This is a genomic window from Pseudomonas sp. C9, assembly GCF_002000165.1.
Lineage (GTDB): Bacteria > Pseudomonadota > Gammaproteobacteria > Pseudomonadales > Pseudomonadaceae > Aquipseudomonas.
On record NZ_MPAK01000001.1, the window covers coordinates 4,777,378 to 4,833,515 of the forward strand.

56 protein-coding genes and 2 pseudogenes (2 of these 58 only partly in view) are annotated in these 56,138 nt (G+C 54.5%); 37 read left to right on the top strand and 21 right to left on the bottom strand.

Annotated elements, in window-relative coordinates; all coding sequences use genetic code 11:
- Positions 1–1,700, bottom strand: the 5' portion of a protein-coding gene (locus tag BMS17_RS22365; protein WP_077431777.1) for a DNA-binding domain-containing protein. The gene continues 151 nt to the left of window position 1, outside the view; only the first 1,700 of its 1,851 coding nucleotides appear in the window; it begins with the start codon at positions 1,698–1,700; its stop codon lies off the left edge, out of view.
- Positions 1,684–2,328: a hypothetical protein gene (locus BMS17_RS22370; RefSeq protein ID WP_059182504.1), complete on the bottom strand. Its 645-nt coding sequence runs from the start codon at positions 2,326–2,328 to the stop codon at positions 1,684–1,686. The genes BMS17_RS22365 and BMS17_RS22370 overlap by 17 nt, the downstream gene beginning before the upstream one ends.
- A 1,331-nt stretch (positions 2,329–3,659) precedes the next feature.
- On the opposite strand from BMS17_RS22370, the gene BMS17_RS22375 reads away from it, so the two are divergent.
- Positions 3,660–4,487 (top strand): hypothetical protein, encoded by an 828-nt coding sequence (locus BMS17_RS22375; protein ID WP_139348112.1) that lies wholly within the window; start codon positions 3,660–3,662, stop codon positions 4,485–4,487.
- Between the two features lie 691 nt (positions 4,488–5,178).
- Here the strand turns inward: BMS17_RS22375 and BMS17_RS22380 are convergent.
- Positions 5,179–5,832: a hypothetical protein gene (locus BMS17_RS22380; RefSeq protein ID WP_077431779.1), complete on the bottom strand. Its 654-nt coding sequence runs from the start codon at positions 5,830–5,832 to the stop codon at positions 5,179–5,181.
- A 1,268-nt stretch (positions 5,833–7,100) separates the two neighbouring features.
- Between BMS17_RS22380 and BMS17_RS22385 the strand changes: the two genes are divergently transcribed.
- The 3 genes from BMS17_RS22385 to BMS17_RS22395 all read left to right on the top strand — a co-directional run bounded on the left by BMS17_RS22385 (position 7,101) and on the right by BMS17_RS22395 (position 9,019).
- Complete coding sequence (locus tag BMS17_RS22385) at positions 7,101–7,925, top strand: inositol monophosphatase family protein (RefSeq protein WP_077431780.1); 825 nt, start codon at positions 7,101–7,103, stop codon at positions 7,923–7,925.
- Positions 7,926–8,221: 296 nt separating this feature from the next.
- Positions 8,222–8,446 (top strand): hypothetical protein, encoded by a 225-nt coding sequence (locus BMS17_RS22390; RefSeq protein WP_256577210.1) that lies wholly within the window; start codon positions 8,222–8,224, stop codon positions 8,444–8,446.
- Positions 8,447–8,569: 123 nt separating this feature from the next.
- On the top strand, positions 8,570–9,019 hold the full coding sequence (locus BMS17_RS22395; protein WP_077431781.1) for an antitoxin Xre/MbcA/ParS toxin-binding domain-containing protein: 450 nt from the start codon (positions 8,570–8,572) through the stop codon (positions 9,017–9,019).
- A 139-nt stretch (positions 9,020–9,158) separates the two neighbouring features.
- Here BMS17_RS22395 and BMS17_RS22400 read toward each other — a convergent pair whose 3' ends face one another.
- On the bottom strand, positions 9,159–10,109 hold the full coding sequence (locus tag BMS17_RS22400) for a DNA-binding protein (protein WP_077431782.1): 951 nt from the start codon (positions 10,107–10,109) through the stop codon (positions 9,159–9,161).
- Between the two features lie 108 nt (positions 10,110–10,217).
- Between BMS17_RS22400 and BMS17_RS22405 the strand changes: the two genes are divergently transcribed.
- The 3 genes from BMS17_RS22405 (at position 10,218) to BMS17_RS22415 (ending at position 12,486) form a co-directional block, all read left to right on the top strand.
- Complete coding sequence (locus BMS17_RS22405; protein ID WP_077431783.1) at positions 10,218–11,144, top strand: site-specific integrase; 927 nt, start codon at positions 10,218–10,220, stop codon at positions 11,142–11,144.
- A gap of 255 nt (positions 11,145–11,399) precedes the next feature.
- Complete coding sequence (locus BMS17_RS31035; protein ID WP_371916735.1) at positions 11,400–11,792, top strand: ATP-binding domain-containing protein; 393 nt, start codon at positions 11,400–11,402, stop codon at positions 11,790–11,792.
- Positions 11,785–12,486 (top strand): DUF2290 domain-containing protein, encoded by a 702-nt coding sequence (locus BMS17_RS22415; protein WP_077431785.1) that lies wholly within the window; start codon positions 11,785–11,787, stop codon positions 12,484–12,486. Before BMS17_RS31035 ends, BMS17_RS22415 begins: the two co-directional genes overlap by 8 nt.
- A 362-nt stretch (positions 12,487–12,848) precedes the next feature.
- Here the strand turns inward: BMS17_RS22415 and BMS17_RS22420 are convergent, their stop codons facing one another.
- Positions 12,849–13,763, bottom strand: coding sequence for a LysR family transcriptional regulator (locus BMS17_RS22420; protein WP_077432209.1), 915 nt, complete (start codon positions 13,761–13,763; stop codon positions 12,849–12,851).
- Positions 13,764–13,866: 103 nt separating this feature from the next.
- Between BMS17_RS22420 and BMS17_RS22425 the strand changes: the two genes are divergently transcribed.
- From BMS17_RS22425 to BMS17_RS22445, 5 genes and pseudogenes are all read left to right on the top strand, one after another.
- Positions 13,867–14,919, top strand: coding sequence for an aromatic ring-hydroxylating dioxygenase subunit alpha (locus BMS17_RS22425; protein ID WP_077431786.1), 1,053 nt, complete (start codon positions 13,867–13,869; stop codon positions 14,917–14,919).
- 1 nt (position 14,920) lies between these two features.
- Positions 14,921–15,748 (top strand): PDR/VanB family oxidoreductase, encoded by an 828-nt coding sequence (locus tag BMS17_RS22430; RefSeq protein WP_175648989.1) that lies wholly within the window; start codon positions 14,921–14,923, stop codon positions 15,746–15,748.
- A 167-nt stretch (positions 15,749–15,915) separates the two neighbouring features.
- Positions 15,916–16,821, top strand: coding sequence for an alpha/beta hydrolase (locus BMS17_RS22435; RefSeq protein ID WP_256577211.1), 906 nt, complete (start codon positions 15,916–15,918; stop codon positions 16,819–16,821).
- 270 nt (positions 16,822–17,091) lie between these two features.
- Positions 17,092–17,366, top strand: a pseudogene (locus BMS17_RS30730) (LysR family transcriptional regulator); the annotation flags it as partial.
- Positions 17,367–17,426: 60 nt separating this feature from the next.
- Positions 17,427–17,636 (top strand): annotated as a pseudogene (locus tag BMS17_RS22445) (hypothetical protein).
- A 32-nt stretch (positions 17,637–17,668) separates the two neighbouring features.
- Here BMS17_RS22445 and BMS17_RS22450 read toward each other — a convergent pair.
- The 4 genes from BMS17_RS22450 to BMS17_RS22465 form a co-directional block, all read right to left on the bottom strand.
- A complete protein-coding gene (locus tag BMS17_RS22450; RefSeq protein ID WP_077431789.1) occupies positions 17,669–17,902 on the bottom strand; it encodes a hypothetical protein in 234 nt (77 codons plus the stop codon).
- 349 nt (positions 17,903–18,251) lie between these two features.
- Positions 18,252–19,703, bottom strand: coding sequence for an NAD-dependent succinate-semialdehyde dehydrogenase (locus BMS17_RS22455; protein WP_305879766.1), 1,452 nt, complete (start codon positions 19,701–19,703; stop codon positions 18,252–18,254).
- 28 nt (positions 19,704–19,731) lie between these two features.
- On the bottom strand, positions 19,732–20,742 hold the full coding sequence (locus tag BMS17_RS22460; protein WP_077431791.1) for a dihydrodipicolinate synthase family protein: 1,011 nt from the start codon (positions 20,740–20,742) through the stop codon (positions 19,732–19,734).
- Positions 20,743–20,788: 46 nt separating this feature from the next.
- Positions 20,789–21,793 carry an ornithine cyclodeaminase family protein gene (locus BMS17_RS22465; RefSeq protein WP_077431792.1) on the bottom strand — a complete coding sequence of 335 codons (1,005 nt, stop codon included), beginning with the start codon at positions 21,791–21,793 and terminating at the stop codon, positions 20,789–20,791.
- Positions 21,794–22,293: 500 nt separating this feature from the next.
- Between BMS17_RS22465 and BMS17_RS22470 the strand changes: the two genes are divergently transcribed.
- Entirely contained in the window at positions 22,294–23,406 is a 1,113-nt protein-coding gene (locus tag BMS17_RS22470; protein WP_077431793.1) for an FAD-dependent oxidoreductase, read from the top strand.
- Between the two features lie 108 nt (positions 23,407–23,514).
- Here BMS17_RS22470 and BMS17_RS22475 read toward each other — a convergent pair whose 3' ends face one another.
- Positions 23,515–24,108: a TetR/AcrR family transcriptional regulator gene (locus BMS17_RS22475; protein ID WP_077431794.1), complete on the bottom strand. Its 594-nt coding sequence runs from the start codon at positions 24,106–24,108 to the stop codon at positions 23,515–23,517.
- Between the two features lie 332 nt (positions 24,109–24,440).
- Between BMS17_RS22475 and BMS17_RS22480 the strand changes: the two genes are divergently transcribed.
- From BMS17_RS22480 to BMS17_RS22510, 7 genes are all read left to right on the top strand, one after another.
- Positions 24,441–24,683 (top strand): hypothetical protein, encoded by a 243-nt coding sequence (locus tag BMS17_RS22480; RefSeq protein WP_077431795.1) that lies wholly within the window; start codon positions 24,441–24,443, stop codon positions 24,681–24,683.
- Between the two features lie 2 nt (positions 24,684–24,685).
- Entirely contained in the window at positions 24,686–25,141 is a 456-nt protein-coding gene (locus tag BMS17_RS22485; protein WP_077431796.1) for a hypothetical protein, read from the top strand.
- Between the two features lie 3 nt (positions 25,142–25,144).
- Positions 25,145–26,821, top strand: a complete 1,677-nt coding sequence (locus BMS17_RS22490; protein WP_077431797.1) for an FAD-binding oxidoreductase — start codon at positions 25,145–25,147, stop codon at positions 26,819–26,821.
- Positions 26,818–27,162: a cytochrome c gene (locus BMS17_RS22495; protein ID WP_077431798.1), complete on the top strand. Its 345-nt coding sequence runs from the start codon at positions 26,818–26,820 to the stop codon at positions 27,160–27,162. The genes BMS17_RS22490 and BMS17_RS22495 overlap by 4 nt, the downstream gene beginning before the upstream one ends.
- Positions 27,159–28,331: an MFS transporter gene (locus BMS17_RS22500; RefSeq protein WP_077431799.1), complete on the top strand. Its 1,173-nt coding sequence runs from the start codon at positions 27,159–27,161 to the stop codon at positions 28,329–28,331. Before BMS17_RS22495 ends, BMS17_RS22500 begins: the two co-directional genes overlap by 4 nt.
- 43 nt (positions 28,332–28,374) lie before the next feature.
- A complete protein-coding gene (locus BMS17_RS22505; protein ID WP_077431800.1) occupies positions 28,375–29,148 on the top strand; it encodes an SDR family NAD(P)-dependent oxidoreductase in 774 nt (257 codons plus the stop codon).
- A 66-nt stretch (positions 29,149–29,214) separates the two neighbouring features.
- Entirely contained in the window at positions 29,215–30,513 is a 1,299-nt protein-coding gene (locus BMS17_RS22510; RefSeq protein WP_077431801.1) for an NADH:flavin oxidoreductase, read from the top strand.
- 122 nt (positions 30,514–30,635) lie between these two features.
- On the opposite strand, the gene BMS17_RS31040 is transcribed toward BMS17_RS22510, so the two are convergent.
- On the bottom strand, positions 30,636–31,259 hold the full coding sequence (locus BMS17_RS31040; protein ID WP_056723284.1) for a TetR/AcrR family transcriptional regulator: 624 nt from the start codon (positions 31,257–31,259) through the stop codon (positions 30,636–30,638).
- 603 nt (positions 31,260–31,862) lie between these two features.
- Between BMS17_RS31040 and BMS17_RS22520 the strand changes: the two genes are divergently transcribed.
- The 3 genes from BMS17_RS22520 (at position 31,863) to hpaR (BMS17_RS22530) (ending at position 34,612) form a co-directional block, all read left to right on the top strand.
- On the top strand, positions 31,863–33,032 hold the full coding sequence (locus BMS17_RS22520) for a p-hydroxyphenylacetate 3-hydroxylase oxygenase component (protein WP_077431802.1): 1,170 nt from the start codon (positions 31,863–31,865) through the stop codon (positions 33,030–33,032).
- 77 nt (positions 33,033–33,109) lie between these two features.
- Positions 33,110–34,060: a p-hydroxyphenylacetate 3-hydroxylase reductase component gene (locus BMS17_RS22525; protein ID WP_077431803.1), complete on the top strand. Its 951-nt coding sequence runs from the start codon at positions 33,110–33,112 to the stop codon at positions 34,058–34,060.
- 129 nt (positions 34,061–34,189) lie between these two features.
- Positions 34,190–34,612, top strand: a complete 423-nt coding sequence (gene hpaR / locus BMS17_RS22530) for a homoprotocatechuate degradation operon regulator HpaR (RefSeq protein ID WP_077431804.1) — start codon at positions 34,190–34,192, stop codon at positions 34,610–34,612.
- A 64-nt stretch (positions 34,613–34,676) separates the two neighbouring features.
- Here hpaR (BMS17_RS22530) and hpaI read toward each other — a convergent pair whose 3' ends face one another.
- The 8 genes from hpaI to BMS17_RS22570 form a co-directional block, all read right to left on the bottom strand.
- Complete coding sequence (hpaI, locus tag BMS17_RS22535) at positions 34,677–35,477, bottom strand: 4-hydroxy-2-oxoheptanedioate aldolase (protein ID WP_077431805.1); 801 nt, start codon at positions 35,475–35,477, stop codon at positions 34,677–34,679.
- A gap of 18 nt (positions 35,478–35,495) precedes the next feature.
- A complete protein-coding gene (gene hpaH / locus BMS17_RS22540) occupies positions 35,496–36,299 on the bottom strand; it encodes a 2-oxo-hept-4-ene-1,7-dioate hydratase (RefSeq protein WP_056723274.1) in 804 nt (267 codons plus the stop codon).
- A 12-nt stretch (positions 36,300–36,311) separates the two neighbouring features.
- Positions 36,312–37,616, bottom strand: a complete 1,305-nt coding sequence (locus BMS17_RS22545) for an MFS transporter (protein ID WP_077431806.1) — start codon at positions 37,614–37,616, stop codon at positions 36,312–36,314.
- Between the two features lie 44 nt (positions 37,617–37,660).
- Positions 37,661–38,053, bottom strand: a complete 393-nt coding sequence (locus BMS17_RS22550; protein ID WP_077431807.1) for a 5-carboxymethyl-2-hydroxymuconate Delta-isomerase — start codon at positions 38,051–38,053, stop codon at positions 37,661–37,663.
- A gap of 62 nt (positions 38,054–38,115) precedes the next feature.
- Positions 38,116–38,973: a 3,4-dihydroxyphenylacetate 2,3-dioxygenase gene (gene hpaD / locus BMS17_RS22555; RefSeq protein WP_077431808.1), complete on the bottom strand. Its 858-nt coding sequence runs from the start codon at positions 38,971–38,973 to the stop codon at positions 38,116–38,118.
- 107 nt (positions 38,974–39,080) lie between these two features.
- Positions 39,081–40,541 carry a 5-carboxymethyl-2-hydroxymuconate semialdehyde dehydrogenase gene (gene hpaE / locus BMS17_RS22560; protein WP_077431809.1) on the bottom strand — a complete coding sequence of 487 codons (1,461 nt, stop codon included), beginning with the start codon at positions 40,539–40,541 and terminating at the stop codon, positions 39,081–39,083.
- Between the two features lie 4 nt (positions 40,542–40,545).
- The gene (locus tag BMS17_RS22565; RefSeq protein ID WP_077431810.1) at positions 40,546–41,316 is read right to left on the bottom strand and encodes a fumarylacetoacetate hydrolase family protein; all 771 of its coding nucleotides are present in this window, start codon (positions 41,314–41,316) and stop codon (positions 40,546–40,548) included.
- Complete coding sequence (locus BMS17_RS22570) at positions 41,313–41,987, bottom strand: fumarylacetoacetate hydrolase family protein (RefSeq protein WP_077431811.1); 675 nt, start codon at positions 41,985–41,987, stop codon at positions 41,313–41,315. The genes BMS17_RS22565 and BMS17_RS22570 overlap by 4 nt, the downstream gene beginning before the upstream one ends.
- A gap of 177 nt (positions 41,988–42,164) precedes the next feature.
- On the opposite strand from BMS17_RS22570, the gene hpaA reads away from it, so the two are divergent.
- Entirely contained in the window at positions 42,165–43,067 is a 903-nt protein-coding gene (gene hpaA / locus BMS17_RS22575) for a 4-hydroxyphenylacetate catabolism regulatory protein HpaA (protein ID WP_077431812.1), read from the top strand.
- 125 nt (positions 43,068–43,192) lie between these two features.
- Positions 43,193–43,615: a homoprotocatechuate degradation operon regulator HpaR gene (gene hpaR, locus BMS17_RS22580; RefSeq protein ID WP_077431813.1), complete on the top strand. Its 423-nt coding sequence runs from the start codon at positions 43,193–43,195 to the stop codon at positions 43,613–43,615.
- A gap of 60 nt (positions 43,616–43,675) precedes the next feature.
- Here hpaR (BMS17_RS22580) and BMS17_RS22585 read toward each other — a convergent pair whose 3' ends face one another.
- A complete protein-coding gene (locus BMS17_RS22585) occupies positions 43,676–44,239 on the bottom strand; it encodes a MarR family winged helix-turn-helix transcriptional regulator (protein WP_056723253.1) in 564 nt (187 codons plus the stop codon).
- Positions 44,240–44,520: 281 nt separating this feature from the next.
- Here BMS17_RS22585 and BMS17_RS22590 point away from each other — a divergent pair, with 281 nt between their 5' ends.
- The 7 genes from BMS17_RS22590 to BMS17_RS22620 all read left to right on the top strand — a co-directional run bounded on the left by BMS17_RS22590 (position 44,521) and on the right by BMS17_RS22620 (position 50,754).
- Positions 44,521–45,768 (top strand): Rieske 2Fe-2S domain-containing protein, encoded by a 1,248-nt coding sequence (locus BMS17_RS22590; protein WP_077431815.1) that lies wholly within the window; start codon positions 44,521–44,523, stop codon positions 45,766–45,768.
- A 77-nt stretch (positions 45,769–45,845) separates the two neighbouring features.
- Positions 45,846–46,805: a PDR/VanB family oxidoreductase gene (locus BMS17_RS22595; RefSeq protein WP_077431816.1), complete on the top strand. Its 960-nt coding sequence runs from the start codon at positions 45,846–45,848 to the stop codon at positions 46,803–46,805.
- 100 nt (positions 46,806–46,905) lie between these two features.
- On the top strand, positions 46,906–47,751 hold the full coding sequence (locus tag BMS17_RS22600; protein WP_077431817.1) for an ABC transporter substrate-binding protein: 846 nt from the start codon (positions 46,906–46,908) through the stop codon (positions 47,749–47,751).
- 13 nt (positions 47,752–47,764) lie between these two features.
- Complete coding sequence (locus BMS17_RS22605) at positions 47,765–48,754, top strand: fumarylacetoacetate hydrolase family protein (RefSeq protein ID WP_218191595.1); 990 nt, start codon at positions 47,765–47,767, stop codon at positions 48,752–48,754.
- Between the two features lie 11 nt (positions 48,755–48,765).
- Positions 48,766–49,236: a PaaI family thioesterase gene (locus tag BMS17_RS22610; RefSeq protein WP_077431819.1), complete on the top strand. Its 471-nt coding sequence runs from the start codon at positions 48,766–48,768 to the stop codon at positions 49,234–49,236.
- 52 nt (positions 49,237–49,288) lie between these two features.
- Positions 49,289–49,831, top strand: a complete 543-nt coding sequence (locus BMS17_RS22615) for a cupin domain-containing protein (RefSeq protein ID WP_218191596.1) — start codon at positions 49,289–49,291, stop codon at positions 49,829–49,831.
- Positions 49,828–50,754, top strand: a complete 927-nt coding sequence (locus BMS17_RS22620) for a 3-keto-5-aminohexanoate cleavage protein (protein ID WP_077431820.1) — start codon at positions 49,828–49,830, stop codon at positions 50,752–50,754. Before BMS17_RS22615 ends, BMS17_RS22620 begins: the two co-directional genes overlap by 4 nt.
- Before the next feature lie 102 nt (positions 50,755–50,856).
- On the opposite strand, the gene BMS17_RS22625 is transcribed toward BMS17_RS22620, so the two are convergent.
- On the bottom strand, positions 50,857–51,453 hold the full coding sequence (locus tag BMS17_RS22625) for a TetR/AcrR family transcriptional regulator (RefSeq protein WP_077431821.1): 597 nt from the start codon (positions 51,451–51,453) through the stop codon (positions 50,857–50,859).
- A 298-nt stretch (positions 51,454–51,751) separates the two neighbouring features.
- On the opposite strand from BMS17_RS22625, the gene BMS17_RS22630 reads away from it, so the two are divergent.
- From BMS17_RS22630 to BMS17_RS22650, 5 genes are all read left to right on the top strand, one after another.
- Positions 51,752–52,750, top strand: coding sequence for a fumarylacetoacetate hydrolase family protein (locus BMS17_RS22630; RefSeq protein WP_077431822.1), 999 nt, complete (start codon positions 51,752–51,754; stop codon positions 52,748–52,750).
- 95 nt (positions 52,751–52,845) lie between these two features.
- Positions 52,846–53,772 carry a VOC family protein gene (locus tag BMS17_RS22635; RefSeq protein WP_077431823.1) on the top strand — a complete coding sequence of 309 codons (927 nt, stop codon included), beginning with the start codon at positions 52,846–52,848 and terminating at the stop codon, positions 53,770–53,772.
- 19 nt (positions 53,773–53,791) lie between these two features.
- On the top strand, positions 53,792–54,142 hold the full coding sequence (locus BMS17_RS31045) for a Rieske 2Fe-2S domain-containing protein (protein ID WP_077431824.1): 351 nt from the start codon (positions 53,792–53,794) through the stop codon (positions 54,140–54,142).
- A gap of 86 nt (positions 54,143–54,228) precedes the next feature.
- A complete protein-coding gene (locus BMS17_RS22645) occupies positions 54,229–55,131 on the top strand; it encodes a transporter (RefSeq protein WP_077431825.1) in 903 nt (300 codons plus the stop codon).
- Positions 55,132–55,787: 656 nt separating this feature from the next.
- Positions 55,788–56,138: the 5' end (the start) of a DUF1302 domain-containing protein gene (locus BMS17_RS22650; protein ID WP_077431826.1), read on the top strand. Its footprint extends 1,353 nt past the window's final position; 351 of the gene's 1,704 nt are visible here — the first part of the coding sequence; it begins with the start codon at positions 55,788–55,790; its stop codon lies off the right edge, out of view.

The window sequence follows — 56,138 nt, forward strand, 5'->3', positions numbered from 1 at the left end:
CGTTTGAATGACTCGATTTTCTCGTTCAGTTCGAACAGCATCTGATAGGCCTCAGTGTGATCAAAAGCCCGTTTCTCGTCTCTGAACGATTGAATCAGGCGTTCGTGATCGGTCAATGTCAAACCATTTTGATACGTCGGGTGCGTGGGGGATGCTGGGTGCCATTCCTTCGGAGTACTAGGATGGGCAACCCATACAGTGCCGAGGTCGCAGGGGTTAAAATAGACAATGGCTTTTTGGCTGGCCGTCAATCGCTGGGCCACTTCAGGCAACCCGGGGCCGGTCCAGATCAAATGTTTGGTTTTGACTCGTCCCCCCGAGATGCGCAATCGCCAAACACTTAGGCACAATTGCTGAAGCTCCTCTAAGGAATAACGTTCCGGTGGAGGCGCGACTTTCTCCAACTCTTCCTGCTTTTTATTGGGGCTCGTGAACAGCCCGTCGTGCCAGGTATTGTGATAAACCTCCAACCACAGGCCAAAGGCTTCTCGCAGGTTTTCCAGCGTCAGACAAGCACGCTGTTCCGAAGGATAGTCGCCGCGTGCTTTCGGCGAACCTTTGGTGGTCCCGGGGAGGTTATGGCAAAAGGTTGTATTGACGGTGCCAAAAAAACGCTCAATGAATGCTTTGGCATCGGGATCGCCGACAGGAACGTAATCGAGTGCAATGCCGAGCCGGTTCATAGCCGTTTGCGACCAAATGTTGAACACTTCCGCCCCATGGTCGCTGGTAATGCTGGCCATTTTCCCATCATTGACGATGGCTCGTATGGTCGCGCTCATCATCTTCTCTGCGCATGGGGCGCCCATGGAGATATCCCAGCCAGGGCATTTGCGATGAGCTGGATTAAGATGTGCTGATAGGATTGGTCGGCCGGCGACGTCGCCATACGCGTCTATAACGTCAACGTCCATATATTGGGAGTCAAACTGGCTGTTGGCATGAGGGTCGTCATCGACGAATAAATGACCGCCAAACTTGTTCAATCGTTGCGCGGCTTTCAGGCCATGGCGTGCACGGGCTACCAGATGACGGTCCATGGCGAAGATTCTCCGCCAGAACGTTGCGTATGAGGGAATCCTCAGTGGCGCAGCGTCGTAAGTTCGACGCTCCTTATTTTCATAGGTTATGTGCGCGACCATGAGTTTATAGGCATGCGTCACCGTGGGACGCTCCCGCTGCAGGTAAGCCGTTTTGATGTAGTGCTTGATCAATTCTTCGGCTAAGTGATGCGTACGTTTTGACTTGCTGGTCGGATAACGCTTGAGCAGCGCAAATGGGCTTCGGTTGCTTGCCAGGTAGCGCTTTTTCCACAACCACAAAGTTGAGATGCTTGGGGGGTGGGGATCCCCTAATCTTGTGGCCAGTTTTGCGACGAACACTTTCGCTGCTTTTTTGGGGAGCTTGCCTCCGAACTCCTTGTCGCAGGCGTTGAGGTAGTCCACGCGGTGGCGAACCAGTTTTTGTTCCTCTTCGGGCAACGATACCCACTGCGCCGCTTCGCTCATATCGATCGGGGCGCGTTGGTGCAGACAGAGGGTGCCGCGTTGTTCCATGGAGGCGAACAGGTCGAAGTTCACATGACGGCGGTATTGATGAATCAATGAACACATGGAAATTAATCCATCATTGATCGAAACCACTTCGTACACTTGATTGTCCAGCGTGTACTGGGCACCCACACTAGGCGTGGTGGTCATCACGTTCTACCTCCAGTTTAGTAGCAAATGTGAGTCGGCTGGAGAGATCAAATTTTAGAATTCGGTCGAACATTGCTTTATAGACGGACCTGGCGCTTGGTCCGTGAGTGCCAGCCATGAAGTCACCAAGGCAGACAGACCCAGTTAGAGCTTTGATTTGTCTTAAACAGTCACCGAATTCATCGTCACTCACGTTGAAAGAGTGCAAATAGAGGTGCTTTATATTTCTAAGCAGCTCGCCCTCTCGAATGTTTTTTTCGTCAGCGTATCTCAATGACCTATCAGATTCGTTAAAAAGGGTATTGGCCGCGTGCAGTTTGGCGAGAGTCAGCGGACTTAATTGTTTGAAATCGACTTTGACTTCCGTGTAGTAAAATTGATCCAGTGTTTCGATTAAAAAATCAGGGGTGTAGTGGATGACTTTTTGCTCAATCGAAAGATCAAACACGCCTGGCGTGCGCCAGTAGTTCACGACCGTGGAATCGTATTCCAGAAGCACGCAGTAGTCGGCTTCGAGCATGCTGTCGCAGATCAATTGATGTTGGTTTTTGCGCGACGGAAAATACACCGCATGTTTTCCGTAATAGCATTTTTTGTTGGGTGGATCTAACGAAGGAGGAAAGTTCATCGAAATCTCCTTTACGCATCGGCTGCTTTTAAGGGCGCTGGGGCGAGGATTACAGGGGCTCACCCTTGTCCGGCGTCGAAGCCCGTTTACCCGCTTTCAGCGATCGGGTGACGTTGCTTCGCTGTTTGATCTTGCGTTTAAGGGGCGCGCAACGTTGGCGGTCGTCAGCTGGCTGATCGGTCCTGAGATGGTGTTGTGAGCACCGATACGGGCGTTTCGTCACGAACAGGTCAAATGTCACCGAGTGGCTCGTACGTTGGTCCGTGGTGTCCCCACCCATCATTGATGGAAACCACGTCGCCATCAGGTGTCGCATGCGCTCCGTGACTACGGTCCGCACAGCACCCAAGTGATGGGGCTGCGTGTAGGCGCCAACGTGGCGCACAGGTTGTCGCGGGAGATGTTCAGGTGCGGTTTTCAAGCAGGCACGACAAATTGCTAAGTCGTAGTAATACAACGCCGCGCGGCAAAGTGGGTGCACTGGCAAGAAGGCGAGGAGGGGGCTGCCGCTCAGGCCCCAGAGTGGCGCCACGGAAAAGGAGTGATCCACGGGCAGCCAAAGTCGCCGCAGGGCCTCGCGTGTTTGAGCCAGGTCATTTCGCCGACCAGGTCGGTGAAGCGTTGGCGTCCACCCCGTTGAGTCGCTGCGGGCTGCCTCGGGCGTGACAGGAGCGCGCGCCCTGTTTCCAAAGAGGGCGCAAGTCAACGGGTGCAGCGGTGCAATATCGTTGACGACGGTATAGGAGGTCGGCGGGTTCGTACGGTTCGCTGGGTGGCCACCCTCGCGCATCTTCGCACCAAAGGGTTGGGAGCTAAACCGCACGTTGTCACTTCCCGGCTGCCATTTGAAATGGGAGCAACGCGTAGATGATTGTTGCTCGAGTGTCATATTGGCCAGGATGAACCATGTCGTAGCGCTGCACATAGCGAGATCACCTCCCATGTAGGTCGTCGCCAATGGGGGCGGTGACCGGAGCTGGTGTGTGCCTCGTTGCCAATCGTTCCTGGAACATCTTATTACCACGGCGATAGCCGTGTTCAAGCGGTCGCAGCTTGGCTGGGGGCACGGAACGATTATTGACCCAGAGGCTGACGCAGGGAATGTCGAGTAGCGAATACGGGAATTATCAAGATCTGTGTGTAAGTCGTTCAGACGGTTGATATTTGCGCGGGTCGAAAGTTTTCGCATGCGCGAAATGTGGTTTATTCTGAACGCATCTGTTACTGAAACTGGGGTAATGGTGCAAGCGGCACAGCGGAGATTGAACTGAAAGTTGCGGACCTTTTGAGGATTCGTGATGGCTGCAGTGGATAACAAAAAGTGTCGACACTTGAAGATGCAGATCGCGACGCGGCTCGTGTGCCGCCTTCGCGGACTGGAAGAATCCGGTCCGGTGCTCGCCCGTTGGTTTGAAAGGACGATGGGGCTTGACCCTCTCAGTGAACGAGGCCATCGCCTGGACGCCGCCTTGCACGGCACCCTGTATTCACCCCGGCTTTTGGCCGGCATGGCCAGGCATGTGCCCGAAGTGCGCACCTTAGTGGATCATCCTTTTTGGCCCGTATTGGACTTGAAGGTCGCAGGTGCCCGCGCCGACACGTTGTTGGACCAATGTTTTCCTGGGTGGCGGGCCGTAGGTGCAGCCGAGCTGCATCGGCAGTTGGCGAGGCGCAGCGATCTCGACCGTCTGACCGTATTGCTGCTGTTATCGGTATGCAAACCGCATTGGTCACTGGCCCACCCCGGAGCCATCGCCGGAGCGTTGACTCGGCTGTGCGCGGGATGCGACTGGTACCCGGTGCGGTATCGGCTGGCTAGCCTGCTCCGGGCGTGGTTGGTGTACATGCACGGGCAGTATTGTTTAGCACACTGGTTTTGTCGGCTTCAGGAACTGGACGTGCAGATTCTGCAGTGGCAAGCGCTCCACGATTTGAGCTGGGCGACGCCGTTGGTACGGAACGAATTAGATTGGCGGGCCTTCAGCGAGGTGTTTAGCCGAGCCGCAAAAGTGCGCCAAGCGCAGATATATCGCGCGCTGGAAAGCCTGGACGATCAGCCGGGTTCCATCTTTCACGACGCTGATTTGTGGTCGGCTTATCGCTGCCGCTGCGGGCTGACGCGCCGTTGGTCTGCAGCGAATCAGCCAAAGCCGATTTAATCCGACTCGGGTGTGTGCGTGTCCGGCGCGGCGCCGCTTGGCCACAGATGAACGCTGTCGGCCGATTGCAGTGGCTGCCTCGTCGCAACATCAAAATGAGACATAAACGGGTGGCCTAAAAGATGGCTACTTTTGATGCTCTCGAAGCCGAACTTGATCGGCAGCTAACGTCTCCTTTACCGCCTTCAAGCTTCGCCCATTCGCACGCGCTTCAAATCCTTCCTGTCCAAACAAAGGGGCTAAGTTCACCACACGTTTAGCTCCTTAGAGGAGCTGGAGTTATTGTGGGATACGCTGGCAGAAAAGAATTGGTTCCATGAATGGGATACCTTCAGTGTCACGATGCTCTGGTGCGTAGCGGCGGCCCATCGGTTGCTGATTTCGCGATTCGCCCAGGAGCAATATGACTGTCCTGCGGGGTTGTCGCAGCGGGTAAACCACACTCTTTCCTCTCACGCTAAAATGCCGATCACGCCGGTGGATTAGCGCTGTGGCACGCGCGCTCTCGGTTCGGTCGAGGGCGCTTGCGTCCAGCGCCGCGGGCGGCGGGTCTCAACCAGTGAACGCTGGTGGTTCGCGTTTTGCTAAAGTTCCGAGGCCGCTGGCTGCGGCGCGGCTGTTCGATGATCTGCCGGCCGCAAGTCACCTCTCAGTCACTCGCCTTACTGTTGCCGTATACGCGACTGCGGGACTAACCATGCAGTGTCCCCGCTACCTCTTCTTCCGCCGCACGGCGCACACGCTCCGCTGACGATCGCAGCATGTCTTGCGGACGGTTGCCGCCCAAGCTGTGATTGCTCGAAGCGAACCAGAACGCTATGCCCCAGCTGTCCTTTTTTTTCCGCAGCACATTGATCACGGCGCCGAATTCGGCGGTGGGCCGCAGCTCTGTTGCGTCGCCAAAGGCGAAAACTGGGAAGTACTCCTGGCTCCGGTCACTCACGCTGATGAGCGAGCCGTCGTTCAACCACGCCCGGAGCCCTGCCGCGAGCGCTGCAGGCTCGAGCCCGGTGACTTGGGACAAGCCCGCCGCAGTGACCCAGTCGCCGTTTTCTTGAAGGATCAACCGCCGCGCCTCTGCCAACATGGCCGCCTCCCTGAGCAAAATGTGCGGATTCAGCGTGCTGGGAGCGCTACGGCTTGAAGCTGGCGCCTCTGAATTGGCTGCCTGGGGCAGGGCGCCGAGAAAGACACGGTTCAAGACCTCAAGGCAATTGAGGTACACGTCTATTGCGTGCCCGCTCATTGTGGGCAGTTCGATGCGGAGGTGAATGCCATCCGCCTGTTCAGACGTGGGCGCGCCCCCGTTTGAACCGCGATAGACCTCTATTTTTTTTGTTGCCATGCTGCCTCCTTGTACGCCGGCGTTAAGGGCTTACCGAGCGTATTGAACGATAGGCCTTTTGGCCGTGTACGGGGCGTCGGCGCTGACACAAGGTCGACGCGGATCAAAGCGGCTCGGGAATGTGTCTATCGATGTTACTGCCTCAGCCGCCATAACGTGTTTTTTGTCTCTGTCCAACCGACGCCGTTTAATTTCGATCTGGTCTCACCTATCCACTGGCGCTGTTACGCTGATCTGGCGGCCGTTTGATCCGAGCTGTGTTGCAACTCCATACCATTTATCGCATCGGAATCCTGTCTCTGGCCACTTTGCAGGCGCACGAGGGTTGACGACCAAGTGGGCCTTAGGGACGTATTGGTCTGTTATGGGACAGGGCCATATGTTTTTTAGCTCGAGGGCGAGCGAAAAAAGGTGAAGGCTTGAGTCTTACCAGTGTTGCACGCTGGCGTATAAGCCCTGCAGTTACTGGCGCGTGGTCAGAACAATAGGTTGAATAACACATGACGAGTGCGGCGCTTTCGAAGCGGTGCGTGCGTCGTAAATTCACCAAGCGAGAGCGGTCGTTTCAGGGGTATGAACTTCCGAAATGTCAGCGGGCTTCCAGTCGTTTCTGCGGCCATTCGACCATCGGGCAACCCGACACTTCGTTGAGCGAATGCCTAGGATTTTAGGCGCAGCGACAGGCTTATCCCTGTAGCGCCTAGAATCCTGGACGTTATTAACTCGCGAACTCGTTGTTGCCCACCCCAAGTGTTGGGGGCGTGCATGCGTTGAGGTCGCAGCATGGAGTGAAAAGGCTACGCTATATCCAGATACAGTCAGGGGTATCTGCCATGCGTACCACCTACAGCAAAAGCCAGGCTCGCCGTCGGTTACGTCGTCTGCTGGTGTTAATTGCGCAAGGACATGCTTTCGTCATCACCCGGCAGGGCATAGCGGCTTGCTTACTGGTACAGGTCGAGGCACAAGGGCGTACACCTTGAAAAAGTAACTCGACAATCCTCAACTCTCGAAGAGGTTGTATCTTGATGTCAACGCAACCCTTTCACAGCGCTTACGCTGATCAGGTAACAGCAGTCAGTGCAGGCGTAGATGGAGGGCGAGGCCCATCGTCGTCCTGCGGCAAGAGGCAGAGTGGCGCACACGAATTTTGAGCGATGTTGTTGGCCGTCTGGCCGACCGCTGATTAGACGGCGGAAAGGCGGCTCGCTTCGCGCCTCAGTCGAGGACCCTCGTATTACCCACCCAACTTCCAGGCATCCCATTTCGTGCAAAAGCCCAACCTAGAACCGCTGCTCACCCAGACCATTGAGGTCGTTATTCGCGCCGGCCAGTTGCTGATTGCCGAGTGGGCGAGTGTGGGCGGGCCGCGGGGTCAAGGTGATAAGGCCGCCGTAGACGAAGAAATCGAACAGTTTTTGCGTCAGCACCTGCTACAGGTTTTCCCTTGCGACTTCTGGGGAGAGGAAACCGGACATCGTCTAACCGGCCATCCATGGTGCTGGGTCGTTGACCCGAACGACGGGACCTCGGACTTCCTCAAGGGGCTCAAAGGCTCAGCCCTGTCCATCGGTCTGTTGCACAAACAAACGCCGGTATTAGGTGTGGTGTATGCCCCCGTCACCGTTGAGGGCGTGCCTGATTGCATTGCTTGGGCAGAAGGCATGGCCGAGGTGAGCCGCAATGGACAATCGGTGCCGTCACAGCTTTCTACCAAAACCTTGTCGAGCGACGAGTTCGTGATGGTCAGTGCCGCTGCGATCAACAAGCCTGAACTTAACAGCGCCCTCTGCCAACCCAGCACCTTTGTCGCAATGCCATCCATTGCCTACAGGCTCGCCAAAGTCGCCGCCGGTGAGGGGGTCTGTGGCATCTCGCTTTACCCAGTTTCTGCACATGACGTTGTTGCAGGCCACGCACTTTTGAGAGGAGCAGGCGGCGTTTTAGTCGATGAGCGTGGGCAAACGATTACCTATGCAACTGAAGCCAATATGCAAACGGTTTCACAACGCTGCTTCGGTGGTTCAGTGTCGGCGTGCCGGATCCTGCTCGCCCGAGAATGGGGCCGCATTTTCACGGACGTCTCCAACTGAGAGCAGTCGTCGGACTAAATTCGAGCGACCAGCATCGTCATCTCTTTGGCCGCCAACTGCGCACAGTCCGACGGGCGCTAAATTGGCAACTTCTGGACTTGCATTTTTCATCCTGTTTTCAAGCATGGAGCTTCAGGTCCGAAGCCAGCGTCTAAGAGCTGCGCGGCCCACCCTCAGCAGATAGTGCGTGGTATCTTTTGGACGACGAGAGTAGAGACTGCAGGAATCCAAGGCACTCTGCTCATTGCTCACGTCTGCCGGGGCATAGACAGGCGTGACTCACTACGAGAGCCGTGATGAAAGGTAAGCGCAAAGTCAAAATGAACCAATGGCTGCTCGCTGAGCAGTTTCAGGTCGAAGCACAGGCAGTGCTCAGGGCGCGCACGGCCCGTGCAAGTCGATTCTTGGACATTGCACTGGTGGCGGGTAGAGACGTGGAGCCGGTCGGATTGCTGGCAGGTAGCCGGACGGCCACATCGACCTGCATTCACCAGCGTAGTCAGCCAGCAAAAGACGTTTAACAATTAAAAAGGGGCCCCGGTCTGAGCATTGGAAAGAATGACCACCGTGGATTTCCGACCACCCCAACTTCACACTGAGTGAAGATAGCCAAAGAGCCCGATGCCAAACCCAAAAGGCGACTCATGTTTACTGAAGTCATGCGCAATGATGTTTACCGAGCCTACCGGGTCCGGCTGGAAATGTTTTTGCCTATTCCCACCGATGCCTCTGACCTGGACATCCATGCGTTGATCGAGGCGGGGTTCTCGCCGGGGAGTATTAAGTCGCTCCGCGACTTGGGGGTATTCAACCTCGACGCGTGCAACCACATCATTTCGCTCAAGACCCTTAAAACCCGCTTGACTCACGGTCAGCGCCTGAGCGTGGCTGAGAGTGATCGCCTGTTTCGTCTTGCGCATATCACAGCCATGGCCGAGGCGGTCTTTGGGGACACCCACAAAGCCCAGCGATGGCTGAACAAATCCAAGGCGCGCTTTTCAGGTGAAAATCCCATTGCACTGCTCTCCACCAGCCCGGGCACTCGCTTGGTTGAAGAAATGTTGATTCAGGTCGCAGAGGGATTGGCGTTTTAACGGTGTTGCTTGTCAGCGTTTTTTCAGGGGGCCACAGAGCCCGCCTCGGTAGCAACACCGCATGCGCCTGATCTCCGGCGCCAACCAATTTTCCGATAACGATCTTTTAGGCACCGGCTTCCGAGCGGAACCTCCGGTCCTAGCCGGGGGGCGTCAATTGGCGCAGGAGCGTTTGTAACGTTTCAATCTGGCGTGCCTGCTCCCGCATCTGCCGGCGGTTTTCGCGGTGTTGAAGCAGGTACGGTTTGACCCGTTCCCGTAATACGGCGTACTCGGTCTGCAATTGTTGCAGCTTTGTTGTCTGCGCGTCGTGGGCCTGCTGGGTATCGCGCAGGGTCTGGGATTGTTGACGCAATTGTGCGTTCAGCACCCGATGCTCGTTGCGCAAGCGTTCCTGCTCACGGTACACCGTGACCAATTCTTCCTGTTTGGCCAGTTGCGCATTTTGCAGGGACCGCAGTTCCTGGCGTAACTGATTAGTCTGCTCGTCATGCCGGCGCAGTTCCTGCCCGCGCTGAGCCAGTTGCTCTTGCCGATAGTGTTCGAGCCCCTCCCGAGCATGCTGATGTTTGTCCTCCAGTGATTGCAGTTGCTGGGCCCGTTCTTCGAGGATCTGTTGCTGGCCGGCCACTAGCTGTCGCAATTGCTGGCGTTCCCCCTCGCTGTCTTGTAACTGTTCGCGCAGCATACGTTCGCACTGCCGCTGCTGTTCCAGCTCGCCGGTGAGATGGGTGATGGTGGTTTGCGACTGCTCCAACCGCTCGCCTAGCTGCGCGTGCGCCTGCGCATAGCTGGCCTGTTGCCGCTCAAGCTGCTCTTGCTCGTCGGCTACGGCGTCCCGCGCCTCCTGCTTTAGTTGCTCGGCTAGACTACTCACCAAGGTGGTCAATTTTTCATTGAGGGTGGGCGGCGGCGCAGGATTGGCGGCCAGACTACCGTTAAGTTCTTTCAAGTAGCGCTGGATCGTACTCTTTGAACCGGTGTTGCCCAGCTCAACGCGGACCAGGTCGATGCTCGGATGCAGCCCACGCCCTAACAAGGCGTCACGCGCCGCGTGCACCAAGGCTTTGTTGATACCGCTACGGGCCATGTCGGAGCTCCTGTAGGATTTCCGGATCTTAAGCAGTATGACGCATGTCATTTGACTTGCCTGGTTTCTGATCAGGACGACAAGCCCGCCGGGCGAGGAGGGTAGGGGATGACCACTGCCGCGGAGCGTTACCTGCAGGCGGCGCGGCGGGAAAGCACCACGCGCCGCTACCAGCAGGCCGTGGCGCATTTTGAGGTGGGCTGGGGTGGGTTTCTCCCCGCGTCGAGTGACAGCATCGTGCATTACCTGGCTGAGCACGCTGACGCCCTGTCGATCAGCACCTTGCGCGGTCATCTGGCGGCCTTGGCGCGTTGGCATCTGAAGCATGGTTTTGTCGACCCGACCAAAGCCCCGCAAGTGCGTGACGTGTTGCGCGGCATTCAGGCGCTGCATCCGCGTCAGGTCCGGCAAGCCGAACCGTTGCAACTGCGCGAACTGGAGCAGTGCGTAGCTGCATTACAAGTTGAGGCAGCGTCGCCGGACCGGGTCGTGCGTCTACGCGCCGGCCGCGACTGCGCCTTGTTACTCCTGGGTTTTTGGCGCGCCTTTCGCAGTGATGATCTGTGCCGCCTGCGCATTGAAACCAATCAACTCGTGCCCGGCGAAGGGCTGACGCTGTTTCTCTCCAGCAGCAAAACCGACCGTGAGCATCAGGGCCGCAGCGTCTGTGTGCCGGCGTTAAAACGGCTGTGCCCGGTGCAGGCGTACGAGGATTGGCTGGTACTCAGTCAATTGCAGCGGGGGCCGGTGTTTTGCGGCATCGACCGCTGGGGCCATCTATCCAGTGAGGCCCTGCACCCGTACAGCGTGGCGCGGGTGGTGCGCCGGGCGCTGACGCGTGGTGGGGTCGCCGGCGAGCGCTACAGCGGTCATTCGCTGCGCCGTGGTTTTGCCACTTGGGCATCGCGCAATCAGTGGACTCCGAAAGCCCTGATGGAGTATGTCGGCTGGCGTGACGTGCACAGCGCCATGCGCTACGTGGAAGCCGATGCGCCCTTTGGTGACTGGCGGCGACAGCCGGCTGAGTCAAAATGACCGCGCAGCGACGATTTCATACTGGGTTACGGCCTACGTTATTACAGCTGTACATCGCGATAATTGGTCGTCGAAAGTCAGCAGATGACGGGTTTGAGAAAGCAAGATTCACAAACCTCAGCGTGTTTTTTTGCCCGCTGGCCTTGATGGACGGTACGCCGAGGAGGAGAGGGGGGATTCACGACAACCCCGCACCGATCAAACAACATCCATGCTGATCCCTATTCTGAACCACCATTCTCAATTCCAGATAAAATTACACTCTCAACAGTTTATCGAGCTAAAGGTAATGAAGCGGCTGTAGTTTATGTAGTTGGTGTTGATGCGATTTGGCTAGGTCGCCGAAGCGAGCGCAACAAATTATTTGTTGCTTTCACTCGGACAAAGGCTTGGCTCAGAGTTTCCGGCTGTGGCGGGTCGATATCCGCAATTGGCAATGAAATTGATGCGGCGTCTGCTGACTTTCCTTATTTGCGATTTAACATGCCAGATCTTTCAAAAATGAACCTCATTCAGCGTGATATGAGCGAAAAGACTCTTCGCGCCAGGAAGATTCGGCAGGAGTTCATAGATCGTCTACGTGATGAAGGGTTTACGGATAACGAAATTGACGATCTCATGGTAGGAAAGGAAGTCAAAGATGAATAGGGAGGACGTTAGATCGGGGATATATCAGGTTTGGCGAGCCGCCCAAGAATTGGGTGTTGCAGAAATTTACTCGAATCCAAGCCCTCTCCCAGTAAATGCGGAGTTTCGAGATTTGATACTGTCTAACTCATCTAATTATATTGATGTTTATAATAAGGGGCTCGGGCTCTCACACTATAATATTCTGCTTTCAGACTATTCGTTCTTTCAGTTTAGTATTGAGGGGGATAACAATGTCCGATATGCTTTTTATCCAAACCCTTACACCTCAAATTCAAATGAATATAATAATTGGTTTCGAAGCCGGCACGAGATGGTGGAGGCAGGATTTCTAACCCACGAAGAATTTTTGTCACTATTATCAGATAAAACTGGTATGGGCAATGTACCTTTGTTGCGTTACGAAAACGCTCCCGCTCAACGTAAAAAACTTCATCATCCCTGCTCTCACTTCCATATTGGTTTTCATTCCGAAAATAGGTGGCCTGTCAGAAGAGTGCTCACCCCTACAGCGTTTGCGTTGCTAGTTTTTAAATTTTATTATGGCGCTCAGTGGCGCACTGTTGGTGATGATGAGCACGTACATATCGAAAACTCTTTCGACCGAACTTTGATTTCTGAGAAGACTCGTTGCTATCTTGTCTCTGACGAATTATTCGACCCCGAAGAAGAACGAGCTTTTTTCTTTGGGTAAGTAATAATTTTTTATCAGAAGTGGCTGCTTTTTCGCGACTGCTTTTGGCCGACGAATTCCCCACGCCAGGGGCAGCTATGGGTCGATTCTGTTGAAAAAGTAGCTCCCCGGTCTGGTCTGCGGAAAAATCTCTGCATTGACCAGCGGGGAAGCACGCAGCATGATGGGACAGTTAGAAAGGTTCAAGAGTGTGCTGCCGAACACAATATGCATCACTCACCGCTGTACGTCGGCTATCTAGCCGCATATGCCTTTTCGCTAAAGTGCGCAGATTTATTGATTTTTCTTCAAAATCTTTTTTTTTTCAATAAATTGAAAAATCAATAGTGAGGGATTATTTGATTGCGCCAATATCACGCCCCTCAGCTCATATACCTGTCGAAAAGAAGCTTGACCAACTGGCGAAGCCAAATATTTCCGGGGTCATGATGATAGCGCGGGTGCCAATACTGTCGCAGGTGCAAGCTGGGGGACTTGATAGGGGTTTTTATTACCTTGACCGCGTTGTAGCGTAGGAACGTTTTCCCCAATTCACTAGGCACGGTTGCAATTAGGTTCGGGTTTTTCTCCAGTATCATTGGGACCGTTATAAAGTGTGGGGTTGTAAGGTAAATTTGTCGTTGATGACCCAGTTCGTCGATGAACTGGTCGTAGCGTGTACTTCTGTCTGACAGTACGACGGAAACATGTTTCATGCCCAGGAACTCTTCAAGACTTACTTCGTCGCCGGAGTACGTGCTGCTCACGATAGAGCAAAAAGAGTGCATGAATAGTTCTTGTTGAAAAAGGTTTGGGTCCTGGATGTAGTGTGATCCTATAGCCAGATCTGTATCACCTCTCTCCAGCGAGTTCGCTATATGCTCGGTGGGTAGCTGCGACGTTCGTATTCGGCAATGGGGGGCTACTTTCTGAAGTTCTGCAATCAGTCGGGGCAAAAATACCAACTCGCCCATGTCCGTCATACAAAGGCTGAAGACCCTGGTGGAAGACATAGGGGTGAAACTGGCCTGAGCCAATAGCTTGTGCTGTACGGCGGATACGATCTCCAGAACTGAATCCCCCATCTCCTCTGCGAAAGGCGTCGGCTTCATCGCATCGCCAATACGGACGAAGAGGGGGTCTTCATAAAACTCCCGTAGACGTCGTAGTGCATGGCTCATAGCGCTCTGCGTCAAGCCAAGATGCTCTGCTGCTCGAGATACATTGCGCTCTCGTAGTAGCGCGTCGAACGCGAGCAGCAGGTTCAAATCGAATTTCTTACCATGAATGGTATGCATGATCTGTATTAGCTCCATGATCTATGCGCATACATGATCCACCTCTAGCATGACGTCGGCAAGAAAAGATTCAAAAACCAAAACAAGAAATGAGGTCGACGCCATGCTTCTTCGAAACGCTTGGTATGTAGCTGCTTGGTCGAGTGAGATTCCGGTCGACGAGCTACTCGCAAGAACGATTCTGAACGTGCCTGTGGCGCTATGGCGTGATACCGCCGGAAAAGTGGTGGCTTTCGAGGATCGTTGCTGTCACCGAGGCGCTCCACTATCGAAAGGGCGCCTGGAAGGCGATCAGCTTCGGTGTATGTACCATGGTCTCTTATTTGATACGACGGGGCGCTGCGTCGAAATACCCGGACAAGAGCGCATTCCTCCACAGGTTAAGGTGCGCACATTCCCAGTCGTGGAGAAGCACAAGTGGATCTGGATCTGGGTGGGTGATGCCAGCCTTGCGGATCCGTCCCAGATCCCTGATACACATTGGCTGGATGACCCCGAGTGGCGAAGCCTGGAGGGTTACACCTATTACACCACCAACTACCTACTGATCGCTGACAACCTGCTTGATCTCGCACATTTGCCCTACGTTCATCCGAACACGCTGGGCGGTGACGAGGCCTATGCAGCCTGTATACCTAAGGTTGAGAAGCTGGAAAACGGCGTACGAGTAACACGTTGGGGTGAAGGTATTAAACCTGCACCTTTCGTGCAGAAGATCAAGAATTATCCGGGTCCTGTTGATCGTTGGAATATCTACGACTTCCTACTGCCGAGCATCTTCCTGATGGATTCGGGCATGCAACCCAGTGGGCACAATGCCAAGGCGGGAAATCGCGTCAATGCGGCAGAGTTCCGTAGCACCCAAGCACTGACTCCGGAAACAGACGAATCCACGCACTACTTCTTTTCGCAGCCTCATAATTTCGCCATTGATGATCCCAAGGTGACGCTGGCGATCCACGACCAGGTCATAACAGCGTTCCAGGAAGACAGCGACATGATTCATGCACAAGATCGCATGTTGAAGCTGGCCCCCAATTTCAAAATGATTCCAATCGGAGCTGATGCTGCTCTTTCGTATTTCAGATGGCTTGTGGCGAATGCTTATAAGGCTGAGCAGGCAGCATGCAATCCCGTCAAGATCCAGGAGGTCTGAGATGAGCGACTGGAACCGCGTTCGAGTGATGGCGATCGTGAAAGCTGCTGACACCATTATGGATGTCCGCTTGCTGGCCTTGGACGGTCAACCTCTTCCTATGGCCGACGCGGGCTCGCACATTGATGTTCGCCTGGCAAATGGTTTGATCAGGCAGTACTCCGTTCACCTGTACGACCCCTCGGACGGAAGTTACTCAATTGGGGTCGGATTGTCTGAGGCGTCACGTGGTGGCTCAGCGTTCATTCATGCATACCTGCGAGTTGGCGACATGCTCGAAGTTAGTGCGGTTCGCAATAACTTCCCGCTGGAACGCAACGCAGGCACGTATTTTTTTATCGCCGGCGGTATCGGAATTACGCCGATTCTCAGCATGATTCGTTGGTGCGATGCTAATGACAAGCAGTGGCAACTTCTCTACTGCGTCCGCTCGCGGTCCCGAGCTGCTTACATCGAGCACCTACCTCGTGGCGGAAAACTAGTGTTTCACACGGATGACGAAAATGCCGGTCGTCCCGATCTGCAGGCGTTTATTCGTCAAGCTAGTTCCACGGACCAGCTCTATTGCTGTGGACCGGCGCCGCTCATGAATGCGGTACGGGATGTCGCACAGGCATACCTGCCTTCCGATCAGGTGCATTTCGAGTTGTTCAGTGCACCTCAGTTGAGTGCTCCTGAAAAACAACAGAACAATAGTTTTGTGGTGGAACTTGCTCGTAGTGGCATGGAAGTAACCGTGCCGGCTAATACCAGCCTTCTCGATGCACTCGAAGGGGCGGGGATAATGGTGCCTTATTCCTGCCGGGAGGGGCTTTGTCGTACCCTGTGAATGCCGGGTACTAGCCGGTGAGATTGATCACAGGGACTATGTCCTCAGCGATGAGGAGCGTGCTTCCAATGCGGTCATTCTGCAGTGTGTTTCACGTGCCAAGTCTTCAAGGCTGGTGCTTGATATCTGACGGTGACTGCGCGTCACGCTTTATCTGGGAGGCAATAATGAGTAGTTGCGAACTGAATGCTATCAGGGATGAGCTTCGCTCTCGTAGAGAAAACCCACCTGAGTCGCTGCAGCGGGCTCGCATTGGTTTTGACCAATTGTGCAATCGTTTTTCCGCTCCGCCCAATTGCATCTCCACGGCATCGACGCTCGGTGGAGTGCCTGTACGGACGGTGACCTGCGTGGAATCCCGGCGCTCGCTACTCTATGTCCACGGAGGTGGATTTATGGTGGGCAGCGCTGGAGGTTTTGAGGGGATCGCCGGTACGCTTGCTGCTGGTACATCTTCCACGGCTTATGTAGTTGATTATCGACTAACGCCTGAAAATGCATACCCTGCTGCCCAGCAGGATGTTCTGACTGCGTATGCGGCGTTACTCGCGAACAGCGAAAGTGCAAACGATATCGCATTGGTGGGAGATTCGGCGGGAGCCCAACTCATCATGGCCGCTCTGATTCACGCCAGGACGATGGGAATGGAAATGCCGGGGTGCGTCGTGCTGTTTTCTCCTTGGGTGGATCTGGCTCTCACCGGAGAAAGCATCCTTACCAAGGCTACTGTGGACTTCTTTCTTACACCTCAGAAGTTGCAAACCTGTGCTGACGCCTACCTGGGAGAACAGGTCGAGGCTGCTTCTTTCATCTTGGAGGCTGGCCTGGAAGGTTTGCCGCCGCTGATGATTCAAGTGGGGGAGTGTGAAATCCTTCTAGATGACGCAGTACGTCTGGCGAGAGTCGCTGGATCAGCTGGCGTGGACACCAGACTGGAGGTATGGCCCGGTATGTTTCATGTCTGGCAAGCGTATGCTCCGGCTCTCTCTGAGGGGCGTGAGGCACTCGCCGCTGCCGTCAATTTCATAAACAGGGTGCTGGAACGGAAAAAGGCCGTTGCTGTTGGCGGTTGACTGTCGTTTCAGGCGTTTGTTCGCTGCCGTGATCATGCGGTCTAGATTACCTTCAGCATCGAACCATGCGAGGATCCAGCCATCACGCTGGGTCGTCCAAAACCCCGCCTTGGGAAGTGCAGTGCCAAATCGCTGAGGCTGCCTTCCGTAGCGCGGTTGGAACGCTGGCCGGCGTAAGGCATTGCTGTCAGGCTGCAAGCGCAGAACATCTCTAGTCTCTAGTCTCTAGTCTCTAGTCTCCAGTGCTATTGCATACGATGCTCCGCCCATATTCGCCACGGCAGGACTAACTGACCCAGTTTCGAAGTGCGCAGGGTGCGCAATGAAAAAAATCGTGGTCCAGGCATCGCCCAAACTCCTGAAACGACCCATCCGGACCGCCGCGGATTTGCTGGACTGTAATTTGATCCTGTCGGAGACGACGCTGGCCACAACTGTTCGCACAACATGACCTTTACGCCCCGAAGAATCTTACTTACACGCTTAGTTTTGACCGTTCCTACATGACGGTGGAGGCTGCCAGTCACGTGCTTGGATTTGCTTTGGCAGCTTGAACGGGAATAACACCAGCCTGCTACGCTGTCCTCTTCCACGAAGGAAACACTATGTCGAACGCAGATCTGCTCGCTTCCCTACTGTTCAAGGTCAACGAGAACCAACTCGCTCTCGAAGCCGCGATCATGGAACTGACGCTGTAGGTCGAGCAGCGCGGATCAGCAGCGGTTGCTGGGAATGTTCGCGGTGCTTTGGACACAATAAGTAAGAACGAGGACTTCATCACCCTAACGCTCGCCGTGCTGATGGCACCCGAGTGATCGGCATCCATCTACTTCGGACAAAAACCAATTCATGGCACCAGTAGCGCCTCGTCGATCTCAATGGCCGGAATAGCTTCTTCCTTGCGCTTGCTGGAAAGCCAAATCCTAGTTTTGCTCACATCGAGAATCTGCCCCTGCTCCATTAGCGACAATACGAGTGCATCTGCCACTCGATAGCGACCACAGGCCGGACAATCTCTCTCCTCCCACGGGCCATGACATTGAAGGCGTTCAGCGACACCTGCACAAATAAGACAGCTCATGGGATCACCTATATTTTTAATAGTTTGTAACTGATCCGTCGTTTTTTAGCTGCTTTAATCTAATAACTCACCGCGTGTTCAATTACCAGACAGCACAGCCATAAATCGGAGTCGCAGAAACTGCCCGACTGGCTGGGCTGGCACGCTTGATGGTTCGCTTTTTTTTGCGGTACTTCGCAGATCCTGGTGTCGGTTAATCTGCGCAGCGGCGTCACCAATCTTAACGATAAGGGCAGGTGACTTCGCCGGACGCTTACGGTCCATTGAGCAAAATTTAAAGCGCTGTGATGGATGAGTGTAGCTGGTGCATGTTTTATAGACATGCACCACCTCATCTCCTATCGCTGACTTATAAGCCACCCAGTGCGACGTACTTGATTTCCAGGTAATCGTCGATACCGTATTTTGAACCTTCGCGTCCAAGTCCGGAGGTTTTCACTCCACCAAACGGTGCAACTTCTGTGGAGATCATCCCCTCGTTCACGCCTACCATGCCGAACTCAAGATTGTCGACGACACGAAAGATTAAGCCCACGTCACGTGCGTACACATAAGCTGCTAAGCCAAAAGGAGTATCGTTTGCCATCGCAATTGCCTCGTCCTCAGTATCGAAACGGAAGAGGGGAGCGACAGGGCCGAAGGTTTCATCATTGAAGATCAGTGCATTGCGTGGCACATCGGTGAGTACCGTTGGCTCGAAGTAACTGCCGCCCAAGGAGTGACGCTTGCCTCCAGTAGCAATACTTGCACCTTTTTCCACCGCATCGGCAATGTGCTCTTCCACCTTTTGCACTGCGTCCTCATTGATGAGCGGACCCAGTACCACCCCGTCATGCATGCCATTGCCAACTCTGAGCGCGGAGGCGGCATCGGCGAGCTTCTGTGCAAACTGATCGTAGACACCTGACTGCACGAGCATGCGGTTTGCGGCAACACAAGCTTGGCCTGTGTTGCGGTACTTGGCGGCAAGTGCACCCTTGACTGCGGCATCGATATCAGCATCGTCAAAGACGATGAATGGCGCGTTGCCGCCCAGTTCCATGCTCGCCTTCTTGATGGTCGGAGCGCACTGGGCCAGCAGCAGCGATCCCACTTCGGTAGAACCCGTGAAGGACAACTTGCGAACGACCGGGTTTGCGGTGAGCTCCCCGCCGATTGCGCGGGCCGAGCCGGTGACAACGTTGCACACACCGGGCGGCAGACCGGCGCGCTCGGCGAGTACGGCCAGAGCCAGTGCCGAGAGCGGTGTCTGACTGGCCGGCTTGATAACTCCTGCGCAACCAACCGCCCAGCCCGGGCCGGCTTTGCGCGTAATCATCGCGGAGGGGAAGTTCCACGGTGTGATGGCTGCAAACACGCCGATAGGGGCTTTCTGCACGAGAATGCGCCGACCGTCCACATTTTGCGGAATGATGTCGCCATTCACACGCTTCGCTTCTTCCCCGAACCATTCGATGAAGCTTGCGGCGTAAAGGATTTCGCCACGGGATTCCACCAAAGGCTTGCCCTGTTCGGCCGTCAGGATTACTGCCAGGTCCTCGATATTTTCAAGCATAAGCTCATAGAGCTTACGGAGGATCTTTGCACGCTCCTTTGCCAGCGTCTTGCGCCATCCCTGCATGGCGCGTTCGGCCGCTGCGATTGCGCGCCGAGTCTCGGACTCGCCACCGTTTGGTACGCGCGCCACCAATTCACCGGTGGCTGGATTGCGGACCTCAATTGTCTGGCCACTCTCTGCCTGGACCCATTCGCCGTCGATCAACATCGCCTGACGCAGCAGGTCGGGGTCTTTCAGATTCAAGGTTGCGGTGTTATTCATCGGGCAGACCTCAAATGGAGTTACGACCGATGAAGAAGGCTTCATCGAGGTCGGTGGTCGGGTTCAATCCAGCAGCTTCCAGTCCCTTGCGCAGCACCACCATGTCGCGTTGGTACACGCGTTGGGTCGGGTGGGGCATAGGACCGCCGTTGTAACCCTGCAACCAGCCTTGGTACTTCCACATCATGCGATTGAGAAGCCCGTTTGCCGCCATCGGCAGGCTTGCAAACGCTTTGCGCGCCGGATCCATTTTGTACCAGAGCTGAGTTGCCTCATCGTAGTTGCCCGCGCGGATCAACTTGTGGATCTGTGGAAGCAATGGGCCGTAGTAAGAGGAGTAGTTAGTTCCACAGAAAGGGATGTCCATCACCTGTGCCAAAGGCACGTACTCATACTCAAGCGGAGATGAGATAACGACTTCCTCATGGAACTCGCGGTGAACTTCGATCGCAGACATGATGTAAGGCAGTCCGCCTTCGGCTTTGATTGCGACGACGTTGGGGATCTCGTCGACCATTCGACGCAGCACCGCCAGCGGAATGTCGGCGGGGTGCAAGCGGCTGAAACCCCAGGCGGGCAGCGGGAAGATTATTACGCCCAGGTTCGTCGCGGCGCAGATCGCCTTGGTGTACTCGAATACTTCGTCATAGGACTTCGGATAGAAGTACGGAGGGTAGCCAAGCAGTACAAGGTCGGCGCCGGCAGCTTCGGCTCGCTTCACTGCCTCAATGTTATCTTCTAGTGTGTTGAATACCGCGTGGTGAACGATCACGAGACGACCGGCTGCTTGATCGGCCATGATTTGACAAAACTCACCATACTGCTCTTGGGTAATGGCTACCTCTGAGCAGGACAGCGAACCGACGAAGCCATGCTTGATTGCCAGTTCTACGTCGTGGCGAACGGCTTTCTCATTGATTCGTTTGAAGTCGGAGGTCATTGTTGGAATAGTAACGTTGGCGACCCCAACAAGTTTCTCGCGTGCCCAGTCTCGAGCGTCTTTTTTATTGTAATTGGCCATGTAAGGCTCCTGTTAGTCAGGGTTGGTGATAGTCGTCGCTGTTCGCTCAGCGCTTGGTTTCAAAATCGATTGGCAATGGTGTTGCCAGTCCGGCTTCAAGTGCCTTGGTCAGGATGAGTTCCGCTACCACGATGTCTTGAAGACCACCGCCGACTGACTTGAACATCGGGGCCTTGGCTTGCTTCAACTGCTCACTGCAGGCTCCGCTCATCAGGTCAGACAGGCTGAAGGCTTTGTGTCGGAATTCGATCCCGGCGGCATGGGCTGCAAGCATGTCCCCTGTCTCTTCCAGCACTTCTTCCAGTGTGTCGCAGATGATCAAGTCGCTGCGCTCCACGACCGAAACGTCTATTTCACGCTGCTCCGGGATGGTCGAACCGATCGAAACGACGGTGGCCCCCGGCTTCAACCAATTGCCAAACAGAATCGGCTTTTCATCGCGTGAGCGTGCGGCAGTGAGCACGATGTCGGCGCCTTCCACTGCCTCTTGTGCCGAGCCAACACCTCGAGCGGGTACACCGAGATCTCGCGTCGCCGCTGTAGCAAACGCTTCGCGCCGTTCAGGCGTCGGGCTGTAGACGGTTATTTCGGTCAGTTCGCGGACACTTGCGAAGGCACGGGCGTGCATCGAGGCTTCCAACCCACTTCCAATGACGGCTAGACGAACAGGTTTCTGTGGGGCGAGGCGGTCAAGGGCTGCTGCCGACGTAGCTGCAGTCCTGAATCCAGTCACCAGATTTGCGTCAATGAAAGCGGCAATGCGATTGGTCGTTCGATCAAACAGAACGATGACGTATTCGATCCCCGGTGGCGCATCGCCCATGTTCGACCCCATCAGCTTGGCGCCGAAGTAGCGTCCACTTGCCGGAATCGCCGGCAAGGTGCGAAGCCAGGTTTTTTCAAGACTTGCAACGGTACGAGGCGGGGTAGCCCTGGCTGGCAAGTGTTGCCCGTAAGCGGCCTGAAGCGCGGCAATCGCATCTTTCCAACGGAAAACGGCCTTCGCGGCAGCGCTTGAAACGAACACGGGAGACTGGGAATTAGCGGTCATGCGTCGAGCTCCGAAACGGCAGAGAGAGTTGAAGTATGCGCGGGGCGGCTTACGTAAGCCGCGCTCCGGCTATGAATAGCTATCTAACTGAAGGTAGCACTAACAAAACGATGCGTATACAAAGTATTGTTGTCTGAGATTGCTGTTGTCAATGGCTCTATTGAGTAAATCTAGGTTTTACTCGGCATGGTTGCGGAAACAAAACGGAACGTATAGATTTGGTATGTTCTTAGCAACGCCGATGTCTGGTGAGCGGCATGAAGCGCGGGATGCGAGGGTAGTTGAAGGCTTGGACAGTCCTGCCCAGTGGATTTGCTCGTCGCTGCAATTGAAGCAGTACTGCGAGACGCCTCAAGGCTTACCGCAGATGACTATACGAGGGCTATACCCGGTCGCGGATGTCTCTAGCCGAGGCGCACTTCGATGTACCGGAATTGGCAAACAAGCTGTGTAATTGAGTAGCAGCTACCACCCGCCATAGAAGCGGAGAGGAGACAAGAATGAGTCAAGTTAAACGCGTTTTGATTGTAGGCAGCGGAATCGGCGGTGCCACCGCAGCTTATGCACTGCGCAGGGCGGGAGTGGACGTCCACTGTATTGACATCAAGCCGGGGATTCCCTCGGCAGGGTCTGGCATTTGCCTGTTACACAACACGGTCCGAGCATTGGACATGATCGGATTGGCGGAGCCTTGTCTCGACAGTGGTATGCGATTCGACGCGTTTCGGCAATTCGATTCCTCAGGTCAACTCCTGCGATCGGACCCTGCACCTCCCAGCTGTGGCATCCGTCGGCCAGAACTTGCTCGAATCCTGGAGTCGGCAGCGCAAGGGGCTGGGGCGGTTCTGGATAAAGGGTTGACGATCGAACATCTCGACGACCGTGGGGACTGCGTCGAGGTTAAATTCTCGAATGGTCGCGAGGCTACCTATGACTTGGTAGTGGCTGCGGATGGAGCCTACTCTAAGCTCCGCGATCAGGTTTTCGGTACTGAGTGCAGGCCGCGTTTTGCAGGTCAGAGTGTCTGGCGTTTCAACGCGCCGCGTCCGGCTCAGATTGATGGGTTCTGTCTGTACCGCAGCCCGACAGGGAAAACTGTGGGTTCTTTTCCGACATCGGAGAACAGCTGCTACCTGTTTTATCTAGAGAACAGTGTGGAGCCTCTGCGGGTACCAGAGGATCAAGCGAGCGCGATGATTCGCGAACGCCTTGCCGAATATACCGCGCCCGCTGTATTGGAAGCTCTTGAGCAGGTGAGCGATGCCAGGCAGGTTATCTTCCGTCCGCTGGATATCACGCTGGTGCCGGCACCTTGGTACCGCGGTCGCGTAGTGCTCCTCGGCGATGCTGCACATTCACCAACACCGCATATGACGTCTGGAGGTGGCATGGCCATCGAAGATGCCGTCGTGCTTGCAGACTGCATATCCAAGACCTCGTCTGTTAACGAGGCATTGGCGATGTATAGCGAGCGCCGATTTGAACGATGTAAAATCATTTGTGAAGCTTCATTGCAACTTTGTCGCTATGAGCAGGAAGACCCACTGAAAAATAGAGAGCAGTCGGCGGCTCTATTGCTGAAAACCTATCAATACCTGGGGCAGCCTATCTAAAGCATCAGGTTGACGTTATCTGTTAAAAAGTCCCGATTCACCTCTCAGGGTGAATCGGGACTGAGTCAACTCATGCTTTTATAACGATCAGCAGCCAAATAGTGCTATTCAGTTTTCTGAGTTCGTTACTCCCAGCAAGTGGTATATGTAGTCAATATGCGACTTGGCAAACTCCTCGTTCAATGGGGCGTGGCCAACCAACAAGCGCATGTAGACTGCTGAGTAGATGATGTCCATAAGCGACTCGACATCGGTGTCGCTTGGGATCTCGCCGCTGCGTTTCCATTCTTCAAGTGTTTCTTTAACTATCGCGCGTCGCCCATAGTGGAATCTCTCTCGAAAAGCTCGTAATACTGAAGGGTCAGATTGTCCCTCGGCTATGATTTGAGCGAGTATTCGGCCTGGCCAACCAGAAAACTGCTCTACCAGTGTGCGGAAATGAGCAGCGATGGCCTTTTTGGGACCGAGTTCAATTGGCAGTGGGGTCTTGAGAAGATGGTTTTCAATGAATGCGTCAATCACAAGCAATGCTTTAGAGTCCCACCATCTGTAGATCGTTGCTTTGCTGACAGCGGCTTCCTTTGCAATTGCCTCAATCGAGATGGCCTGAATAGAGTTCTCGTGTAGCAACTTGATGGTCGAATTCAGTATTTGCAGTCGAGTAGCTTCGCTGCGTGGTCGTCCTAAAGACTTCTCCTGCATAAAGTATTCCTTAATAAATGACTAATTTTAACAGGAGCGTAAATCTGCATGTGCTCACTCTGCGGCGTGGGCGGCTGCCTGCTGAAATCAAGCTGAGGCGTTTCTGATCGTAGCCAACAGACCACTCAAGAAGCAATGTAAAAAACGCTTTGGGCTTGGCTTGGCGAGTGTGGAAGGCCCATGTGAGCTGACTGCGTAAGGCAGGTGAAGGCTGCCAGCTGACGAAAACTAAAAAGTAAGCTTGTGCAAAACGGTACGGATCGTATATTTTTGTTTCGCGCATATGAAGCCTTCCACGGGCACAACAACAAGAACGCGCGGAGGAAACAAACATGCATCAGGGTTCGAGCCTGAAAGGCGATGTTGCGACCGTTACCATTGTGGGCCGCATCTGGCACTCGACCAGTGAACAGGTGGTTGAACGCGACAAGCAATTCGCGTCCGTTGATTTCCCAAACTTCCCCGTCAACGCTGCTTCGACGCGCGATACCAACGGCTCGATCCTCGACGCCGATCTGGGTCTCTTAATCGGCGTTCAGAGCTCCGCTACATCCCTCAACATTTTCGGGGAATGAGCATGTCGATCCCCAACATTTCCAATCTCGGATTTGGGCGGCGCCAGTTTCTCGTGTCCACCGGAAGTGCCGCGACGCTCGCCATGCTAGGGGCGTTACCGGTGCTCGCGAAGCCATCCGGAGAGATCGCTCGAGGACCATTCGACCCCAGCCAGTTTAACGTTCGCTTTGTCGTGACGGACCGCCGATTGCCGCAAAGCCTGGCTTTCGCCATTGAGCATGCCAAAAAAGGCAGTGCGCGGCTTGAAGTCACGAGTGGACTCACGAGGCTTTGGCAGGAATCGCTCGTACCGTTTTGGCGTGAGCAAGGTGGCGCTGTCGCCGGACTCACCACGCGCGAGGTTTGGCATTGCCTTGCAGAACAAGCACGCAGCCAGTCGCGCCGTACAGTTGTGCTGCATCAGTACGACGTACCGGCGAGCCAACCCAATCCCTTGGTTTCATGGATCATCGCGTGAATTATGAGAACACCCCCGAATGTTTCCCCCGAAGTTTTTTCCGTCGCGCTACAGGAGTTTGCTGGTGTAGTCGGAAAAGAATGGGTCTTCGTTGAGGACGAGGATCTGTTTCCCTACCGTGATTCTTATTCCCCGCTGCGCGACACGCCTGAGGATCGAAGCGCATCAGCTGCCGTGGCGCCCGGATCGGTTGAAGAGGTGCAGGCGGTCGTGCGCATTGCCGATAAGCACCGCATACCGCTTTATACGATTTCCACCGGCAAAAACCTCGGCTACGGCGGTTCAGCGCCCAATCATGGCGGCAGTGTTGTGCTAGATCTGAAGCGGATGAACCGCATCATTGAGGTCAACGAAAGCAACGGCTACGCAATCGTGGAGCCCGGCGTCAGCTATTTCGATCTGTATAACTACATCCAGGAACGTGGCCTGAAAGTGTGGTTGGATGTCGCCGACCCGGGCTGGGGCAGTGTGGTTGGTAATGCTCTTGACCATGGTGTAGGTCACACGCTGTCGCGCTTTCGCAACCATTTCGATTCGCACTGTGGAATGGAGGTGGTGCTGGCAAATGGGGAGGTGGTCCGCACAGGAATGGGAGCGCTTCCCGGTTCCCAGACTTGGGGGCAATTCAAGATGGGCATGGGGCCGATCCTGGATGGCATTTTTTCCCAGTCCAATTTCGGCGTTGTCACCAAGATGGGCATTTGGTTGATGCCGGCACCAGAAGCCTTCATGCACGGCATGGTGATGGCCGCGCGTTATGACGACCTGCACGCGGTAGTGGAATTGCTCAAGTACATCGAGAACACTGGGTTAGCCCCTGGTGCTCCGGAAATGGGTAGCCCGCTGCTGGGTGTCAGCAATTACACGAAACACCTTGTCGACGCATTTTATGATGGCCCGCCGCAGTTGCAAAAGCCGCATGCCGAGCTGGTTGCGAAAGCCAGCGTCGGTTTTTCGGCAGAGTTGCAGAAGTATGGACAGGACAACAACATTCCTTACTGGGTGCTCAACCTGAAGTTCTACGGACCACCGAAGGTGATCCAGGCCCAGTGGGAGGCAGTACAGGAGCTGGCCGCAAAGTCGATCAAGGGTGTGCGCTTTCAGGCTGGCCAGATTCAGACCGATCCGCGCAAGGCTTCCGCTGAGTGGACGGTATACCCACAGGATGTGGGTATACCAAACATGGACTTCTTCGGTATGGGCACGCGTGCCGGAGGCAACCCGCACCCAATGCGCGGCCATATGTGGTTCTCTCCAGTCATTCCACAGACTGCGCAAGGCATCCTCGAAGCCAACCGTGTATTCGAAGAAGCGCACCGCACCATGCCTGCGCTGCAGAATGTGCCGATCTGGAACCTCAGACCTTTTGCGTTGCCTGCGCCGTTTTTCGAGCGAGCTTTCCTTTTTATCGTGGGCTTCCCGATCACCGATGATACGGCGATGAACAAAGCCTCCATAAAGGCGTATCGGACGCTACTCGATATCGGCGCACAGCATGGTTGGGGCGAATATCGTTGCCACCCGGAATTCCAGGACCAGGCCATGGGCCTGTATTCGTACAACAACAACAGCCTGCTGCGCTTGAACGAGGTCATCAAGGACGCCATCGATCCTAACGGAACTCTTTCGCCGGGCCGCTACGGCATCTGGCCTAAGCATTTGAGGAAGGGCACCAAATGAAAACAAACAGTTTCATCGTGCTCATGATGCTGGCAGGTCTGGCAGTCGCATCCGAACCGGCCAGGGACGTCCAACCGGGTCAGCGTGGCAAGCAGGTTTTCGATCAGTGGTGTGCGATCTGTCACGCCGCAGCTCCACGCATGCCTGGCACAGCTTCGCTGGCGGCCAAGTATGGCGGCAGCTTACCGGCTGCATTGGAAGAGCGCACTGACATGCCCCCGGCCTTCATCAAGTATTTCGTTCGCAACGGCGTACTGATCATGCCGGCATTTCGTAAAACCGAAATAACCGACGCCGACCTTGAATTGCTTGTCGACTACCTAAAGGCCAAAGACCAATGAGCTCACATTCTGTTTCTGACTCTCTGACGAAGGCTGCTGGTAACCGGAAGGACGCCCGCTACGGTAGCGTGGCGCTCGTCATCGGGCATTGCGCTGGCCTGATGGATATCACCACTTTGCCGATCTGGGTTGGAATCGTCCTGATCGGGCAACTGGCACTTGATCCGCAGCGTGCCGGGTTCTTGCTGACTCTGTTCCTCGGGTCGGTCGTGCTCAGCAGCCTGTGTATTGCACCAAAACTATCCCGAATCAACCGCAAGCGCATAGCGTCGGCGGCTTATGCCGTGGCGGGTATGGCCTTCGCCAGCATGCCAAGCGTAAGTGGTAGCTATACCCTTTTGGCTTCGGCGCATGTCGTGGCAGGTCTGGCGGTCGGCTGCGGCCTGTCGATCGTTCACGGGACGATGGGTGGCACTGCTAATCCGCACCGCACAGCGGCAATGGCATTTAGCTCGCTGAGCCTACTGTCCATCCTGGTGATGGCGACGCTGCCTCCGCTAATAGGCAAGAACGGCCCGAACATATTCTTCTACACAATGTCGGGCATCATGTTTACTGCCGCACTCGCCGCACTGCTGGCTTTTCCGAAGGTCGCCCGTGCGATCCAGCACGATCGATCCAAACTCGCCAAGTTGCCTTCGCGAGTATGGTTCGGCATCGCTGGCGTGAGTCTATTGATGGTGAGCCATTCGATGGTCTTCGGATTCATCGAGCGTGTAGGAGGCTGGCACGGGTTCAGCGCGGCGCAAATCACCACGGTGCTTGTCATCAGTGGTTTCGTGAATCTCGTACCTGTCGCCCTTTCCAGTCTCCTCGAACGCCGCTTGCCGGCCTCGGGCGTAGTCATGGCGGGACCTCTGATACAAGCCACTGCAGCAGTTGCTGTGACCCAGTTCAGTGGTTACGGGGTTTACATCGTAGCGACCTCAGTTCTCATCGCCGTCGTGACATTCACCCATGTGTTCGCATTCGGGGTACTTGCGCGACTGGATCCGTCCGGTCGCGTGGTCGCAGCCACTCCGGTGATGGTCATGGCGGGTTCGGCTACTGGCCCACTCTTGGGGGGCGTGCTTGCGCTGCATGTTGGCTATGGCAGCTTGGGCTGGGCGGCATTGGCGTTGGGGCTTTTGTCCGCCCTCTGCTTTCGCCTAGGTACCCGTAAGGCGTGATGTAAAACAATAAAAATATGAAGTCCCTTACGAGAGGATTGGTATGAGCAAGCGATTGCAGGACAAGGTGGTTTTACTGACCGGCATTGGCAGTGGGATGGGGCGCGAAACAGCTCGGCTGTTCGCCAGCGAAGGTGCGATCGTCGTCGGATGCGACATCAATTCGCAGACGGCCGCAGAAACCGCGAAATTGGTAGAAAGCGATGGTTATTCCATCGATGTGGTCGCTCCTGTTGACCTCAGCGACCGCGACGATGTAGCGCGTTGGATCGATGGTGCTGCCGCTCGGTATGGCCGCATTGACGCGCTCTACAATAATGCCAGTCTGCCGCGTTTTGCGCCTTTTGCGGTGCAGAGCGACGCCGATTATGTCTTCACTATCCAGAATGAACTCGATCTTGTCTGGCGTGCTTGCCAGCTTGCCTGGCCGTATCTGGTGAAGTCCAAAGGTGCCATCGTCAACATCGGCTCCGGTGCTGGCATGCAGGGAGCGAGAGCGCTGCCGCAGGCAGCACATGCTGCGGCGAAAGGTGCGGTCCTTGCCCTGACGCGCCAACTGGCCGCAGAAGGCATCGCTGTTGGTGTGCGAGTTAACTCGGTCAGCCCTGGTGTAATGAACACCCCGCCGGTTCAGGCGATGTATCGGGAGTTTGGCGACAAGGCGCCCGTAGCCCCGATCGTGGAGCGCACCCTGACGGGTAAGCCGGGTGAGCCGATCGCTGTCGCTTGGGCAGGCCTTTACCTGACCTCTGATGAGTCTAAATGGGTCACCGGGATCAATATTCCCGTGGACGGTGGCGCCAGCTCAATCATGTAAGTCGAGTCGGATTCAGTTGATTGAACCCGGCAAGCCGACCCTATACAGGCAAGAGTAGTTTTGACCATGACCAACATTTTGATGAATACAAGCAATGCAGCCAAGGTGCTGGCAAGCCCGCTGCAGATCAATGGATTGCAGATTAAAAACCGCATTATCCTTGGACCGATGGCGGTACTTCGCCCGACCGAGGACGGCCGCCCAAGTGAGCAGACCATCGCGTTCCTCAAGCGTCGTGCGCAGGGCGGGGTGGGCCTGGTCATCGTTGGTGGATCGGTGTGCAGCGAACGAGCCTGGAATGAATCGCCGTTTTCGCCAAACCTTCGCTTTGACAAAGACGCATTCGTCGATGACCTCAAGTTTGTGTCCGATGCTGTACATGAATGTGGTGCGGCAGTGTTCGCGCAGCTGTTTCCGAGCTTCGGCCGCATGGGCGTGCCGCGCAACGGTCAGTGGATTTTGGCGGCCAGCCCGAAGCCTGTGAACCTAGGGGCTGGCGGCTTACCCAACCATCTCTATATCCCCGGTGGCCGAATAACGCCAGTGCCACACGAGGCCAGCATCCAGGAGATCAAGGACATCGAGGCGAGCGTCGTCGCCGGTGCACGCCGGGCCAAGGCTAGTGGTTTCGATGGCGTCGAGATTGGCGCACACATGTGCTACTTCTACTCGTCCTTTTTGTCCCCGCTGGCCAATCAACGCACCGATGAATACGGTGGTTCGGTTGCGAATCGCGCTAGAGCCTTGCGCGATGTGGTTGCAGCAGTGCGCGCCGAAGTCGGCCCGGATTATCCGGTGGGGGTGCGTATGAGTGTGAATGACCATATGCCCGACGGCCAGGGGCCGGAGGGTTACGCTGAGGTCGCAGTGCACATCGCCGAGGTCGGCCTAGACTTCATCTCGCTAAGCGAGGGCAACTACGAGTCGATGCGTGACAATGTGCCGAGTACTTCCGGCAACATGCTGAACCACGGGGAGCCGCAGGCCTTCCGCAAGGCACTGGGTAGCGGAGTGCTCCTGTTCCTTTCCAGTACTCCAGATCCCCGGCAAGCGGCGGCGGCTATTTGGGACGGCGATGTCGATGCAAGCATGCTGGCACGACAGATGCTGGCCGACCCTGATTATGCGTTGAAGGTAATCGAAGGTCGTGAGGCTGAGATCGTGTGGTGCGACCATGCCAATTCCTGTTTACGCAGGCTGATACTCAACGCGCCGGTTGCCTGTCATAAAAACCCGGAGATGGGACGCGAGGATCCGAAAGCCAAACGTTCCAGTCCGGTTCAGAACCTGGGCGTCTGGGTAGCCGGTAACAATGTGCTGATGGGCGTTGCAGATAAGCTCGTCCGCGCTACGCAAAAGAAATGACCCAATTGGGGAGAGCATTTCGATCAGTCTTATAGCGAGATGAGCGGGGTGTTCGTTTCCAATGGCTCGACGTCGATATCCGATCAACTCAACGCCTGCGCACTGAACTTGATCAATAACGACTAGGCCTCGGGGTCAGTGCTCTTGACACCCAGTAAGTGGTACACAAAGTTTATGTGCGACTCGGCAAACGCTTGGTTAAGTGGGGCGTGCCCAATCATGAGTCGCATGTAAACGGCCCCGTAAATCAAGTCCATCAGTATCTCGATATCCGTATCGGGAGATATCTCGCCGCTCACCCTCCATTCCTCTAGCGTTTCTCGAATTATCGCGCGCCTTCCATAATGAAACCGCTCTCGAAAATCTCTCAAAGTAGAGGGATCTGACTGACCTTCCGCGAGTATTTGTGCGACCAGTCGACCGGCCCAACCAGAGTATTGGTCTACGAGGGAGCGGAAGTGCTGAGCAATTGCCTCTCTCGGACCCAGTTCTCGTGGCAAGGCTGTCTTCAACATTTGGTTCTCTATGAACGCGTCGATAACGACTAACGCTTTGGAGTCCCACCACCGGTATATGGTTGATTTACTAACGCCAGCTTCTCGTGCTATCGCCTCGATTGAGATGGCTTGAATGGATTTTTCCTGCAGCAGCCTGATGGTGGCATCCAGGATCTGACGGCGTGTAGCTTCGCTTCGTGGGCGACCCACTATCGATTTGGTGGTCGATACAGGTTTGTTAGTCGACATTTTCAAGATCCCTTACCCAGGTGCATTTGTTTCTAAAAAACAAAAGCCCAGGATGGCTCTCGTCAAGGAAATAATTAGTATACGCGGTGTTTAGTATATTGCCTGTGCGTGAAAAATTCTACCTTGGCTGTGCTCAATCCAGCAGGAAAATGTTCGCTCGTAATAAGCTTGTTTTGTTGTTTTTAGCGCGGTCTAGGGTGCTCAAGCAGAAGGCTTTGCTGCATTGAAAATTGCTTCGCTTGGTCGACGCTCTACAAGTCATTGCGTTTCGTTTGTATGAGGTTTTTCGCTCGGATCTGTTGTCGGTAAGTCGGCGGCGCGGGGGGCAAGTCAGGAGGGAAGGGCAGCGGCCATCTTTAAACAGTCAGCGATGAACATCACTTTCAGGTCCATTCTTCTTCGCGTTTTGTTCGTTGCTTAGAGACTCTATGAAAAGTGCAATCTTCTATTTGTAACGTGCATTTTTCGTAGTGCCCCAGCACCTCATACTGACCGGGTGCTGACGAGCTTACCCGCTTGCCATCTAGCGTACGGTGCCTTCTGGCGCTGTTCGCAAGCGTCTGCCAAGCGGAGCGCCACTATCCAATAATAAAGAGACCGCCCATGAAAACTCCAAACCCGCTGCTGGAAGACCTGAAAGGTGTTCTGCCTACTATTGCGGCTAATGCCTTCGAGGCCGAACGCGCGCGTTGTGTTCCCGCCGAAAATATCGCTTTGCTCAAAGGCATTGGTATGCACCATGCGTTGCAGCCGAAAAAGTATGGCGGCATGGAGATCTCTCTGCCTCAGTTTGCCGACTGCATCGCATTGTTGGCCGGTTCCTGTGCCAGCACGGCCTGGGCCATGAGCCTTCTATGTACTCACAGTCATCAAATCGCAATGTTTTCCAGCAAGCTGCAGGATGAGATGTGGGGAAATGACCCCGATGCTACTGCCAGTAGCAGCATTGCGCCTTTTGGGCGCACCGAGGAGGTGGAGGGAGGCGTCACTTTCAGTGGTGAGATGGGATGGAGTTCAGGCTGTGATCATGCCGAATGGGCCATCATGGGGTTCTTTCGTGAGAATGCCGAAGGCACTCGGGATTATTGTTTCGCGGTGCTGCCAAGCAGTGACTACGAAATTCGTGATGACTGGTTTGCCGTTGGTATGCGTGGCAGCGGTAGCAAAACCCTGATCGTCAAGAATGCTTTCGTGCCCGAGCACCGAATCCAGAAAGCCAAGAACATGATCGAAGGCAAGTCGGCGGGCTTTGGTTTGTATCCGGACAGCAAGATTTTCTTCGCCCCTTATCGGCCTTATTTCGCCAGCGGTTTTTCGACTGTCAGCCTGGGTATTGCCGAGCGCATGCTGGATGTCTTTCGCGAGAAAACCCGCAACCGCGTCCGTGCCTACACCGGTGCCGCTGTCGGCGCAGCCACCCCGGCATTGATGCGCCTGGCCGAATCCACGCATCAAGTTGCGGCTGCCCGAGCATTGCTGGAAAAAAGCTGGGAGGAGATTGCCGAATACAGCGAGCGCCACGAGTACCCTAGCCGCACCACGTTCACGTTCTGGCGTACCAATCAAGGCTATGCCACGAAAATGTGTATCCAGGCTGTGGACCGTCTGATGGAAGCGGCCGGCGGCGGCGCCTGGTTTGAAACCAACGAGTTGCAACGCCTTTTCCGCGACGCACATCTTACGGGGGCGCACGCCTATACCGACTATGACGTTTGTGCACAGATACTTGGTCGCGAACTGATGGGTCTTGAGCCCGATCCCTCAATGGCCTAAGGCCGTTCGTCCTCAAGCCACAAGCCCCTCATAAAAATAATCAGAGCGCGCCCAGGGGGCGTGCTCGGGAGTCTTGCATGTCCGATATTAATGAAATTGCAGCTTCTTCCGCCTTCGATTCGCGTGCATTTCGCCGCGCCTTAGGTAACTTCGCCACTGGTGTGACAGTGGTGACAGCCGCCGACCACGATGGCCGAAAAGTGGGGGTGACGGCTAATAGCTTCAACTCGGTGTCGCTCGATCCGCCGTTGATTCTCTGGAGTATCGATAAGCGATCAACCAGTCATGATGTATTTGCTGCCGCTACCCACTTTGCCGTGAATGTGCTTGCTGCAGATCAAATTGATTTGTCGAACAATTTCGCTCGTCCAAAAGACGATCGTTTTGCTGGCATCGAATACGAGTCAGGTCACGGAGGGGCGCCCATTCTTGCTGATTGCTCAGCGCGTTTTCAGTGCAAAAAATATCAGCAGGTGGACGGTGGCGATCATTGGATCATGATCGGTAGGGTAGTGGCATTCGATGATTTTGGACGTTCGCCGTTGCTGTACCACCAGGGCGCATACTCCATGGTGTTGCCCCACACGCGCATGACAAAAAGTGCTGAAGGTCAGCCGCCGAGCAGCCACTTCCAAGGAAGGCTGAGCCACAATTTGTACTACCTCATGACCCAAGCATTGCGTGCGTATCAAGCAAGCTATCAGCCGCGGCAATTGTCGACAGGTTTGCGGACAAGTGAAGCGCGTATGTTGATGGTGCTGGAGAACGATGCAGGATTGAGCCTCACGGATCTGCAACGGGAGGTGGCGATGCCCGAGCGGGAAATCGAAGAGGCCGTCGCCAATCTCACTCGTAAGGGGCTGGTCTGTGAAGAAGATAAGCGCTTGCGTCTGACTGTTAAAGGTATCGATGAAACAGAAGGATTATGGACGATAGCCCGAGAACAGCAGGAAAAAGTCTTCAGTCAATTCAGCGACGACCAATTGGAAACCTTCAAGACTGTGTTGAAAGCGGTTATCAGGCTCTGACGTGCTCTGGTTAGCGATCAAATGGACGGCGCCAAAATGCGCCGTTTTTTTATGGACGCTAGAAACGTCATCGCTATTTCGGCGTGATAATATGATTAATATGCTAACTAATTTTTGAGCCGTCTCTAAATGCCCAAGCACCGACAGTCTCTGACACTCAACCTGCTCCAGGCCCGTGAAGTGGCCATGAGCTTTTTCCGGCCTTCTCTGAAGGATATAGGCCTCACTGAGCAACAATGGCGGGTAGTGCGGATTCTCAGTCAGCAGGGCGAACTGGAGATCAATCGCTTGGCGGACTTGGCATGTATTCTCAAGCCCAGCATGACTGGCGTACTGGCCCGGATGGAGACCGCAGAATTGGTCGAACGACGGCGCTCAGAACACGACCAGCGTCGAGTGATGGTGAAACTGACGGTTGCCGGTGCTAGCTGTTTTGAAAGTATGAGGGGGCGCATGGAAGAGAACTATGAGCGCTTGCAGGAGCGCTTCGGCGCGGAAAAATTGCAGACGTTGTTGGGGTTGCTCAACGATTTGAAGTCACTGAAGCGTTGATCTGCAGAGGATCACTGCTGGCAGAAAAGACCGCCAGCAGTGACTATCTTCAATTGACCTGAAATCAGTAAACGCCACCGGTACTGAGGTTGGCCGGGGTATTTTTGAACTTGCTTGTCAGTGCTTGCAGGCCTTGCATCAGTACGGTGGTGTCGACGCCCACCGCTACGAACGCCGCGCCGAGCTCGATGTAGCGCCTGGCCAGTTTTTCGTCAGCGCTGAGAATGCCGGGCGCTTTGCCCGCATCGCGGATTCGAATGATCGTGTCTTCAATTACTGCCTGAACTTCGGGATGGCCCGGGTTGCCGCGATGGCCCATGGCCGCGCTGAGGTCGGCGGGGCCGATAAACACCCCGTCAACACCTTCGACGTTGACGATGGCATCCAGATTGGCCAGGCCTTTGAGGCTTTCAATCTGTACCAGCAGGCATATGTGCTCGTCAGCGTTGTCCAGGTATCCGGACACGGTGTTCCAGCGCGAAGCCCGTGCCAATGCGCTGCCTACACCGCGCACGCCACTGGGTGGATAGCGCACGGCGCGCACCAGTTCTCGCGCTTGCTCGGCGCTTTCGACCATCGGCACCAGCAAGGTCTGGGTACCGATGTCCAAAATCTGTTTGATCAACGTCGTGTCGCCAGCGACAGGGCGGATCACCGGATGACTGGCGTAAGGCGCTATCGCCTGCAGTTGGCCGAGCATGCTGCGTACGTCATTGGGCGCATGCTCGCCGTCGATCAATAGCCAATCGAAATCGGCATTGGCTGCCAGCTCTGCGCAGTAAGGGTTGGCCAGACCGAGCCAAAGGCCGATCTGAGTCTTGCCACTTTTCAGGCGTTGTTTGAATGTGTTGATTGGCATATCCATGAAACGGTCCTCAAGAAATCAGACGAAGCGGCAGGAGATAGAACCCAGCATGTCGTAGTCGACATGGAAGGTATCGCCTGGGTTCGCCGCAACCGGACGGGTAAACGACCCTCCCAGGATAATTTGCCCCGGTTGCAACGTGACATCGTAGGGGGCGAGCTTGTTGGCCAGCCAAGCGACACCTTTCGCCGGGTGATTGAGCACGGCGGCAGAGACCCCTGATTCCTCGATCACGCCATTGCGGTACAAGACAGCGGGCACCTTGCGCAGGTCGACCTCGTGAGGGCGCACAGCACGGCCGCCCATTACCACCCCTGCGTTCGCCGCATTGTCGGAAATGGTGTCGAAGACCTTGCGCGTGGCTTTGGTCTCCGGATCGATCTGCTGGATACGCGCGTCAATGATTTCCAGGGCCGGGATCACCCATTCGGTAGCCTCCAGCACATCGAAAATAGTGACATTCGGGCCTTTGAGCGGCTTGCCGAGGATGAATGCCAACTCCACTTCAACGCGCGGCACGATAAAACGGTTGAAGGGGATGTCAGTGCCTTCGTCGAACAGCATGTCGTCAAGCAGCGCCCCGTAATCCGGTTCTGTAATGTTTGATGAGACCTGCATGGCCCGAGAGGTCAGGCCAATCTTGTGCCCCACCAGCTTACGACCGTTCTTTATTTTCTGTGCCACCCAGGCTCGCTGAATGGCATAGGCATCTTCGATGGTGATCTGTGGATGCGCGAGGGAGAACTGCCCGACTTGCTTACGGGAGCGTTCGGCGTTGTCCAGTTGTGCAGCGGCTTGCTGGATGAATTCTTGATCGAGCATGACTTGGATCTCTTAATGAGGATTGACGATGGCGGCGGGCGTGCGCAGCACCAGGAAGGCGCCTGCGACGATCAATGCCGCGAGGACGTAGAGGGCAAGACTGGCGCTGTGGGTCGTGTCACGCATCCAGCCAATCAGATTGGGTGTCAGAAACGAGGCAATGCTTCCCAGAGAACTGATCAGGGCGATGCCCGCCGCCTGGGTGCTGTTAGACAGGAATGCGGGTGGTAGCTGCCAAAACATCGGCAGTGCAGCGCTCGCGCCCATACCCGCAATCACCAATCCGCCGATTACCATGAAGGGGTCGTCAGGCAAAAGGCCGGCTACCGCGATACCGAGGGCCGACATGAGCAATGGCACACTCAAGTGCCACCGACGTTCACGGCGACGATCCGATGAACGTCCGCAGGCGATCATGAAGCCGCAGCCTGCCAGGTAGGGCAGGGCACTGAGCAGGCCGACCTTGCCATCGCTGCCAATCCCGGAGCTGTGAATCAGGGTAGGCATCCAGAAAGCAAGCGTATTGACCGCCAGCATGACTGCGCAATAGATGCCCACCAGCAGCCAGACCTGAGGATCTCGCAGTATTCCGCCAAACGAAATGATGGGTTTGCGTTGTTCTTCGCTAGCCAGTTGCTTGCGGAGTTGCTCTTTCTGCTCACTGCTCAGCCAACTGACTGACTCGAAGTTGTCAGGCAACACTTTGAGTACCAGCAAACCGAGTAGTACGACTGGCGCGCCTTCAATCAGGAACATCCACTGCCACCCACGCAGGCCCCCAACATTATGAAAGCCTTGCAGGACACCGCCCGATAGAGGGCCACCGACAACCCCGGCCAGCGGCACGGCAATGGCAAACAACGCGGTAACCTGGGCGCGCCTGCTGGCCGGATACCAGCGGTTCAGATAGACCAGAATGCCCGGGAAAAATCCGGCCTCGGCGACGCCGAGCAAGAAGCGCAACGCGTAGAAACCTTCAGCGTTTTGGATCAATAGCATGCTGGTCGACAGAGTCCCCCAGACAACCATCAACAAAGCGATCCAGCGTCGTGGCCCAATGCGATCCAGGGCGATGTTGCTGGGTACACCGAACATCGCGTAGGCAACAAAGAACAAGCCTGCACCAAAACCGTAGACGGTATCGCTGAATTGCAGGTCGGCGCCCATCTGCATCTTCGCGAAACCGATGTTTATCCGATCAAGATGGGCAAACAGGTAGCACACCAGCAGCAGTGGCATCAGCCGCCAGGTCACTGTGCGGTGGGTCGATGTTGCGGCATCGCTCAAAGGCTGTGCAGCGGAAGTGGCTATGCTCATGATTTTGTACTTTTTGTGAGAGTGGCCGAGGGAAGAGGAAGGTTCTAGTTCGCCTGCTGATTGAGGAAGGCATGCACGTTGTTGAGCTTGAAATTAAGCTCGGAGTGGAGCTCGATCATCTCAAACGACAGCGCCAGCAAACGTTCTGCCTGCAGCGGTGCAAAGTGGGCGGTGATGACTTCGAACAGTTTTTCAGCGACCCGTCGACGTGTCGCCAGGTCGCGGCCGTGGCCAACCTTCAGCGTCATGTGGACAAAGGCGTAATCGTGTTTGCCGTCGGCCATACGCCACGTATCCAGTCGAACGCCGCGGCTACGGATACCCCCCAGCGGAAACACACCGCTGGCCCCCAGTGTCGTGTGGACTTTTTCAAAAAGGCCCGGCAAGTCGGCCTGTTGCTCGATGTTGTCGGTGTACTCGGCAATAAAATGCGGCATCGTGCCCTCCTGGTAGGTCGTTGTGCCGAGCGGCGGGCGAGCCCCTGCCGCTTGAGCGAAATTCAGAGCGGGAAAATGGCGTTGATCTGGCCGGTTCCGGAGCTGCCAAAGGGCTCCGTGAGAACTTCGACCGGCTTGTTGTAATCCGGCCCACCCAGCAGGCCCAAGAGCATTGCAGTGTCGTGCATTTTGCCCTCGCCAAAGCAGTGCTCGGCGTAGTCAGGAAGCATCGCGCAGAACTCTTTGAATCGACCTTCGCGCCACAGCTTGACCACGTGCATGTCGACCTGCTTGTCGAATTCGCGCGTCCAGTTGTGAATATTGGCTTCCGCTTCGCGATCGTCAGAGAAACGGTGTGAAAGAGAGCCGGAGGCCAGCACCAGGACTTTGCGGTCACTCTTCTCGATTGCGCGGCGTACAGCGGCGCCGAAAGCGAAGCTGTCTTCGAGACGATGCCAGGCACACCAGGCCGCGATGGAAATCACCTTGAGTTTTTCGGCTGCAGGTACATCCATGTGCATATAGCGCATGGGCACCAGGGTGCCGTATTCCAGTTCCAGACTCGGGATGTTATGCGACAGCGTGCGCACACCGGCCGCGTTGGCTTCTTCGGCGATCAGTTGACCGAGCTCCGGGCAGCCTGGGTAGTGGTAAACCATGTCCTTGATGAAGTGCGGAAGTTCATTGCTTGTGTAAACGCCGCTGAAATGCTCACCGTTGTTCACGTGGTAGCCGCTGTTCACCAGCCAGTGCACGTCGAAGACGACGGCGGTATCAGCACCTAACTCACGCGCGCGCCGACCTATTTCCTTATGGCCTTCGATAGCTGCAGCACGACAACCGTGGTGTTTGCCCGGTAGTTCGGACAAGTACATCGACGGCACATGGCAGACTTTTGCTGCCAGGACGACTTCGCCCATGATGATTCTCCTGAAAGTATTTTTGTCGGTTCAATTATGCGGCCAGTGAAAACTGCGATGAGCCGATGCGCGCCTCATCGCGGTCTTCAGCAGCGGCTATCGGCTGCTCAGAGTCCCCAGCGAGGGATGTGATGATTGCCCATGGAAATGCAGACATTCTTGATTTCGGCGAACACTTCGAAGCTGTATTGGCCACCTTCGCGCCCAGTACCGGAACCTTTCACTCCACCGAACGGCTGACGTAGATCGCGCACATTCTGGCTGTTGATGAATACCATGCCGGCTTCGATGCCGTAGGCTATTCGGTGCGCCTTACCGATGTCCTGGGTCCAGATGTAGGACGCCAGTCCGTATTCGGTGTCGTTAGCCAATTGCAGGGCCTCGGCTTCATCCTTGAACGGAATCAGGCACACCACCGGACCGAAGATTTCTTCCTGGGCAATGCGCATTTTATTGTTCACGTCGGCGAACACAGTCGGCTGGATAAACTGACCTTTGCTCAAGTGGGCTGGCAGGTTGGCTGGACGCTCCAGACCGCCGGCGAGGAGGGTGGCGCCTTCTTCGATGCCGATCTTGATGTAGCCGGTGACCTTGTCGTAGTGGGCCTGGGTGATCATCGAGCCGACCTGGGTTTTCGGGTCTTGCGGATCCCCGACGATCAAGCGTTTGGCACGTGCCGCGAACTCAGCCACGAACTGCGGGTAAACACTTTCCTGAATGAAGATACGGCTACCGGCGGTGCAGCGCTCGCCATTGAGCGAGAAGATGGTGAACAGCGCCGCGTCGAGGGCACGCTCCAGGTCGGCATCTTCGAAGATCAGCACCGGGGACTTGCCGCCCAGCTCCATGGAATACTTTTTCAGGCCGGCGGTTTGCATGATTTTCTTGCCGGTGGCGGTGCCGCCGGTGAAGGAGATCGCTCGTACGTCCGGGTGCCTAACCAGCGCGTCACCGGCAGTCGCACCATAGCCCTGGATGACGTTGAGCACACCGTTCGGAATACCGGCTTCGACGGCCAGACGACCCAGCTCGTTGGCCGTCAGCGGCGACAGCTCGGACATTTTAAGCACGGCAGTGTTGCCCAGTGCCAGGCACGGCGCGGTCTTCCAGGTCGCCGTCATGAACGGCACGTTCCAGGGGGACACCAGGCCGCAAACGCCCACCGGCTGGTACAAGGTATAGTTAAGCATCTGGTCGTCGACCGGGTAGCTGTGGCCGTCCATGCGGGTGCAGACTTCGGCGAAAAAATCGAAGTTGTGCGAAGCTCGGGGGATCAACACGTTTTTGGTCTGATGGATCGGCAGGCCCGTGTCCAAGGTCTCCAGCTCGGCCAGATGAGGAACGTTTTGCTCAATCAGCTCGCCAAGTTTGCGCATGAGTCGTGCACGCTCTTTGGCTGGAGTATTGGCCCATTTAGGAAAGGCTTCCTTGGCCGCTGCCACCGCTTGTGCGACTTCTTCGGCACCGCCACTGGCCACTTCACCAATCGCTTCGCCGGTGGCCGGATTGTAGTTGGTGAAGGTGTCTTTGCTTTCGACCTCACGGCCATTGATCCAATGTTTGATCATATGTTCAAGCCTCTTTACGCGCGGAGAAAAAATCCGCTTCGCTGACAATTCGATTGACGAGGCGTCCAACGCCTTCGACTTCCACGATCACCTCATCACCCGGAACTACATCTGCAAGACCTTCGGGCGTACCGGTGGCGATCATGTCGCCTGGCTGCAGGGTCATGAAACTGGACAGGTATTCGATCAGGTAAGGGATATCGAAGATCATGTCTTTGGTCGAGCCTTCCTGGCGAAGCTCACCATTGATCCAAGTGCGCAGTTTCAGATTGCCTGGTTCGGGGACATCTGCAACATCGACAATCCATGGACCGACCGGGGTCGTGGCGTCACGGTTTTTTACCCGCAAATTAGGGCGGTAGTAGTTTTCCAGGAAATCGCGGATCGCGTAGTCGTTGCATACGGTGTAACCCGCCAGATAGCTCAGCGCATCTTCACGCTTGACGTTGCGCGCAGGCTTGCCGATGACCGCAACCAGTTCGCACTCGTAGTGCATGTAGGCAACGTCGTCAGGTCTCCAGGTGTTCTGATTGTGGCCGGTATAGGTGCCCGTTGATTTAACGAACACCAACGGTTCGGTTGGCGGCGCGAAGGCGAGTTCGGCAGCGTGATCGGCATAGTTCAGGCCGAGGGCAAACATAGTGCCATTGGCCGGTGGCAGCCACTCGACCTGGTCTTCGCCGAGGGAGCGGCCGTCCCTCAGATGCACGATGTTGTCTGCATCAACCGTGACGGAATGTATTTGACTTTCGAATCGGATACGAGCGTGTTTCATACGGTGCCCTCCTGCTCGGCAACGATGACATTGGTCAGGCATCCCAGACCTTGGATTTCTACGTCTACACGGTCACCAGGCAGGACATCGACACGACCCAAAGGTGTGCCGGTGATCAACACATCTCCGGCATACAAAGTCATGAACTCGCTGATTTCGGCGATCAACTGAGGAATCTTGCGTACGAAGTTTGCGGTGGAGTCTTCTTGTCGAAGCTCGCCATTGACTCGTAGTTGCAGGGTCAAGTCGTGAGGATTGGCAAGCTGTTCACGCGGTACGAACTCCGGGCCGATGGCACAGAAACCATCGCGACATTTTGCTTTCACGGCAGGGCGGTAGTAACTCTCTTCCGGAAGGCTGAATTCGTTGACGATGGTATAGCCAGCAACATGATCCAGAGCCTCGTCAGCTCTGACTCGACTCGCATCTTTGCCAATCACCACCCCCAGAGCCGGCCCAGGCTGCAATGAAATTCCTGCACCAGGATGCACCACGGCGCCGCCATGCACGTTGCGCGTATTGGGCGTCTTGATGAACAGAACCGGTTTGACGGGCGGCTTTTGATACGGCGATTGCTCGAATTCAGAAAGGCGCTTCAGCAGCAATCCCTGGTAGTTCAGCGCTACACCGAGCAAGGTGCCGGTCGCGATGTCATGCAAGGCATGGCTCATGCTTCTCTCCTGGCAGTGGCGGGACGGGAGGTGTCCGGCCTAATTATTGTTAACATGTTATCGTTATAATTAATATGTTAATGATCGTCAAGCGCCTTATCGGTCATGGCGATTTACTCGCAACGAGTGCACCATGGGGGCGGGGGATGTCGGGACAAGAAAAATGAGAAATGTGTGATGAACGATCGGTATCCAATTCCTAACATCAACATCGGCCAGGTCTACGATCAGCGTTACAGCGATAGCGAAGTGCATTACGACAAGCTCGGCAACCTGGCGGGTTTCTTTGGTCGCAACATGCCAGTGCACCGCCACGATCGATTTTTTCAGGTGCATTACGTCAAGAGCGGAACGGTGAGGGTTTATCTCGATGATCAGCAGTACGTCGAGTCTGGCCCCATGTTTTTTCTCACCCCACCGACGATTCCCCATTCCTTCGTGACGGAGGCGGACAGCGATGGCCACGTGCTCACCGTTCGCCAGCAGTTGATTTGGCAATTGATCGAAAGCGATCCTGGGCTGGCATTGGGGCCGCAACTTCCCGCAGCTTGTGTGGCGCTTGATCACCTCAAGCCTGAGCAGCAAAGCGAATCGCGGCGTCTGGCATTTTTATTCGAAGAGCTGCGAGGGGAGATGAACGGTGGGGCCGCCGGTCACAGCGCAGCGGTGCTAAGCCTGACTCGACTGATCATGGTCAGCGTATTAAGGTTGTGCGCAAACCCTCTCGAAGCGACGCCTACGCGACGTGAAGACTTGCAGATCTTTCATCGATTCAATGCACTGATTGAAGAGCATTATCTGGAGCACTGGGCGCTTGGCCGTTATGCGCAGGCCATTGGCGTTACCGAAGCTCGGCTTAACGATGTCTGTAGGCGTATTGCCGATTTGCCGTCCAAACGCCTGGTGTTCGAAAGGGTCATGCAGGAAGCCAAGCGTTTGCTGTTGTTCACGGGCAGCTCGGCAAATGAAATCTGCTACCTGCTGGGTTTCAGGGATCCGGCGTATTTCAATCGTTTTTTCCAACGCAACGCACAAATGACGCCAGGAGAGTATCGCCTGCGACATTCGGGGTTTCGCTAATGACCTGTATTTAGGGTGACTGCAACGGGGTTGTTTCTGGGGACAGGTGCGCGGCGACCTCCAGCCGGTTGCGCTACTGAAGCACCAACCGTAAGCTGTTCGCTGGTTCACATAGTCCACTCAATATGCCCAATCCCAGACCTTCCCTGACACTCACTTTGCTCCAGGCTCGCGAAGCGGTTATGACGTTTTTCCGTCCTGGCCTGAACGATCATGACTTGACCGAGCAGCAGTGGCGAGTCATCCGAATTCTTCGCCAACAGGGCGAACTGGAAAGTCATCAGTTGGCACATCAGGCTTGTATTCTAAAGCCCAGCATGAGTGGTGTGCTCAAGCGCCTGGAACGCGACGGCCTGGTCATTCGCAGGAAATCGGCTGAAGATCAGCGCCGCATTTTCCTCAATCTGACCGAGCAAGGGCATGAATGCTTTTTGTCGATGAGCGAAGGGATGGAGCGCAATTACCTCGAGATCCAGCGGCAGTTTGGTGAGAAGAAATTGCAGAAACTGCTCGAATTACTCGAGGATCTTAAAAAGATCAAGCCCTGAAAGGGGCTGCCTGCTTTTCCAATCGGCGACATCCACTCATCCACCGTTTTGGACTGCTCATTACAGACCAGAATCGTCAGAGCGTGCGAGCGGGTTTTCACTAAGGGGAGTAATCTCCATCCACCCGGCCTCCAACGAATGCAACAGATGGCCAATCTGATCAAGCTCACCTTCTTTGCTATCGAGCGAATCGAGGCATTTTGAACTCGATTCCGCCAGACGGGTGATAGCGACATCTACCAAACGCATTCCTTCCTCACTCAATTGAATCAATTGGCCTCGGCGATCACGTGGATCGGGAATACGGTTGGCGACGCCGCGTTCTACCAATTTGTCCGCTCGATAGGTGGCGGCGCCCGACGTCACCTTCAGCAGACGAAAGACATCGGTAGGGCGCATGCAGTAAGGCGGGCCGCTTCGCCGTAAAGCGAACAGCAGCATGAGATCCTTCATCCCCAGTTCAAGGTCGTCCGCGATTACCTCTATGTGGTGATCGATCAACATGGCGAGGCTTCGGATTCGGAGAGTAATCGCCAATCCATGGTGATCCAGATCCGGACGTTCGTTACGCCATGCTTGTGCAACGGCCTCAGGGCTGGCGGCAGGAAACAATAAATCGCTCATGCAAAATCCATCAGGTGGCTTTGAGGTGATCATACCTCAGTGTGAACCGGGTGTGCCCTGCAGCTATGGCGCTGCCAGGGCTGTCATTGAGGCGATGAACCTCAGTGCACGGGAGTCGACGGAGCGCTCACGGCAAAGCGTTAACATGCTAACGAATTTTCTTGACGAGCTCTAAAAGCAAGAATAGCCTAAAACTATCTTAAAGGCTGAGATACTTTGTTATTAAGATAGTTTTGGCCGCCTAGCTGCGGCTCTTCTAAAAAACAAGAACGGGGCTCGCTATGCTGACCGCTGAACAGAACCGCCTACTGACGGACGTTTCCCCTGGCACACCTCTGCACAGGTATTGGAAAAGACAATGGATTCCTGCGCTGCGCAGTGAGGCGCTTGAGCCGGGAGGAACGCCACAACGTGTCGAATTGCTATGCGAAAAATATGTCGCCTTTCGCGCGGATGATGGTCATGTCGGATTCCTCCATGAGGCATGCCCCCATCGCGGTGTTTCGCTCGCGCTCGGTAGAAATGAAGGTAACCGCCTGACTTGCATCTTCCACAGCTGGAGTTTTGACACGCAGGGCAACTGCACCAAAATGCCAACCGAGAAGGACCAGGCTTTTTGCAAAAAGGTGAAGGGGCAAGGGTTCGAGGTGCGAGAGGGTGGCGGTATTGTCTGGGTGTACTTGGGTGAGGGCGAAGCGCCGGCCTTCACTGATTATGCATTCACCTATTTTGATCGTAAGCACGCCAGACCGCGGGCTTCCTATAACGAAGCGAACTGGTTGCAAAACGTCGAAACGTTAATGGACTCGGCCCATATCGGACTGCTGCACCATGACACCACGGCGAACCCGGAGCTTCCCCAGGCCGGGCTCCAGCTCGTCACTGGCAACGACACCCCCAAGTACACGCTCGAGAGCAAGCCGTATGGCTTACGGTCGTATTCGTTGCGCACCACGGGTCAGGAGCAGGACTACCTTCGGGTGACCGAGTTTGTAGCACCGGCGAGCGCGTTCATTGGTACCACCGAACAAGAAGCGGGATTTCTGATCATCGTAGTGCCGGTTAACAATACGCGCAGTCTTCAGTGGTATGTCTATTGGGATTCGCGCCAACCTATCGATGAAAACCTCCCGGATTTCGCGCTGGATGGTACTGATGAGTCCGACGACAACTTCGCAGCGTCCCGCCAAGGTCTTCTCAACTATGGGCAAGATCGCGAAGCAATGCGTGCCGGTCGGAGCTGGACAGGCGTTCCGGGCGTTATTTTTGAGGATTACGCCGTTGCCGAGAGCATTCCCATTGTCGATCGGACGCGAGAGTTCCTGGGTAGCGGGGATCTCGCAATTGTCCGTTTACGGCGTGAATTGATGGAGCGGATTCGTCAATCGGAAGCCAATGAAGACAGCGTCCAGGCGCAGGCGAGCGACTACCGTTCATTGAGAGCGTTGGCTGACATGATTCCTGTTGGGACCGTCATTCAGGACTACACGGAGCAGAAGCGTCAAGAACGCAGAATGACTTATCTCTGAGCCCGTCAGGCCGTCAGCTCGATGAGCTGGCGGCCGAACGCTCCACTAACAATCCATGGTTCGGGCTAGGTTGCGAAATGCCAAACACATTCCAGGTGTACATCAAATCAGTCACCCATGAGGCAGATGGGGTGCTGGCGTATGAGCTAAAAGGGCTGGAGGGTGTGACGCTTCCTGCATTTACTCCAGGGGCGCACATTGACGTCATTGCAGAGGGTATTCCTCTGCGTAGTTACTCCTTGCTGAACGATCCTTCCGAGAGAAATCGGTACGTCATAGCGGTAGCCAAAGACCCTAAAAGTCGTGGTGGATCGATCATGATTCACGAACGCTTGCGTCCCGGGGACAGGTTGCAGGTCAGTGAGCCAAGAAACCTGTTCGCCCTTGCTGAAGGCGAGCACCGTTCTGTGCTGATCGCGGGTGGGATAGGGGTTACGCCGCTTTGGTGTATGGCGCAGTACTTGAATAGCAAAAAAATGGACTGGGAGCTGCATTACTTCGCTCGTGGTGTTAACCACGCCGCGTTGATCGATGCGATGCAAGGCCACATCACCCAGGACAAGGTCCAGTTGCTGTTGGGGTACGACGTGGAGGGCACCGTCGCTCACATTCAGGAGGTTTTCCGTGGTGATGATGGAACCCGGCATTACTATTGTTGTGGGCCGGCTGGGATGATTCAGGTCTATTCCCAGCAAGCAAAGGCGCTGTCCATCTCTGATGGCAGGGTTCACTTCGAGAGCTTTATACCGCTGCAGGAAGCCGCGACGTCGGGTGGGTATGAGATCGTACTGGCGAAGACCGGGAAGACCCTCAAGATGGAGCAGGGCAAAAGCATACTCGATGCTCTGATTGAAAACGGTGTTGAGGTGATGCATTCCTGTCGCGAAGGCATCTGTGGTGCTTGTGAAGTGCGGGTGCTGGAGGGCACGCCAGACCATCGCGATTCAATTCTCAGCGAGGCGGAAAAGCAGGCAGGCAAGACGGTCTTTGTCTGCTGCTCTGGAAGCAAGACGCCTCGTATGGTGTTAGACCTGTAATACCCCCCCCCTCCTAACAGGTTAATCAAGTATTGGTCGGCTCGTTGACAATACGGTACGTATAGTTTTATATGTTGGCTAATTTCAACGAGAACAAAAAATGTCCAACGACTCTCTTCGTGTGATGTGGTTTGTCCCTCCTGCCATTGCGGTATCAGCCTCGTGGCAAACGCCGGCGGATTTGCGTATCGAGTCTTCGATGACTCAATCGTCTGATGAGCAGTACTCGTCACTCTGTGCAGGAGAGGTCGACGCGGTCGTAACGTCAATCGACAACGTTTTGCATTGGAACCGCCGGCAAGGTCCACAAGACTTCGTGGTGATTGCTCAGATTGAAACCACCACGCCGTTACAACTGGTCGGTTCCTCGGCCATGTCAACTCCTGCGAATTTGCGCGGTGCCAACATTCTGGTGGATGCCCCCGAGAACGGTTTTGTCATTGCCCTTCGAGCGCTACTCATGGAAGTAGGGCTCGGTGCTGACGACTATCGCCTGACACCCGTGGGCGGGGTGCGTGAGCGGTTTGCGGCTCTTGTTGCGGGGGAGGGTGATGCGACCTTGCTCGGGCCGCCGTTCGACACCATGGCGGTTCAGCGGGGACTCAAGACAATTGCAACGATTCAGGACGTATTTACCAATTTTCCTGGTCAAGGACTGGTCGTGAGGAAGTCGGCGAGTAAGGCGAATGACGCCCTGAAAGCGTGGGTACGCATACTCAACGCAACACTTACGACCATGCCTGACGACACGGTAAAGCTGACAGAGGCTTTGGAGCTGCTTGGCATGCCTGTCGAAGCAGTAAAAGCGCTGGTGAATACATTTCCTGAAACGCTGACGCCTTCTCGCGAGGGTCTTGAGCTTCTTATTGGGCAGAGGGCGTTGCTAGGGTTGCCCGGCGCGGATTTTACCTATGAGCAAATTGTCGACGACTCATTCTTACAATAATTCGGAGGTCCACTTGAAGAAGTTCTCGCTCGGTACATTTTCTTTAAAAATCAATCCACAGCAACGCTTTGCTGGTCTAGTTATTGACGCAAAAGTTATCCCAGTCAGTCGCGTGGCTGAGGAGTTCGGAGTTGATATTCTCCGAGAAAAAAGTGTGCTGTCGCTACTTGAAAACTGGAATGCCAGTTACGCCGCGCTCGAATCGATTGTCAATAAAGTCACTACGTCGTCCTGGTATGATGAAAATCAACTCACGTTTCGCCCTGCAGTTGATCTGCCGCGTCAAGTGTTCTGCACAGGCGCAAACTATCGAAAGCATGTAGTGGATTTGACCGTCGATTCAAATGTCGGTCCAGAAGGGCTAAGCAAGGAAGAATTGAGGGCGTGGGCTGAAGACATGATGGATGACAGGGTCGCTAATGGAGAACCCTATGTATTCACCAAGCCTGTCTCTGCCATTTCGGGAGCCTATGACGACTTGGTTCTTCCTCCCACTACCAGCAAGCCTGACTGGGAACTTGAGTTGGCCGTAGTGATAGGAAAGGAGGGGTACAATATCCGTGTAGAAGATGCCATGGATTATGTAGCCGGTTACACAATCGTCAATGACATTTCGGCTCGCGACCTCATTCCACGCACTGATTACAAGATGCTCGGTACTGACTGGCTCAGATCGAAAGGGCAGCCAGGCTTTCTTCCGCTTGGTCCGTATCTGGTTCCCAAGCAGTTCGTTGAAGATCCCCACAACCTCTCGATGCAACTGACAGTGTCCGGCAAAACAATGCAGGATGAAACGACGGCAGATATGCTTTTTGGGATTGAACAACAAATCGCATACATCTCGAAGTACGCAAAGCTGTTGCCCGGCGATGTGATTTGTACCGGCTCCCCAGCAGGTAATGGAACTCATTACAATCGTTTCTTGCGCGACGGCGACATTATGGTTGGCACAATTGCCGGACTGGGTGCGCAACGGCAGAACTGCATCAGTCATTCAGGTTGAGGTAACGTCTTGTGCAAACAATCATTGACAATCCAGACCGAGCTTTTTTGGAGCGTGCTATTTCAGAGGCCCAATTTGACATCCCGTTTGAATTGACTGCTGGGTTAAGTGAACTAGGCGCGAGGTTGATTCATGGCGGCCTTGGCGTTGTCGAACTTAGTTTCGAAGCGCCATTAACATCCCTTCAGGGAAATGGCGTTGTATCCGGTGGCACATTGATGACCATGCTCGACTATGCCATGGCTTTTGCGGTGCTCAGCACGCTGCCCTGTGGACAAACCTGTGCCACTACCAGCATTACGGTGAATATGCAGGCGGCTGCGAAGCCATCGTTGTTGAAAGTAAAGGCAACAGTTGAACGTGTGGGTCGTCAAATTGCGTTCGCCAGGGCCGAACTTCATGACCCTCAGCGAGAAGTGCTGATTGCCAGTTCGTCAGCAACATTAGTGGTTATGCCGGTGAGTCGCCTAAAGGCGGTATGAGACAAAAAAATTTAATTAATAACAAAACTAAACGAACCGTTTTTGAGGTTGCATGATGAATAACATTACCGAAGTGGCTTATAAGCCAGTACGGAGAATTGTCACTGGTCACAACGAAGCTGGTGAGTCGATTTTCACCAGTGACGCCAATACACCAAATGTTCTGGCACAAGCTGGCAAGCCGGTTGCACAGGTCGTCTGGGCAACGGGTGCTGGGCGTGCGGACGGTTTGGATCCAGCACCAGCCGGACACAAATTTGGTTTTCATTCTGATGATGGTTCGCTTCTTCGAATAGTCGACTTCCCGCCAGATGAAGTTTATGACCAGGAAAAGTTGGTCGAATTTCTTGATAGTGAAGGTGTGCGCGACAAGAAAAAGCCTCGACATTTCTGGTTCCACAAAACGCAATCCCTTGATTACGCCGTGGTACTCGAGGGCGAGATTGTCGCGATGATGGATCACGGTGAGACCGTTATGCGGCCAGGAGACGTACTGGTACAGCGCGCAACCAACCACAGTTGGTCGAATCGTTCCGGGCGTAACTGTCGAATGCTGTTCGTCCTGTTGGCGCTGAAAGAAGGAGAAGAACTGTGAGAAAAATTATAATAACCGCCGCTATCACGGGCGGTGCACATACGCCGTCGATGTCTCCTCATTTGCCGGTTACTCCTCAGGAGATCGGCGATCAGGCGATCGAAGCGGTAAAAGCGGGAGCGGCGATCGTTCATCTTCACGCCCGAAACCCTGAGGATGGTCGTCCCACTGGCGACCCTGAAATCTTTCGTCAATTCGTCTCGAGAATTAAGGCCGAAACGGATGCCATCGTGAACATTTCTACGGGCGGTGGTGGCCCGGGAATGGCAATTAGCGAGCGTGCGGCGGCGGGTGTAGCGCTACAGCCGGAAATGTGCTCCCTGAACATGGGGTCTATAAACCTCAACCTGTCCGAAATGGCCAGCAAGGATCGAGAGTGGCGTTACAGCTGGGAAGTGGAGCATCTTAATGCCACAAAGGATCTGGTCTTCCGCAATACTTTTTCCGATATCGAATGGATCCTGCGAACCATTGGTGATACCGGTACCCGCTTTGAGTTCGAGTGTTACGACGTCAGCCACTTGTACACGCTGAAGTATTTCCTGGATAAAGGACTGGTTAAGCCGCCATTGTTCATCCAGACAATTTTTGGATTGCGTGGTGCCATGGGGGCTCATATCGAAGATGTGATGCATCAGAAGCGAACCGCAGATCGTCTATTTGGTGATCAGTATCACTGGTCGGTATTGGGCGCAGGTAAAGACCAGATGTCGCTAGCGACTCTCGCGGCCATCATGGGCGGCAACGTCAGAGTGGGTCTTGAAGATAGCTTGTACATCGGGCGCGGTGAGTTGGCGGTTTCTAATGCCGCACAAGTGCGGAAAATCCGAAGTATCGTGGAACAGTTGGGGTTTGAAATTGCTACACCTCAAGAGGCAAGGGAAATACTCGCGTTGAAAGGAAAGACAAATACTGCTTTCTAATTCGGTATTCATAAGGGTCATCCAGAGACGGCCCACCCTGTATTGTGAAATACACAAGCCGGCCATAACGCCGGCTTTTTAGTATGGTAATCATCGCGATTTTCAGGATCTAGAGCCCAGCAATTCGCATATGTAATTGATATGTGATTCAGCAAAGGACTCGTCCAGAGGGGCATGACCTATCATCAGGCGCATATAAACCGGCCCATAGATCAAATCCATGAGTACTTCGACATCTGCACCTTTTGAAATGTCGCCGCTGTTTTTCCACTCTTCAAGCATCTCTCTGACGACTGCTCTTCGACCGTAATGAAATCGCTCACGGAAGACGCGATGGATGGTTGGATCAGATTGACCTTCAGCAACAATTTGAGCGACGAGCCGGCCGGGCCATCCTGAATACTGCGTTACGAAAGAACGGAAATGGTGCGTTATGGCCTCGCGTGGGCGCATGCCTCGAGGAAGCGTTGTTTTAACCAGGTGTTGCTCGATAAACGCATCGATCACGACGGAAGCCTTGGATTCCCACCATCGATAAATGGTCGCCTTACTCACTCCTGCCTCTCGTGCTATCGCTTCGATAGAGATTGCTTGAATCGATTTGTCCTGGAGGAGGCTGATAGCAGCATCCAAGATCAGTCGGCGCGTCGCTTCACTACGGGGGCGTCCAGTAGGCATTGAGGTTTTCTTAACCTGCATTGATGGGTTCCTTGGCGCTGCGGTCTTGAGATGGTCTGACAATGATTCGTTGTACGAACTTATAAACTAAACTAAACAAAACGATACGATTAGTATATTTGTTGTCTGCCAAAATTATCAATTCGACTGCTTCAGTTCCCGGCTCCTGCTGATCTGTCTTCGCCACGGCTTGGCATATCAGCGAAATCTTCTAAATTGTACCGATTTTTGCTCTTTACAAAACGGTGCGTGTCGTTTAGCTTTGAGTCTTGCAAAGCTGATTCAGGCTCATTCAAGTCAATAAAAAGAGGCAAATCACATGAAGCTAGGCCGAATTTCTGTTAACGGGCCCGACGGTGCGGAAGCCCGCTTGGTGCTGGTAGTTCCAGAGGAGCATCGGGTCATCGACCTGAAGCGCGCGCTCCATGAGCAGTTGGTCAAGGGCGGTTCTTCCCGGGAAAGCGCTCTGCAATACGCAAATGCTGTTTTCCCTGGCAGCATGTCGGCGGCAATTGCATTGGGCACGCCGTTTATCGAGGCAGCAGAAAAGATCAATGCTAAGCGGCCAGATGCACATTCAATCTCATTCGATAGCGTGCAGTGGTTGCCAGCCTCGGATCCCTCTGTGGTGCGAGATGGACTGACATTCGTGGGCCACATCAAAGGCTTCCATGAAAAAATAGGCCAGCCGCCCACTCCAAATCTTCTGAAGGTGCCCGGCTATTTCAAAGGTACGCCGCATACGGTGATTGGGCATGAAGCGGAAGTTCCGTGGCCGGGATACATCCAGCACATGGACTACGAACTGGAGCTTGGTTACGTCATCGGCAAGCGTGGAGAAAGTCTGCGTCCTGAAAACGCCCTTGATCACCTGTTCGGTATCACCATCTTCAATGACTTTAGTGCCCGCGATTGTCAGGCGGTCGAAATGCCAATTGGGATGGGCCCCACCAAGTGTAAAGACTTCGCCTACGGTATCGGGCCTTGGATTACCACCGTCGATGAATTCAAAGATTTGGACCGGATCGGCATGGAAGTCCGCGTCAATGGCGAGACTTGGGGTAAGGGTGACAGCTCCAATAAACTTTGGACAATTGGCGAGCTGATTGCCTGGGCTAGCCTTGGTGAAGCCATCGTGCCTGGCGATGTAATCGGCTCGGGTACGATGGGCGGTGGTTCCGCTCTGGAGCTCGATCGTAGGCTCCAGCCCGGTGATGTCGTCGAAATTATCGTTGATGGCATCGGAACTCTACGCAACAAGATGGGACAACCTATTTCCGGTCTATGGTGGCCTGAAGAGCGCAAGCCATTCATGTGACGTGTATTTGAAACTCACGCGCGCATCAGAGATCTCAGGCCCGGCAATGGTTCGGGCCTGACACAACAAAAACGCATTTTTTTATAGGTGTTGAAATGAACATCCTTGGCCCGGACACTTTGTATTTTGGTGTTGACGATGTCGCGCTCAGTGAGCGCTTCCTGGAAGATTACGGCCTTGAGCCGGTAGGGGGCGGACGCTTTGAGGCATTGGATGGAACTGGTGTAGTTATCAAGCATCGTGACGATCCGTCGCTCCCTGTCTGGAATTTGCCGACCGCAAACATGTTGCGCAAGACAATGTATGGCGTAAAAGACATCGCGACTCTCGCGAGCATCCGGAAGGAATTCGAGGGCGAGCGTGAAGTCAAGGTTCTGGCCGATGGTTCACTGGAGTTAGTGGACGATCTCGGATTCGCTTTGGGCTTTCAAGTTTCGATCAGAAAGCCGCACAAACTGCCCGCCGAGCGCGTAAACGCGCCGGGAGATATTCACCGTCCTGCGAACAAAACCGGTGTGGATGAAAGTTCCGAGCTCGCTCCCAAGCCACGAACGCTCTCCCACGTTGTCTATTTCGTTCCAGATATCGAAAAGGCCGAGCGCTTCTATGCTGATCGTCTGGGCTTCAAACTCACCGACAAATTTGTCGGGATGGGTCCATTTCTGCGTCCTGCGGGTACTTTCGACCACCACACCCTTTTCTTCATTCAAACCCCGCCGCATTTGCAGGGATGCGAACACTTTACCTTCCATATGGGGGGGCCTCAGGAAGTACTGCAAGCCGGCTATGCGTTTGCAGCTAAAGGTTATGAGTCATATTGGGGGCCGGGGCGACATAAGTTTGGGTCTAACTGGTTCTGGTACTTCAACACTCCATTGGGCTGCCATATCGAGTACGACGCCGATATGGATCAGCACGACGATGACTGGTCGCCGCGCGTAGCCCCTGCAATCATGGATAACTCCCAGGTGTTCCTGTTCCAGTGGCGTGAAAAATGGGCTCCTGGCGGCAAGCCTGATTAATAAGGGGGGTAAGTTGACGATGGCAAAATCTGATCGTCGCAGGCTTTGCCATCTCGAGCAAATTGCGCTAGGCCAATCTTTGGGGTTCAGGAAGGAAAGCACAGGTCCCGACGACATTTTTTTAGTCAATGACTGCGGAAATATCTATGGCTATAAAAATTCTTGTCCCCATTGGCCCGGTTCAACTATGCCAGTGCGCAAGAATCGATATCTCGACAGCGAGTCCAGTCATATCGTTTGTAGTGGTCATGGTGCGTTGTTTGAAATTAGTTCGGGTTTGTGCATAAAAGGCCCCTGTATTGGCTCGCGTTTGACTCCTGTGAGTTTGGAAATTACTGAGATTGGAGAAATATTTTTACTGGAGGAGTAGCATCCAGAGGATTTTTTGCAGATCCTTATGTTATTTGATTACGTCAATTTCCATTGAAAAAAACAAAAACAAGAAAGGAACGTGTGATGCAGACTCCAGCTGATTTTCGCCTGGTGATTTTTTTTGGTGTATTGCTTTTTGCCGCCAAATCGATGGCGCTTGAAGGAGGTGCTTCCAGTTATCCATTGGGTATTGTAACTGTCATGAGTGGGGCAGTAGGTGCTCCAGGTGAAACCCATGCCTATACATACAATAAAACTGTTGCCATAGATTCAATTCGAGATGGGCAAGGAAATAAGGTATTCCAAAAGGCTAAAGGAAGAGTTCACGCTCACGCTTTGAGATTAGTACACACGCTTGATGGGCCAACACTACTTGGCGGAAACGTTTCATTGCAGCTCGCAGTTCCTTACGTTGCCGGTCACCTGGATATTCCTGCATTGGGAGCTTTTGGTAGGGACTCCTCGAATGGAATGGGCGACCCATTATTCGGTGCCTTGGTCAGCTGGCAGTCTCCAACCTATCTTCATAACCTGGAGTTGGATTTTGTAGCGCCTTGGGGCAAATATGATGAACACGCCTTGATTAATCCAGGAAACAATAGTAAGGCAGTTTATGCTGCTTACGCCTTTACTTGGTTTCCAATACCGCAAGTTGAGGTCAGCTCGAAGATCAGCGTCAACTATAGTTACGAAAATCCAAAGACTGACTATAAATCTGGAGTGCAGGTCGTTGCAGACTATGGATTTAACTATCGGCTAACCCAGAACTGGCTGGCAGGTATTGGTGGATATTTATCGACTCAGTTGAATGATGACCAGTCCCACGGGGATGATGTAGGTAACCGAACCAAATCCATAAAGGTCGGCCCACAAGTGGGTTACGCAAGTCGGGATTTTGGAGTAGTACTCGGCTATCAAAAAGATGTTTATGCTCGTAATACTTCAGAGGGCGACACAGTGATGCTCAATGGAATGTTTAAATTTTAATTAGGTACTGTAACTTTACGCTTGGCTTCTAATGCAAGCGTTTTTTTTAATAAAATCATTGTGGCGATTTGGCTTTACTGCCCTTGACGCCACGTGCCATTCAGCGCGTATCGATTCTTAGGGTATAGAGAAGCAATACATGACGCTATTTTTTTCCGTTCAGGTTCAACTCTAAACCTTAACTTTTCTTGCAGTCATCATGCAGAACGTAACAGATGGGAGCGTGCTAAACGGTACGTTTTGTATTATTTGTATTTTCGCCGCTTAGCAGATGAACGGTGAGATTGTGCCTGCAGGTTTTCTGTTCACCCAGCACGAAAAGGGTCGGCAACTTTCAAACCTCAAAAGATCACAGCTATCTGTCTTTTAGGGCTTTCTGTCGGTGGATCCTCGGTTTTAATGGCTGCCGGGGTAACGGCATGTCAGTCCCCCCCCACTAGGGAACCGTAGGCAAAACACATCACCCCGGGCTTGACAGGCCTGGTTGATAGCTGTAAGTATACGAAACGTCCCGTATCGTAAAAATTGATGGGAATGGTCATATCGCTGGGGCTCGGTGAGACCTGGGTAGGTATATGAGTTTTCGGAAGGAGCGGTTAAGTAGCGTCAAATTTAAATTTAGCGAAGCCTAATACAAAAACAAAAGAGGTTCGTATATGCGTGTAATAAAGTCTACTGCGTACTCATATCCGTCGCCTTCAGGGCGGCCAAAGTTCTTATCATGCGTTCTAGCAGGCGGTGCGCTGAGTGTGATATCGATGAGTGCCAGTGCATTTCAAATTGATACGGGCGACAATGATCTTAGTGCACGCTGGGATAACACCCTCAAGTACAGTTCTGCATGGCGTCTGAAGGACCCAAGCAGCAAGCTTTCGAAAAGCCAAGTCAGCCTGAACCAGGATGACGGTGACCGTGCTTTTGATAAGGGCCTCATCTCTAACCGTTTCGACCTGCTCTCGGAAATGGATATCGGTTACCGCAATTTTGGTGGTCGTCTAAGCGGGGCA

What these genes read in the sequence shown, in the direction of transcription:
- BMS17_RS22645 (WP_077431825.1), top strand. Translation starts at nt 54,229, where the DNA reads ATGCAGACTCCAGCTGATTTTCGCCTGGTGATTTTTTTTGGTGTATTG.
- BMS17_RS22510 (WP_077431801.1), top strand. Translation starts at nt 29,215, where the DNA reads ATGACCAACATTTTGATGAATACAAGCAATGCAGCCAAGGTGCTGGCA.
- BMS17_RS22590 (WP_077431815.1), top strand. Translation starts at nt 44,521, where the DNA reads ATGCTGACCGCTGAACAGAACCGCCTACTGACGGACGTTTCCCCTGGC.
- BMS17_RS22390 (WP_256577210.1), top strand. Translation starts at nt 8,222, where the DNA reads ATGAAAGGTAAGCGCAAAGTCAAAATGAACCAATGGCTGCTCGCTGAG.
- BMS17_RS31040 (WP_056723284.1), bottom strand. Translation starts at nt 31,259, where the DNA reads ATGTCGACTAACAAACCTGTATCGACCACCAAATCGATAGTGGGTCGC.
- BMS17_RS22600 (WP_077431817.1), top strand. Translation starts at nt 46,906, where the DNA reads ATGTCCAACGACTCTCTTCGTGTGATGTGGTTTGTCCCTCCTGCCATT.
- BMS17_RS22625 (WP_077431821.1), bottom strand. Translation starts at nt 51,453, where the DNA reads ATGCAGGTTAAGAAAACCTCAATGCCTACTGGACGCCCCCGTAGTGAA.
- BMS17_RS22500 (WP_077431799.1), top strand. Translation starts at nt 27,159, where the DNA reads ATGAGCTCACATTCTGTTTCTGACTCTCTGACGAAGGCTGCTGGTAAC.
- BMS17_RS31045 (WP_077431824.1), top strand. Translation starts at nt 53,792, where the DNA reads ATGGCAAAATCTGATCGTCGCAGGCTTTGCCATCTCGAGCAAATTGCG.
- BMS17_RS22405 (WP_077431783.1), top strand. Translation starts at nt 10,218, where the DNA reads ATGACCACTGCCGCGGAGCGTTACCTGCAGGCGGCGCGGCGGGAAAGC.
- BMS17_RS22400 (WP_077431782.1), bottom strand. Translation starts at nt 10,109, where the DNA reads ATGGCCCGTAGCGGTATCAACAAAGCCTTGGTGCACGCGGCGCGTGAC.
- BMS17_RS22415 (WP_077431785.1), top strand. Translation starts at nt 11,785, where the DNA reads ATGAATAGGGAGGACGTTAGATCGGGGATATATCAGGTTTGGCGAGCC.
- BMS17_RS22615 (WP_218191596.1), top strand. Translation starts at nt 49,289, where the DNA reads ATGATGAATAACATTACCGAAGTGGCTTATAAGCCAGTACGGAGAATT.
- hpaR (WP_077431804.1), top strand. Translation starts at nt 34,190, where the DNA reads ATGCCCAAGCACCGACAGTCTCTGACACTCAACCTGCTCCAGGCCCGT.
- hpaR (WP_077431813.1), top strand. Translation starts at nt 43,193, where the DNA reads ATGCCCAATCCCAGACCTTCCCTGACACTCACTTTGCTCCAGGCTCGC.
- BMS17_RS22480 (WP_077431795.1), top strand. Translation starts at nt 24,441, where the DNA reads ATGCATCAGGGTTCGAGCCTGAAAGGCGATGTTGCGACCGTTACCATT.
- hpaI (WP_077431805.1), bottom strand. Translation starts at nt 35,477, where the DNA reads ATGGATATGCCAATCAACACATTCAAACAACGCCTGAAAAGTGGCAAG.
- BMS17_RS22505 (WP_077431800.1), top strand. Translation starts at nt 28,375, where the DNA reads ATGAGCAAGCGATTGCAGGACAAGGTGGTTTTACTGACCGGCATTGGC.
- hpaE (WP_077431809.1), bottom strand. Translation starts at nt 40,541, where the DNA reads ATGATCAAACATTGGATCAATGGCCGTGAGGTCGAAAGCAAAGACACC.
- BMS17_RS22490 (WP_077431797.1), top strand. Translation starts at nt 25,145, where the DNA reads ATGAGAACACCCCCGAATGTTTCCCCCGAAGTTTTTTCCGTCGCGCTA.
- BMS17_RS22585 (WP_056723253.1), bottom strand. Translation starts at nt 44,239, where the DNA reads ATGAGCGATTTATTGTTTCCTGCCGCCAGCCCTGAGGCCGTTGCACAA.
- BMS17_RS22435 (WP_256577211.1), top strand. Translation starts at nt 15,916, where the DNA reads ATGAGTAGTTGCGAACTGAATGCTATCAGGGATGAGCTTCGCTCTCGT.
- BMS17_RS22420 (WP_077432209.1), bottom strand. Translation starts at nt 13,763, where the DNA reads ATGCATACCATTCATGGTAAGAAATTCGATTTGAACCTGCTGCTCGCG.
- BMS17_RS22370 (WP_059182504.1), bottom strand. Translation starts at nt 2,328, where the DNA reads ATGAACTTTCCTCCTTCGTTAGATCCACCCAACAAAAAATGCTATTAC.
- BMS17_RS22525 (WP_077431803.1), top strand. Translation starts at nt 33,110, where the DNA reads ATGTCCGATATTAATGAAATTGCAGCTTCTTCCGCCTTCGATTCGCGT.
- BMS17_RS22545 (WP_077431806.1), bottom strand. Translation starts at nt 37,616, where the DNA reads ATGAGCATAGCCACTTCCGCTGCACAGCCTTTGAGCGATGCCGCAACA.
- hpaD (WP_077431808.1), bottom strand. Translation starts at nt 38,973, where the DNA reads ATGGGCGAAGTCGTCCTGGCAGCAAAAGTCTGCCATGTGCCGTCGATG.
- hpaH (WP_056723274.1), bottom strand. Translation starts at nt 36,299, where the DNA reads ATGCTCGATCAAGAATTCATCCAGCAAGCCGCTGCACAACTGGACAAC.
- BMS17_RS22460 (WP_077431791.1), bottom strand. Translation starts at nt 20,742, where the DNA reads ATGGCCAATTACAATAAAAAAGACGCTCGAGACTGGGCACGCGAGAAA.
- BMS17_RS22595 (WP_077431816.1), top strand. Translation starts at nt 45,846, where the DNA reads ATGCCAAACACATTCCAGGTGTACATCAAATCAGTCACCCATGAGGCA.
- BMS17_RS22630 (WP_077431822.1), top strand. Translation starts at nt 51,752, where the DNA reads ATGAAGCTAGGCCGAATTTCTGTTAACGGGCCCGACGGTGCGGAAGCC.
- BMS17_RS22450 (WP_077431789.1), bottom strand. Translation starts at nt 17,902, where the DNA reads ATGAGCTGTCTTATTTGTGCAGGTGTCGCTGAACGCCTTCAATGTCAT.
- BMS17_RS22520 (WP_077431802.1), top strand. Translation starts at nt 31,863, where the DNA reads ATGAAAACTCCAAACCCGCTGCTGGAAGACCTGAAAGGTGTTCTGCCT.
- BMS17_RS22475 (WP_077431794.1), bottom strand. Translation starts at nt 24,108, where the DNA reads ATGCAGGAGAAGTCTTTAGGACGACCACGCAGCGAAGCTACTCGACTG.
- BMS17_RS22565 (WP_077431810.1), bottom strand. Translation starts at nt 41,316, where the DNA reads ATGAAACACGCTCGTATCCGATTCGAAAGTCAAATACATTCCGTCACG.
- BMS17_RS22485 (WP_077431796.1), top strand. Translation starts at nt 24,686, where the DNA reads ATGTCGATCCCCAACATTTCCAATCTCGGATTTGGGCGGCGCCAGTTT.
- BMS17_RS22635 (WP_077431823.1), top strand. Translation starts at nt 52,846, where the DNA reads ATGAACATCCTTGGCCCGGACACTTTGTATTTTGGTGTTGACGATGTC.
- BMS17_RS22430 (WP_175648989.1), top strand. Translation starts at nt 14,921, where the DNA reads ATGAGCGACTGGAACCGCGTTCGAGTGATGGCGATCGTGAAAGCTGCT.
- BMS17_RS22425 (WP_077431786.1), top strand. Translation starts at nt 13,867, where the DNA reads ATGCTTCTTCGAAACGCTTGGTATGTAGCTGCTTGGTCGAGTGAGATT.
- BMS17_RS22495 (WP_077431798.1), top strand. Translation starts at nt 26,818, where the DNA reads ATGAAAACAAACAGTTTCATCGTGCTCATGATGCTGGCAGGTCTGGCA.
- BMS17_RS22550 (WP_077431807.1), bottom strand. Translation starts at nt 38,053, where the DNA reads ATGCCGCATTTTATTGCCGAGTACACCGACAACATCGAGCAACAGGCC.
- BMS17_RS22380 (WP_077431779.1), bottom strand. Translation starts at nt 5,832, where the DNA reads ATGGCAACAAAAAAAATAGAGGTCTATCGCGGTTCAAACGGGGGCGCG.
- hpaA (WP_077431812.1), top strand. Translation starts at nt 42,165, where the DNA reads ATGAACGATCGGTATCCAATTCCTAACATCAACATCGGCCAGGTCTAC.
- BMS17_RS22465 (WP_077431792.1), bottom strand. Translation starts at nt 21,793, where the DNA reads ATGACCGCTAATTCCCAGTCTCCCGTGTTCGTTTCAAGCGCTGCCGCG.
- BMS17_RS22395 (WP_077431781.1), top strand. Translation starts at nt 8,570, where the DNA reads ATGTTTACTGAAGTCATGCGCAATGATGTTTACCGAGCCTACCGGGTC.
- BMS17_RS22570 (WP_077431811.1), bottom strand. Translation starts at nt 41,987, where the DNA reads ATGAGCCATGCCTTGCATGACATCGCGACCGGCACCTTGCTCGGTGTA.
- BMS17_RS22470 (WP_077431793.1), top strand. Translation starts at nt 22,294, where the DNA reads ATGAGTCAAGTTAAACGCGTTTTGATTGTAGGCAGCGGAATCGGCGGT.